At 69.7% G+C, this 42282-nt stretch carries 44 protein-coding genes; 32 read left to right on the forward strand and 12 right to left on the reverse strand.

Annotated features, from left to right (window positions below):
- The 3 genes from IFT89_RS12140 to IFT89_RS12150 all read left to right on the forward strand — a co-directional run.
- Positions 1-1190, forward strand: a 1190-nt coding sequence (locus IFT89_RS12140; RefSeq protein WP_244650711.1) for an AAA family ATPase, incomplete at its 5' end; no start/stop codon positions are given.
- A gap of 54 nt (positions 1191-1244) precedes the next feature.
- Complete coding sequence (ftsY, locus tag IFT89_RS12145) at positions 1245-2123, forward strand: signal recognition particle-docking protein FtsY (RefSeq protein WP_064296361.1); 879 nt, start codon at positions 1245-1247, stop codon at positions 2121-2123.
- Positions 2123-2623: a DUF2004 domain-containing protein gene (locus IFT89_RS12150; RefSeq protein WP_079705645.1), complete on the forward strand. Its 501-nt coding sequence runs from the start codon at positions 2123-2125 to the stop codon at positions 2621-2623. The genes ftsY and IFT89_RS12150 overlap by 1 nt, the downstream gene beginning before the upstream one ends.
- Before the next feature lie 24 nt (positions 2624-2647).
- Here the strand turns inward: IFT89_RS12150 and lipA are convergent, their stop codons facing one another.
- Together lipA and lipB are read right to left on the reverse strand one after the other, a co-directional pair.
- Entirely contained in the window at positions 2648-3664 is a 1017-nt protein-coding gene (gene lipA, locus IFT89_RS12155; protein WP_064296306.1) for a lipoyl synthase, read from the reverse strand.
- The gene (gene lipB, locus IFT89_RS12160; RefSeq protein ID WP_191940869.1) at positions 3661-4335 is read right to left on the reverse strand and encodes a lipoyl(octanoyl) transferase LipB; all 675 of its coding nucleotides are present in this window, start codon (positions 4333-4335) and stop codon (positions 3661-3663) included. The genes lipA and lipB overlap by 4 nt, the downstream gene beginning before the upstream one ends.
- Before the next feature lie 103 nt (positions 4336-4438).
- Here lipB and ffh point away from each other — a divergent pair, with 103 nt between their 5' ends.
- Both ffh and IFT89_RS12170 read left to right on the forward strand, forming a co-directional pair.
- Entirely contained in the window at positions 4439-5992 is a 1554-nt protein-coding gene (gene ffh / locus IFT89_RS12165) for a signal recognition particle protein (protein WP_064296308.1), read from the forward strand.
- Positions 5993-6008: 16 nt separating this feature from the next.
- Positions 6009-6389, forward strand: coding sequence for an META domain-containing protein (locus IFT89_RS12170; RefSeq protein WP_194644421.1), 381 nt, complete (start codon positions 6009-6011; stop codon positions 6387-6389).
- Positions 6390-6399: 10 nt separating this feature from the next.
- Here IFT89_RS12170 and IFT89_RS12175 read toward each other — a convergent pair whose 3' ends face one another.
- Positions 6400-7542, reverse strand: a complete 1143-nt coding sequence (locus tag IFT89_RS12175) for a glutamate--cysteine ligase (RefSeq protein WP_202939081.1) — start codon at positions 7540-7542, stop codon at positions 6400-6402.
- A 251-nt stretch (positions 7543-7793) separates the two neighbouring features.
- On the opposite strand from IFT89_RS12175, the gene rpsP reads away from it, so the two are divergent.
- The 3 genes from rpsP to rimM are packed head-to-tail and all read left to right on the forward strand — an operon-like array spanning position 7794 to position 9121.
- Positions 7794-8219: a 30S ribosomal protein S16 gene (gene rpsP / locus IFT89_RS12180; RefSeq protein ID WP_064296311.1), complete on the forward strand. Its 426-nt coding sequence runs from the start codon at positions 7794-7796 to the stop codon at positions 8217-8219.
- Positions 8220-8221: 2 nt separating this feature from the next.
- Positions 8222-8473: an RNA-binding protein gene (locus tag IFT89_RS12185; RefSeq protein WP_064296312.1), complete on the forward strand. Its 252-nt coding sequence runs from the start codon at positions 8222-8224 to the stop codon at positions 8471-8473.
- Positions 8474-9121, forward strand: a complete 648-nt coding sequence (gene rimM / locus IFT89_RS12190; RefSeq protein ID WP_240043911.1) for a ribosome maturation factor RimM — start codon at positions 8474-8476, stop codon at positions 9119-9121.
- 93 nt (positions 9122-9214) lie between these two features.
- Here the strand turns inward: rimM and IFT89_RS12195 are convergent, their stop codons facing one another.
- The 6 genes from IFT89_RS12195 to nirB form a co-directional block, all read right to left on the reverse strand.
- Positions 9215-10876, reverse strand: a complete 1662-nt coding sequence (locus IFT89_RS12195; RefSeq protein ID WP_202939082.1) for an FAD-dependent oxidoreductase — start codon at positions 10874-10876, stop codon at positions 9215-9217.
- On the reverse strand, positions 10873-13026 hold the full coding sequence (locus tag IFT89_RS12200) for a molybdopterin oxidoreductase family protein (RefSeq protein WP_137241878.1): 2154 nt from the start codon (positions 13024-13026) through the stop codon (positions 10873-10875). Before IFT89_RS12200 ends, IFT89_RS12195 begins: the two co-directional genes overlap by 4 nt.
- Positions 13027-13063: 37 nt before the next feature.
- The gene (locus IFT89_RS12205; RefSeq protein ID WP_124769098.1) at positions 13064-14482 is read right to left on the reverse strand and encodes an MFS transporter; all 1419 of its coding nucleotides are present in this window, start codon (positions 14480-14482) and stop codon (positions 13064-13066) included.
- Between the two features lie 177 nt (positions 14483-14659).
- Entirely contained in the window at positions 14660-15823 is a 1164-nt protein-coding gene (locus tag IFT89_RS12210) for a uroporphyrinogen-III synthase (protein WP_192005124.1), read from the reverse strand.
- On the reverse strand, positions 15820-16599 hold the full coding sequence (gene cobA / locus IFT89_RS12215; RefSeq protein WP_192005123.1) for a uroporphyrinogen-III C-methyltransferase: 780 nt from the start codon (positions 16597-16599) through the stop codon (positions 15820-15822). The genes IFT89_RS12210 and cobA overlap by 4 nt, the downstream gene beginning before the upstream one ends.
- Complete coding sequence (nirB, locus tag IFT89_RS12220; RefSeq protein WP_374190801.1) at positions 16600-19203, reverse strand: nitrite reductase large subunit NirB; 2604 nt, start codon at positions 19201-19203, stop codon at positions 16600-16602. It lies immediately after the preceding gene.
- Between the two features lie 205 nt (positions 19204-19408).
- Here nirB and nirD point away from each other — a divergent pair, with 205 nt between their 5' ends.
- The 3 genes from nirD to trmD are packed head-to-tail and all read left to right on the forward strand — an operon-like array spanning position 19409 to position 21292.
- Positions 19409-19783, forward strand: a complete 375-nt coding sequence (gene nirD / locus IFT89_RS12225) for a nitrite reductase small subunit NirD (RefSeq protein WP_079705654.1) — start codon at positions 19409-19411, stop codon at positions 19781-19783.
- Positions 19780-20538 carry a sirohydrochlorin chelatase gene (locus IFT89_RS12230; RefSeq protein WP_244650712.1) on the forward strand — a complete coding sequence of 253 codons (759 nt, stop codon included), beginning with the start codon at positions 19780-19782 and terminating at the stop codon, positions 20536-20538. Before nirD ends, IFT89_RS12230 begins: the two co-directional genes overlap by 4 nt.
- 46 nt (positions 20539-20584) lie before the next feature.
- Complete coding sequence (gene trmD / locus IFT89_RS12235; RefSeq protein ID WP_202939084.1) at positions 20585-21292, forward strand: tRNA (guanosine(37)-N1)-methyltransferase TrmD; 708 nt, start codon at positions 20585-20587, stop codon at positions 21290-21292.
- 29 nt (positions 21293-21321) lie between these two features.
- On the opposite strand, the gene IFT89_RS12240 is transcribed toward trmD, so the two are convergent.
- A complete protein-coding gene (locus tag IFT89_RS12240) occupies positions 21322-21705 on the reverse strand; it encodes a hypothetical protein (protein WP_202939085.1) in 384 nt (127 codons plus the stop codon).
- Entirely contained in the window at positions 21702-23207 is a 1506-nt protein-coding gene (locus IFT89_RS12245; RefSeq protein WP_202939086.1) for a PspC domain-containing protein, read from the reverse strand. Before IFT89_RS12245 ends, IFT89_RS12240 begins: the two co-directional genes overlap by 4 nt.
- A gap of 112 nt (positions 23208-23319) precedes the next feature.
- Between IFT89_RS12245 and IFT89_RS12250 the strand changes: the two genes are divergently transcribed.
- From IFT89_RS12250 to IFT89_RS12300, 11 genes are all read left to right on the forward strand, one after another.
- Positions 23320-24573 carry an ATP-binding protein gene (locus IFT89_RS12250; RefSeq protein ID WP_202939087.1) on the forward strand — a complete coding sequence of 418 codons (1254 nt, stop codon included), beginning with the start codon at positions 23320-23322 and terminating at the stop codon, positions 24571-24573.
- Complete coding sequence (locus IFT89_RS12255) at positions 24570-25229, forward strand: LuxR C-terminal-related transcriptional regulator (protein WP_071260891.1); 660 nt, start codon at positions 24570-24572, stop codon at positions 25227-25229. The genes IFT89_RS12250 and IFT89_RS12255 overlap by 4 nt, the downstream gene beginning before the upstream one ends.
- A gap of 78 nt (positions 25230-25307) precedes the next feature.
- Positions 25308-25838, forward strand: a complete 531-nt coding sequence (locus IFT89_RS12260) for a hypothetical protein (RefSeq protein WP_137241868.1) — start codon at positions 25308-25310, stop codon at positions 25836-25838.
- A 187-nt stretch (positions 25839-26025) separates the two neighbouring features.
- Entirely contained in the window at positions 26026-26373 is a 348-nt protein-coding gene (gene rplS / locus IFT89_RS12265) for a 50S ribosomal protein L19 (protein ID WP_056006851.1), read from the forward strand.
- A gap of 76 nt (positions 26374-26449) precedes the next feature.
- Positions 26450-27199 carry a signal peptidase I gene (gene lepB, locus IFT89_RS12270; protein ID WP_124769107.1) on the forward strand — a complete coding sequence of 250 codons (750 nt, stop codon included), beginning with the start codon at positions 26450-26452 and terminating at the stop codon, positions 27197-27199.
- On the forward strand, positions 27199-27843 hold the full coding sequence (locus IFT89_RS12275; RefSeq protein ID WP_202939088.1) for a ribonuclease HII: 645 nt from the start codon (positions 27199-27201) through the stop codon (positions 27841-27843). The genes lepB and IFT89_RS12275 overlap by 1 nt, the downstream gene beginning before the upstream one ends.
- Before the next feature lie 12 nt (positions 27844-27855).
- Positions 27856-28179, forward strand: coding sequence for a DUF2469 domain-containing protein (locus IFT89_RS12280; RefSeq protein ID WP_071260887.1), 324 nt, complete (start codon positions 27856-27858; stop codon positions 28177-28179).
- Between the two features lie 122 nt (positions 28180-28301).
- Positions 28302-28658, forward strand: a complete 357-nt coding sequence (locus IFT89_RS12285; protein WP_202939089.1) for a YraN family protein — start codon at positions 28302-28304, stop codon at positions 28656-28658.
- Positions 28658-30187: a YifB family Mg chelatase-like AAA ATPase gene (locus IFT89_RS12290; protein WP_202939090.1), complete on the forward strand. Its 1530-nt coding sequence runs from the start codon at positions 28658-28660 to the stop codon at positions 30185-30187. The genes IFT89_RS12285 and IFT89_RS12290 overlap by 1 nt, the downstream gene beginning before the upstream one ends.
- Positions 30184-31524, forward strand: coding sequence for a DNA-processing protein DprA (gene dprA, locus IFT89_RS12295; RefSeq protein WP_307783499.1), 1341 nt, complete (start codon positions 30184-30186; stop codon positions 31522-31524). The genes IFT89_RS12290 and dprA overlap by 4 nt, the downstream gene beginning before the upstream one ends.
- Before the next feature lie 57 nt (positions 31525-31581).
- Positions 31582-32511 carry a tyrosine recombinase XerC gene (locus tag IFT89_RS12300; RefSeq protein ID WP_137241864.1) on the forward strand — a complete coding sequence of 310 codons (930 nt, stop codon included), beginning with the start codon at positions 31582-31584 and terminating at the stop codon, positions 32509-32511.
- On the opposite strand, the gene IFT89_RS12305 is transcribed toward IFT89_RS12300, so the two are convergent.
- Positions 32484-33008, reverse strand: coding sequence for a M23 family metallopeptidase (locus IFT89_RS12305; RefSeq protein WP_202939091.1), 525 nt, complete (start codon positions 33006-33008; stop codon positions 32484-32486). The two genes, IFT89_RS12300 and IFT89_RS12305, sit on opposite strands and share 28 nt — an antisense overlap.
- 313 nt (positions 33009-33321) lie before the next feature.
- Here IFT89_RS12305 and rpsB point away from each other — a divergent pair, with 313 nt between their 5' ends.
- The 10 genes from rpsB (at position 33322) to IFT89_RS12350 (ending at position 42194) form a co-directional block, all read left to right on the forward strand.
- Positions 33322-34245, forward strand: a complete 924-nt coding sequence (rpsB, locus tag IFT89_RS12310) for a 30S ribosomal protein S2 (protein WP_064295105.1) — start codon at positions 33322-33324, stop codon at positions 34243-34245.
- A gap of 18 nt (positions 34246-34263) precedes the next feature.
- Positions 34264-35091, forward strand: coding sequence for a translation elongation factor Ts (tsf, locus tag IFT89_RS12315; RefSeq protein WP_064295106.1), 828 nt, complete (start codon positions 34264-34266; stop codon positions 35089-35091).
- 169 nt (positions 35092-35260) lie between these two features.
- On the forward strand, positions 35261-35974 hold the full coding sequence (gene pyrH / locus IFT89_RS12320; protein WP_056006822.1) for a UMP kinase: 714 nt from the start codon (positions 35261-35263) through the stop codon (positions 35972-35974).
- 72 nt (positions 35975-36046) lie between these two features.
- Positions 36047-36601, forward strand: coding sequence for a ribosome recycling factor (frr, locus tag IFT89_RS12325; RefSeq protein ID WP_064295107.1), 555 nt, complete (start codon positions 36047-36049; stop codon positions 36599-36601).
- Between the two features lie 71 nt (positions 36602-36672).
- Complete coding sequence (locus tag IFT89_RS12330; RefSeq protein ID WP_240043907.1) at positions 36673-37719, forward strand: phosphatidate cytidylyltransferase; 1047 nt, start codon at positions 36673-36675, stop codon at positions 37717-37719.
- Positions 37720-37774: 55 nt separating this feature from the next.
- Positions 37775-38332: a DivIVA domain-containing protein gene (locus IFT89_RS12335; RefSeq protein ID WP_236555416.1), complete on the forward strand. Its 558-nt coding sequence runs from the start codon at positions 37775-37777 to the stop codon at positions 38330-38332.
- A gap of 75 nt (positions 38333-38407) precedes the next feature.
- Positions 38408-39076: a hypothetical protein gene (locus IFT89_RS20050; RefSeq protein ID WP_079705666.1), complete on the forward strand. Its 669-nt coding sequence runs from the start codon at positions 38408-38410 to the stop codon at positions 39074-39076.
- A 50-nt stretch (positions 39077-39126) separates the two neighbouring features.
- The gene (locus IFT89_RS20280; protein WP_071260877.1) at positions 39127-39417 is read left to right on the forward strand and encodes a hypothetical protein; all 291 of its coding nucleotides are present in this window, start codon (positions 39127-39129) and stop codon (positions 39415-39417) included.
- A gap of 52 nt (positions 39418-39469) precedes the next feature.
- The gene (locus IFT89_RS12345) at positions 39470-40213 is read left to right on the forward strand and encodes an alpha/beta hydrolase (protein WP_202939092.1); all 744 of its coding nucleotides are present in this window, start codon (positions 39470-39472) and stop codon (positions 40211-40213) included.
- A 118-nt stretch (positions 40214-40331) separates the two neighbouring features.
- A complete protein-coding gene (locus IFT89_RS12350) occupies positions 40332-42194 on the forward strand; it encodes a hypothetical protein (RefSeq protein WP_138946842.1) in 1863 nt (620 codons plus the stop codon).
- The last annotated feature ends 88 nt before the right edge of the window (positions 42195-42282 follow it).

The following is a 42282-nucleotide window of genomic DNA, read 5'->3' on the forward strand; positions in this document are numbered from 1 at the left end:
GCCAGGCCGCGGCCGCCACCGCCGTGACGGAGGCGCTCCCGCCCGTCCTCGACTCGGTCGACCGGTCGGTCACCGAGGCCCGCGTCGCGCTCGCGGCAGCCGAGGCGACGCGGTCCAGCCGGAACGCCGAACTCGTGCGACTGCGCGGCGAGGAGCACACGCTCCGGCAGCGGCTGCAGGTCGTCACCGAGAGCGTCCACGGCCTCGAACTCCAGATCTACGAGAAGAAGCTCCACTTGTCCGGTCTGCTCGAGCGCGCCGGGTCGGAGCTGGGACTCGTCGAGGACGTGCTCGTCGCCGAGTACGGGCCCGAGGTTCCGGTGCCCGTCGACCCTCCGACACCCCGCGCGACCGCCCGCTCGGCTGTGCGAACGGCCGACGACACCGGTCCGGAGGTCTCGCCCGAGACGACGACGCCCGACTCGGACGAGGCGCCCGAGGCACTTGCCGACGGACCCGCGACGCCGGACGCCGAGCCGGAGGAGGAACCCGCCGAGGAGTCGGACGACGTGCCGACGACGCCCTACGTCCGCGCCGAGCAGCAGAAGCGTCTCGCAGCAGCGGAGCGCACCTACGCCCAACTCGGACGGGTCAACCCGCTCGCGCTCGAGGAGTTCGCGGCACTCGAACAGCGCCACCGCTTCCTCACCGAACAGCTCGCCGACCTCACCAGCACCCGCGCCGACCTGTTGTCGATCATCGAGGACATCGACGGGAAGATGGAGGTCATCTTCGCCTCGGCGTTCGCCGACACCGAAGCCGCCTTCACCGAGGTGTTCCCGATCCTGTTCCCGGGCGGCACGGGCAGCATCTCGCTCACCGACCCCGAGCACATGCTCACCACGGGCATCGAGGTGTCGGTCAAGCCCGCCGGCAAGAAGATCGAGCGCCTGTCGCTCCTGTCGGGTGGGGAGCGCTCGCTCGCCGCGGTCGCCCTCCTCATCGCCATCTTCAAAGCCCGGCCGAGCCCGTTCTACATCATGGACGAGGTGGAGGCGGCCCTGGACGACGCCAACCTCGGGCGGCTCCTGACCATCTTCGAGGACCTCCGTCAGACGAGCCAGCTCATCGTCATCACGCACCAGAAGCGCACCATGGAGATCGCCGACGCCCTCTACGGCGTCTCGATGCGCCAGGACGGGGTGTCGGCCGTCGTCGGTCAGCGCGTGGCAGCAGAACGCGCGAGCTGATCCGGTCTCGTGCCCACGCGACGGGACCGCGTCGCCGACGGCTACGCTGAGACCATGGCTGCACGCACACCCTGGTCACTCTCCGGTGCCCTCAAAGGCATGTTCCAACGTCCGACGATCGACGAGACCACCTGGGAGGACCTCGAGGATGCGCTCATCGGCGCCGACTTCGGTCCCGACGTCACCGAGTCGATCGTCACGGGCCTGCACGCCTCCGTCGACCGCTACCGCACCACCGACCCGCGCGACCTCCAGCGCATGCTGCGCGAGGAGGTCGAGGAGCGGCTGTCGAAGTTCGACACGACGCTGAAGCTCAGCGAGCGTCCGGCGGTCGTCCTCGTCGTCGGCGTCAACGGGGTCGGCAAGACGACCACCATCGGCAAGTTCGCGAAGTTCCTCCGCAACTACGACCGCACCGTCGTCGTGGGGGCAGCGGACACCTTCCGCGCCGCTGCCGTGGAGCAGCTGGCGACCTGGGCCGAGCGTGCGGGCGCACAGATCGTCCGCCCCCAGCAGCAGGGGCAGGACCCGGCCTCCGTCGCCTTCCAGACGATCGAGTACGCCAAGCAGACCGGCACCGAGATCGTCATCATCGACACCGCTGGTCGGCTGCAGACGAAGGGCGGGCTCATGGACGAGCTGTCCAAGATCCGTCGCGTCGTCGAGAAGCAGGCGCCCATCGCCGAGGTCCTCCTCGTGCTCGACGCGACGACCGGTCAGAACGGTCTGTCGCAGGCGCAGGCGTTCATCGAGCACGCCGGGGTGACCGGGCTCGTCCTGACGAAGCTCGACGGCTCCGCGAAGGGCGGGTTCGTCCTCGCCGTGCAGGAGAAGACCGGCATCCCGATCAAGCTCGTCGGTCAGGGTGAGGGCATCGGCGACCTCACCGGCTTCACACCGCACGTCTTCGCACAGAACCTGGTGGGCAGCTGATGGCGATCGAACACGACTACTTCGGCATCATCGCGACCGAGCCTGGTGGTGGTGTCTACTGGTCCGACAACATCGACGTCGGGGAGCAGTCCGTCTCCATCTCGTTGAGCGCCCCGGACGAGGACGACATCCCGGCCGACGCACTCGACCTGGCGGCCGCGATGATCCTCGCCCTGGAGGGCTTCGACCTGCGCTCGCGTGAGGCGATGCTGAGCGAGGTCGACGACCGCACCTCCGAGGTGACCGAGTACATCATCCAGGCCGTCGAGGAGCTGGGGGAGTCCTTGCCGGACGTCCTGGTCGACGAGTCCGGAGACCGCGACGTCGACGTCATCCGGTCGATGACGCTGCTGAGCGTCGGGTTCGCGCCGCACCAGCACAACGGCGACGAGGCGTTCGCGATCTTCGAGTACTCGCTCGACGCGGACCAGCTCGACGGCGTGCTCATGGTCGCGTACACCTCCGACGGCGAGGTCACCGGGGTCACGAGCGAGGACTGAGCCCGGCAGGTCGAGGCGTCGGCCTCAGACTGCCTGGGCGAAACCGAGTGAGGCGTCTGCGAGGTGCTGCAGTCCCTCGGGGACCTCGCGGCCCTTTGCCGTCATCGACTGCGCCCAGAGGCGTCCGGCACGGTAGGACGATCTGACGAGCGGTCCCGCGAGCACACCGAGGAACCCGATCTCCTCGGCCTCCTCCTTGATCTCCAGGAACTCCTGCGGCTTGACCCAGCGGTCCACGGGGAGGTGTCGAGGCGTCGGCCGGAGGTACTGGGTGACGGTGATGATGTCCGTGCCGGCCTCGTGCAGATCCTCGAGCGCCTGACTGATCTCGCTCCGGTCCTCGCCCATCCCGAGGATGAGGTTGGACTTCGTGATGAGGCCGGCGGCACGCGCCTGGGTCAGGACGTCGAGGGAGCGCTCGTAACGGAAGGCGGGCCTGATCCGCTTGAAGATGCGCGGGACCGTCTCGACGTTGTGTGCGAAGACCTCCGGCCGGGAGGCGAACACCTCGCCGAGGAGGTCGGGGTTGCCGGAGAAGTCCGTCGCGAGGATCTCGACGCCCGTCCCCGGGTTCGTCTCGTGGATGCGCCGGACGGTCTCGGCGTGCAGCCACGCCCCCTCGTCGGGGAGGTCGTCGCGCGCCACACCGGTGACGGTCGCGTAGCGCAGGCGCATCCGCTGCACCGAGTCGGCCACCCGCCGTGGCTCGTCGCGGTCGTAGTCGGCCGGCTTGCCGGTGTCGATCTGGCAGAAGTCGCAGCGCCTCGTGCACTGCGACCCGCCGATGAGGAAGGTCGCCTCGCGGTCCTCCCAGCACTCGAAGATGTTCGGGCAGCCGGCTTCCTGGCAGACCGTGTGGAGGCCCTCCTCCTGCACGAGCGCCTGGAGCTGTCGGTACTCGGGTCCCATCGTCGCGCGGGTCTTGATCCAGTCGGGCTTCCGCTCGATGGGGGTCTGGGCGTTCCGGACCTCGAGTCGCAGGAGCTTCCGTCCGCCGGTGTCCGCCGCGGGAGCGGGTGCCGGTGCGCCGCAGCCGCTCACGCGGCCGCTCCGATCGTGGTCACGGACGCGGCCGTCCAGCCGGGCCGGAGTGCTTCGAAGATCTCGGAGACGCGCCCCGCGACGTCGCTGGGCGTGACCCGTCGACCGAGCTCGGCGCTGATCGTGGTGACCCCGGCATCGGCGATGCCGCACGCGACGATGTGGCCGAAGGGCTCGAGGGAGTTGTCGCAGTTGAGCGCGAAGCCGTGCAGCGTGACCCCCGCTTGCACCCGGACACCGACGGCGCCGATCTTCGCGGCCGGTCCACCGGCGACGGGGTCGACCCAGACACCCGACCGTCCGTCGATGCGGCGGCCGATGACGCCGAGCTCGGTGATCGTCTGCAGCATGACCTCCTCGAGCAGGCGGACGTGGGCGACGACGTCGACCGGCTCCGGGAGGCGGACGATCGGGTAGCCGGTGAGCTGTCCGGGTCCGTGCCAGGTGATGCGGCCACCGCGGTCGACCTCGACGACCGGTGTGCCGTCGTCGGGACGTTCGTGCGGCCGGGTCAGCTTGCCCGCCGTGTACACGGGCTCGTGTTCGCACAGGATGAGGTGCTCGGGCCTCTCACCGCTGACGACCGCCTCATGGACTCGACGCTGCAGCGCCCAACCCTCGCGGTACGGGACGAACGCGGGCGCGAGCCCGGCGATGAGGAGCTGTGTCATGGCCGCCACGATAGCATTGTTGGACGCCGTCCAAATACCCATCTTCCAGCCGTGGCGGCGATCGACCGGGTCGCGTCGCGGTCTGCCCTAAACTGGAGGGATCATGGCAACGTTCGGCACACTCTCTGACCGCCTCGCGGACACGTTCAAGAACCTCCGCACCAAGGGCAAGCTCTCCGCGGCCGATGTCGACGGCACCGTCCGCGAGATCCGTCGCGCCCTCCTCGACGCGGACGTCGCACTCGACGTCGTCAAGGACTTCACGGGTCGCGTACGCGAGCGCGCCCTCGGCGACGAGGTGAGCAAGGCCCTCAACCCGGCGCAGCAGGTCGTCCAGATCGTCAACGACGAGCTCGTCACGATCCTCGGCGGACAGCAGCGCCGTCTCGAGTTCGCGAAGAAGCCGCCGACCGTCATCATGCTCGCCGGCCTCCAGGGTGCCGGAAAGACGACACTCGCGGGCAAGCTCGCCAAGTGGCTCAAGAAGGACGGTCACACGCCGCTCCTCGTCGCGTCCGACCTCCAGCGCCCCAACGCCGTCAACCAGCTCCAGGTCGTCGGAGAGCAGGCGGGCGTCCCCGTCTACGCTCCCGAGCCCGGCAACGGGGTCGGCGACCCGGTCAAGGTCGCCCGCGACGGCGTGCGGTTCGCCGAGCAGAAGCTTTACGACACCGTCATCGTCGACACCGCCGGACGACTCGGCGTCGACGCCGAGCTCATGAAGCAGGCGTCGAACATCCGCAAGGCGGTCGATCCCGACGAGGTCCTCTTCGTCATCGACGCGATGATCGGTCAGGACGCGGTCGCGACGGCCAAGGCCTTCCTCGACGGCGTCGACTTCACCGGCGTGGTGCTCTCGAAGCTCGACGGCGACGCCCGCGGTGGTGCGGCACTCTCCATCGCCTCCGTCACCGGGCGCCCCATCATGTTCGCGTCGACCGGTGAGGGTCTCGACGACTTCGAGCCGTTCCACCCCGACCGCATGGCGAGCCGGATCCTCGACCTCGGTGACATCCTCACCCTCATCGAGCAGGCGCAGCAGAACTTCGACGAGGAGGAGGCGCGCAAGGTCGCGGAGAAGTTCGCGACCGACTCCTTCACGCTCGACGACTTCCTCAAGCAGATGCAGCAGCTGCGCGGCATGGGTTCCATCAAGAAGATGATGGGCATGCTCCCCGGCATGGGGCAGATGAAGGAGCAGCTGCAGAACTTCGACGAACGCGAGATCGTCCGCACCGAGGCCATCATCCAGTCGATGACCACGGCCGAGCGCACGAACCCGAAGATCCTCAACGGATCCCGTCGCCTGCGCATCGCCAAGGGTTCCGGCATGACCGTCACCGAGGTCAACGCCCTCGTCAACCGTTTCGAGCAGGCGGCGAAGATGATGAAGACGGTCGCCAAGGGTGGCGTGCCGAACATCCCCGGCATGGGTCCGGTCCCCGGTGCACGGACGAACCGACCGAAGCCGCAGGCCAAGAAGAAGGGTTCCCGCTCAGGCAACCCGGCCAAGCGCGCGGCGGAGAACGCCGGCGCCGTCGAGACGCAGGCCGCCGCTACGGGCGCTGGATTCGGCCTCGGCGGCGGTTCGTCGTCGGGATCGGCAGCCCCGACCGAGGCGGAGCTCGCCGAGCTGCAGAAGTTCCTGGGTCGCTGAGTCGAGCGGAGGTGGTATGCGCGCGCTGAGGACAGCGGCTTCGGTCGTCGCAGTCGTCCTGGCCGCGGGCATGCTCGCCGGGTGCTCCGCTCCGCCTCCGGGCGAACGCGTCCTGGGCACCTGGGGTGAGGGGACCGGCGCCGCCGACCCGCACCTGGTGTTCACCGACGACGGTCGCGTGAGTGGTTCGGACGGCTGCAACAGCCTCTCCGGCTCCTGGCGCGCCGAGGACGACGCGGTCGTCGTCTCCGACGTCGCGAGCACCCTGATGGCGTGCCCGGGCGTCGACACCTGGCTGCGGGGGATCGCACAGGCGACGCTCTCGGACGACGGCGGCCGCCTGACCGTGACCGACGACGCCGGCACGCGGATCGGGACGCTCGACCGCGCTGAGTGACGCCGCCTCGTCAGGCGGAGGGCTGGACCCCGTGTCGCAGCTCCTTCGCGAGCGAGCTCACCACCGCCTGCAGGCTGCCGCCGTTCGCGTGGGCGACGGCGAGCTGCCGCTGGTAGCTCGCGCCGTGCTCGATGATCGTGGCGATGCTCGCCAGTTCTTCTGCACAGCCGAGCCGACGGGCGACCGGCGCGAGGGTGTCGAGCAGGTCGTGCAGGTCGTCGGTCACGAGGCGCTCGTGGCCCGAGGAGTCGAGGATGATCTCGGCGTCCAGGCCGTACCGCGCAGCACGCCACTTGTTCTCGCGGACGTACCACGGCTGCAGGGTCTGCAGCCGCTCTCCGGCGTCGAGGCGGTCGGACAGGTGCTCGGTGAGGCAGTGGATGAGCGAGGCGAGGGCCCCGAACTCCGCGACGGTCGACGCTCCGTCGCACGCACGCATCTCCACCGTGCCCCACTGCGGCGACGGTCGCACGTCCCAGCGGACCTCGGTGTGGTCCTCGATGATGCCGGTCACCGTCATGTCGTCGACGTAGGCCTCGAACTGCTCCCAGTCCGAGAGTTGGTAGGGGAGGCCCGCCGTCGGGAGCTGCTGGAACATGAGCGCGCGGTTCGACGCGTACCCGGTGTCGACCCCGCCCCAGTAGGGGCTGGACGCCGATAGCGCCTGGAGGTGGGGCAGATAGGTCAGCAGCCCGTTCATGATCGGGAGGACCTTGTCGACCGTCTCGACGCCGACGTGCGCGTGCACGCCCCAGATCATCATGTTGCGACCCCACCACTGGGTGCGGTCGATGAGCTTGTGGTAGCGGGGCTTGTCGGTGACCTGCTGGTCGTACCACTGGCCGAACGGGTGCGAACCGCTGCAGATGAGTTCGACGCCCATCGGATCCGTGATCGCCCGCACCTCGGCCAGCTGGCCTTCGAGGTCCGCGATCGCCTCGGGGACCGTGTGGTGCACACCCGAGACGAGTTCGACGGTGTTGAGCAGCAGCTCGTTGGTGATCTGCGGATGATCGGAACCGTCGCTCGGGCGGAGTTCCGACAGGACGGTGTCCGCTGCGCCGACGAGATCGCCGGTGTCGCGGTCGACGAGGGCGACCTCCCATTCGAGGCCGACGGTCGAACGCTCGGATCTGGCGAACTCGATGGGCATTGGCGTCGACCTCCCGCAGGGCGCGGCCGGATGCCGCGCGCCAGCCCATCTTCACACGGGGTGGAGGGGTCATCCGGTATCGGTGTCGCCGGATTACCCAGATCGCCCGATGTCTGGCAGAATAGAGAGTTGAGTCTGCGCGGAGTTCGACCCTCTATCCGACGCCCGCAGCAACCACAGTTTTCGCGTCGAGCGTGTGGCCCCACCTTTCGGCAGCGAGCACATCAAACATCACATCATTCAGGAGAATCGTGGCTGTCAAAATCCGTCTCAAGCGTCTCGGCAAGATCCGTGCGCCGTACTACCGCATCGTCGTCGCAGACTCGCGCACGAAGCGCGACGGTCGTGTCATCGAGGAGATCGGCAAGTACCACCCCACCGAGGAGCCCTCGTTCATCGAGGTCGACTCCGAGCGTGCGCAGTACTGGCTCAGCGTCGGCGCCCAGCCGACCGAGCAGGTCGCAGCACTCCTCAAGCTCACCGGTGACTGGGGCAAGTTCAAGGGCGACAAGGACGCCGTGAGCACCGTCCGCGTCAAGGAGCCGAAGGCCGCCTTCGTCGCCGACGAGAAGAAGAAGCCCGTCCTCAAGCCGAAGGCTGAGGCCCCCGCGGCCAAGGCTGCTCCGGCCGAGGCCGAGGCGCCCGCTGCCGACGCCGCTGAAGCAGAGCAGGCGTAGTCTTGCTCGCTCCCGCGCTCGAACATCTCGTCAAGGGGATCGTCGATCACCCGGATGACGTTCGCGTCACGGCACAGAACTCCGCCCGTGGCGAGGTCCTCGAGGTTCGTGTGAACCCCGAGGACCTCGGCCGGGTCATCGGTCGTGCCGGCCGGACGGCCAAAGCCCTGCGCACCCTCGTGGCAGCGCTGGCAGACGGTCGGCGGGTCCGGGTCGACGTGGTCGACACGGACGCCTCCGGCGCCAGCGCGTAGGTGGCGGACGAGACGGAGCCGAAGACCCAGTTGCGGGTCGGTCGGCTCACGAAAGCCCATGGCCTGAAGGGCGCCCTGAAGGTCGAGCTCTACACGGATGAGCCGGAGCACCGGTTCACCCCGGGCGCGACGTTCACGCTCCAGGTCCCCGCAGGATCAAAGTGGCGCGGCAAGACGCTCGAGCTCATCGAGCTGCGCTGGTACAACAGCCAGCCGGTCGCCTTCTTCGTCGGCATCTCCGATCGCAGTGAGGCGGAGACCCTCGTGAAGGCGATCCTCTGGGTCGAGCAGGACCCCACCGAGCTACCGGTCGACGACGACGCGTGGTACGACCACCAGCTCGTCGGGTTGGCCGTGCACCGCGACGGCGTCGCCGTCGGTACCGTCGCTCGCGTCGACCACTTCCCGGCTCAGGACCTCCTGATCGTGAAGACCGGCGACGGCGAGGTCATGGTCCCGTTCGTGAAGGCGATCGTCCCCACGGTCGACATCGCTGCCGGGATCGTCACGGTCACGCCGCCAACCGGTTTGTTCGAGGAACTCCCGGAGGCCGACGACGCCCCCGAGACGACGACGGCCGGCCCCGTCGAGTCCGAGGCCTCCGACGAGGCTCAGGACGACACCGGAGCGTCGCAGCCGGAGCAGTAGATCGCGTTCCGAGTCGGTTCTCCCGGCTCGGAACACCCACGACGGAGGCGTCGGTTGCGTGCAACCGGCGCCTCCGTCGTCGTCTCCGGCAGATCACGCCGGTACCGGCTCGCTCTGACGATCACCGTCTGCGACCCGCTCGAGGACCGCGGCGATCCGGCCGGTGCACCCACCGCAGCCGGTGCCGGCGCGGGTTGCCTTGCCAATGCAGGCGACCGTGGTACTGCCCGATTGCGCGGCATCCATGATCCTGCCGACCGTCACGCCGTTGCACGTGCAGACGGTTGTCGAGGGGACGAACGCATCGGCGGAGGCACCACCGATCGCGTCCGGCCCGTCGAGCCGGAGGAGGACCGAGCGATCCGCCGGCAGTTCGCCGCCCCCGTCGTACAGGAGCGTCAGCTCGGCCGCAGTTCGCGGCATACCGATGCAGACGAAGGCGGTCAGGACCCCGGCGCGGGCGATCATCTTGACGTAGCGGCCGTGGTCGGGGTCCGCCCACACCGAGACGCTGCGCGGAGCGGCCGGATGCACGCTGCACCCGTCAGCGGTCGTCGACTCGACGTCCCAGGGCTCGGCCTGGACGTCGCCGACCGCGACGACGTCGACCCGCTCGGCCTTGAGTGCGACGGTGCTCGCCCGCTCGACCGGTGGTGGACCCAGCTCGAGCGGTGGTCCGCCGGCCGCGGCCTCGATCAGGAATCGAGCGGCGAGCCACTCGGCCTGCCGCCATCCTGGGCCGATGAGCCCCGGCGGGCCGCCGGGGACGATGCGCTCGCTGCGCAGCTCCGGTGTCGGCGCCAGCACGTGCGCGCAGTCGCCGATGGCGAAGATCCGTTCGTCCGACCAGCTGCTGAGGTCTTCGCCGACGAGCACGCCGGCGCCGACACGGACCCCGGCGAGGATCGCCAGATCGGCGCGTGCGCTCACCCCGCACGACAGGACGAGCAGATCGCCGGTGATCCGTTTCCCGTCAGCGGTGATCAGCGCATCGAAGTGCCTCCCGCCCGCGGGGTCGTCCCGATGACCGATCGCCTCGGCGCGGCTGTGTGCGATGACCTCCACGCCTGCTGCCCGCAGCGCCGCGGCGAGCACGGAGCCGCCGCCGCGGTCGAGGTTCCGCGGCATCGGGGTGGGGCCGTGGTGGACGACGACCACGTCGGCGCCGGCGCGCGCGGCGGAGAGCGCGAGCTCCAGTCCCAGGACACCGGCACCCAGGACGACGATCCGGCCGCCGGATCGGACGACCCCGGCGACGGTGTCGGCGTCCGCGAGGTCACGCAGGGTGCAGACGCCGCGGGGGAGGTCGTGGTCGGACAGCAGCAACGACCGTCCATACTTCTCGAGCGCCGGGAGGTCCCGCTTCCGTCGATCGACGCCGTCGAGTGTCGGAACGTTCGCGCGCGCACCCGTCGCCAAGACGAGGCGGTCGTAGGGGAGCGTCTCCCCGGTGTCGAGTTCGACGGTCCGCGTCTCGCGATCGATCTGCATCGCGGTCGTGCCGCGCAGGACACGGATACCGTCCAGGGCGAGGTCCTCGGCACTGACGAGCGTCATGTCGGCGAGTCCGGTCGAGCCGACCGCGTGATCGGCGACCAGCACCCGGTTGTACGCGTCGACCGGTTCCTGCCCGACCACGGTCACGTCGATCGAGCCGTTCCGCACGCCAGGGGCGACCTCCTCGGCGAACCGCGCACCGACCGGGCCGAATCCGACCACAACGATGCGGAGTGCGCGACCTGGTCGCGGACTCATCGGAGGGCTCCGGTCGCTGTGGCTTCCGGCAGCGGTGTGCCAGCGGCCGGGCGCAGCCGCACCGCCGCGCGCTTGAAGTCCGGCATCCCCGAGATCGGATCGACCGCGTCCTGCGTCAGGAGGTTCGCCGACGCGTCGCCCGGGTAGTGGAACGGCAGGAAGACGGTGTCGTGACGGATGTCGCCGTCGACACTGGCTCGAGCCGTCAGCGTGCCCCGACGGTTCGAGACCTCGACCAGTCCGCCCTCGACGATCCCGAGTCGTGCCGCCGTCGCGGGGTGGACCTGGACGAAGACTTCGGGACGGGCGTCGTCGAGCTCGGGGACGCGGCGGGTCTGGGTGCCCGACTGGTAGTGCTCGAGGAGGCGTCCGGTCGTCAGGGTGAGTTCCTCCCCGGTCTCCGGTGACTCCGAGACCGTCGCGGGGCGGACCGGGATGATCCGGGCGAGACCGTCGTCGTGTGCGAACCGTTCCGTGAACAGCCGGGGCGTGCCGCCGCTGCCGACGGGGAACGGCCAGTACGCGGCGAGCCCGGTGTCGAGGAGGGCGTGGCTCAGTCCCGAGTAGTCGGCGAGGCCTCCGGCGGATGCGGCCGCCAACTCGTCGAACACGATCGACGGGTCCAGCTCGAATCGGCCCGGAGCATCGAGACGACGGGCGAGTTCGTGCATGATCCAGAGCTCGCTGCGGACGCCGACCGGAGCATCGAGCGCCCGCCGGCGGCGGATCACGCGCCCCTCCAGCGAGGTCATGGTGCCCTCCTCCTCCGCCCACTGCGTCGTCGGGAGGACGACGTCTGCGAGCGCGGCGGTCTCCGACAGGAAGAAGTCGCAGACGACGAGCAGCTCGAGGCGGCCGAGTCCGTCCCGGACCGTCTGCACGTTCGGAGCGGATACGACGACGTTCGAGCCGTGGACCAGGAGGGCGTGCACACCGTCTGGTTCACCGAGGCGGTTGAGGAGGGCGACGGCCGGCAGCCCGGGACCCGGGATCGACTCGACCGGTACACCCCATACTTCGGCGACGTGACGGCGGGCTTCCGGATCGGTGATCTTGCGGTACCCGGGCAGTTGGTCGCACTTCTGACCGTGTTCGCGACCGCCCTGGCCGTTGCCCTGGCCGGTGAGCGTGCCGTAGCCCGATCCCGGCCGGCCCGGTAGTCCGAGCACGAGTGCGAGGTTGATGGCGGCGGTGGCCGTGTCGGTGCCGTCGACATGCTGCTCGACGCCGCGACCGGTGAGGATGTAGGTGCCGTCCGAGGCGGCGAGCCGACGAGCCACGTCTCGGAGGACCGGCGCCGGCACGCCGGTCACGGATTGGACGCGTTCCGGCCACCACGCGCTCACGCTGCGGCGCAGGCCGTCCAGCCCGGTCGTGCGCTCGGCCAGGTAGGCCTCGTCTGCGAGCCCTTCGGCGAGGACGATGTGTGTGAGCCCCAGGAGCAGGACCAGATCCGTCCCGGGCGCGGGCTGCACGTGGAGTCCACGACCGGTCTCGGTGAGTCGCGCGGTGGCCGAGCGGCGCGGATCGACCACGATGAGGCCACCGGAGGCCTGAGCACCGACGAGATGACCGATGAACGGGGGCATCGTCTCCGCGACGTTGGATCCGAGGAGGAGGACGGTCGACGCACCGTCGAGGTCCTCCAGTGGGAACGGCAGCCCCCGGTCGATCCCGAACGCACGGTTGCCCGCTGCAGCGGCGGAGGACATGCAGAACCGGCCGTTGTAGTCGATCCGGCTCGTCCCGATCGCGATCCTGGCGAACTTGCCCAGCTGGTAGGCCTTCTCGTTCGTGAGGCCACCGCCTCCGAAGACTCCGATCGCGTCCGCCCCGCGCTCACCACGGATGCGGAGGATGGTCGATGCGACGAGGTCGAGGGCCGCATCCCAGCTCGTCTCGACCAGCTCACCGGTGGCGTCGCGCACCAAGGGGGTCGTGAGGCGATCGCCCCGCGCGAGGAGCTCGGCCGACGTCCACCCCTTCTTGCAGAGGCCGCCCCGGTTCGTCGGGAAGTCCCGCCCGGCGACGTCGACCGGGAGCCTCGGAGCGACCCCGTCCACCGCCGTCGTTCGGGTGAGGGACATCGCGCACTGCAACGCGCAGTACGGGCAGTGGGTGTCGGTCACCGGGGCGGTGGGACGAGGCATGCGTGGTCCTTCGGTCAGGAGCGGGTGGAGCGACGGCTCACAGTCGTTGGCCGGCGAGTGACGCGTTCTTGCGGAAGTAGACGAGGAAGGTGACCGCGAACAGGACGACATACGCGCCGATGAAGCCGATGAACGCGGCCGAGTAGCTACCGGTCGCGCCGTGCGAGAGCCCGAGGATCTGTGGGATGACGAAGCCGCCGTAGGCACCGATCGCGGAGATGAGCCCGAGCGCGGCGGCGGCCTTGCGCTGCGTCCCGACGTCGCCGCTGCGGTGGTGGGCGTCGCGCAGGCCGGATCGCGCCGCGAAGACGCTCGGGATCATGCGGTACGTCGAGCCGTTCCCGACACCGGCGGCGACGAACAGGAGCAGGAAGCAGCCGAGGAACAGCCAGAAGTTCGCCAGCGGCAGGGTCCACAGCACCGCGAGCGCTCCCAGGGCCATGACGGCGAACGCACTCATCGTGACGACGGCCCCACCGAAGCGGTCGGCGAGACGCCCACCGAAGGGGCGTGCCAGCGAACCGATCAGGGCTCCGAGGAACGCGAGCGAGATCGACGCGGAACCGACGGCGAAGGAGGAGAAGTCGGGGAACTGGTCCGCGATGAGCTTGGGGAACACACTCGCGAAGCCGATGAACGAGCCGAAGGTGCCGATGTACAGGAGTGCGAGGAGCCAGAGGTGCGGTTCCCGCAGCGCGGCGGCGGATCCGCGGAGGTCCGCCTTCGCTGACGACAGGTTGTCCATGTAGCGGTAGGCACCGAACATCGCGAGGAGGATGAAGGGGACCCAGATCCATCCGGCGAGACTCAGGTTGAGGGTGGCGGCGGCTCCGACGGTGACCGCGATGGGGACGACGAACTGTGCGACCGCTGCTCCGAGGTTGCCGCCCGCCGCGTTCAGCCCGAGCGCCCAGCCCTTCTCCCGCTGCGGGTAGAAGTAGGTGATGTTCGACATGGAGCTGGCGAAGTTGCCACCGCCGAACCCGGCGAGTCCGGCGACGACGAGCATGACGCCGAACGGGGTGTCCGGATTGCCCACACACAGCGCGAGCGCGATGGACGGGATGAGGAGCAGCCCCGCCGAGATGATCGTCCAGTTCCGCCCGCCGAAGCGCGGGACCATGAACGAGTACGGGAACCTGAGGGTCGCACCGACGAGGCTCGGCATCGAGATGAGCCAGAAGGTCTCGGCCGTGGAGAACGAGAACCCGGCCGTCGGGAGCATGACGACGACGATGCTCCAGAGCTGCCAGACCACGAAGCCGAGGAACTCCGCGAAGATCGACCACCGGAGGTTCCGCCCGGCGATGCCGCGGCCCTCCCGGTCCCAGAACGCGCTGTCCTCGGGGTTCCACCCGTCGATCCAACGACCGGGACGGTGGGTCAGTGCGACCGGGGTGACGGTCGGTGTCGCCGTGGTCGGTGGGGCGTCGACTGCTTCGAGGTTCGTGGTCATGGCTGCTCCGAGCGTTCGGTGAAGCGGGACGGGACGTGTGCTGTCTCCGAAGCTACCGACGCCGTGTTTCGGGGCCCCACCCGCGAGGTAACACCTGGATCACCGCCTGCTCACAGGCACTCATCACCCCGGTGAGGCGGATGACCGCCCGCGGTCCAGGAGCCGGACCAGCCGCCGTCAGACGTCGAGGCGATAGCCGCGCTTGACGATCGTGTTGATGAGTCCGGGGACGCCGAGCGTCTGGCGGAGGCGGCTCATCTGTACTTCGAGCGCGTGGTGGTCCGCGGCTGCGGGCAGCGCGTCGCCCAGCGCGGAGCGCGAGAGGACGGCTCCGTTCGCACGGACGAGGGCGCGGAGGAGCGCGAGGGAGTTCGGGGGGAGCCGGACCCGCGAGCCGGGCAGCTCCACGATGGCGCCACGGATGGCGATCGGGCCGTGCAGCGTCTCGGCTCGGAGGATCGCGTGCTGTTCGAGATGCTCGCACAGCAGCCGGATGAGTGCCCCCATGCGGAACCGCTCGGGGACGATGGGCTCGATGTCCTGGGCGAGCAGTGGCGCCGCCGTGACCGGGCCGACGGCCGCGCACAGCACGTCGCGACGGAAGGCGTCGACGACGGCGTCCTCCTGACCGAGTGCCTCCGCGGCCGTGAACAGGGCGACGACCGACGGGGCGCTCGTGAAGGTGACCGCGTCGAGCGAGCCACTGACGATCGCCTCGACGAGTCGCCGCACGCGCTCGTCGGTCGCATCGGGGTCCGTCCACCGGTAGGGGGCGACCGTGTGCACCTCCTGGTGGACGGCACGGAGCCGTTCGAGCTGGCGCTCGTCGGTGTACCCGTGGAGCTGGACGGCGACGCGGAGACCGGCCGGGTAGTCGGCGACGACCTTGTCGACGAGGGAGGCGGTGGTCTCGCGGTCGCTCATGCCCACGTCGTTCAGACCGGCTGCTCGGATGGCACCGCGTGCCTTGGGACCACGGACGAGGATGGCCGTCTCGGCGAGCGCCTCGAGGAGTTCGTCGCCGAGTCCAGCGGCGTCGGCGACCTCGAACCACCGTCGGATGCCGTACGAGGTCGTGGCGAGCAGGACGTCGGGGCGTGCGGCGATGATGTCGCGCGTGTCGTCGATGAGCGGTTCGTCGTGCTGTGCGTGTGCGATCCGCAGCGTCGGTGCGTGCACGACGGTGGCGCCGCGCCGCTCGAAGGCGTCGATGAGGTCCTGCGATCGACGGTCGCTCGTCACGCCGATCCGGAAGCCCTCGAGCTGGTCCGCCCGGAATCCCGGGACCGGGGTCGTGACGTCCGGGCCGGCGTCAGCGGCCGGCGGGGTGGTGTCGGTCACGCCGATGCCCCCAGACGTTCGGCCCGCGCCAGCAGTTCCGAGGCCTCGGCGTCACCGTCGAAGGCGAAGGCGACGACGTGGCCGATCACGATGACGGCCGGTGACCGCACGCCGGCGGCCGCGGCGACGTGGAGGATCGTCCCGAGGTCGGCCACGGTGGTGCGCTGGGTCTCGCTGTAGCCGCGCTCGATGATCGCGACGGGTGTGTCGGCGGCGAGCCCCGAGGTGAGGAGCCCGTGGGAGATGGAGGGCAGCGTGCCGACACCCATGAGGACGACGATCGTCCCACCGAGGCCGGCGAGGTGACGATGTTCCTCGTCGGAGAGCGGCGCATGACCGCTGACCACGGTGAAGAGATGACTCAGGTTCCGGTGCGTGAGGGGGATCCCGGCAGCCGCGGGCACGGCGACGGAACTCGAGACGCCCGGGATCACGCGGACGGGGACGCCCGCGCGGTGGCAGGCCAGGACTTCCTCGCTGCCGCGCCCGAAGACGTACGGGTCGCCTCCCTTGAGGCGGACGACCGCCGCGCCGTCGAGCGCGTGTTGCACCATGACGGTCTCGATACCGTCCTGTCCGATCGGGTGATGGCCGGGGCGCTTGCCGACGTCGACGAGGAGCGCGTTCGGGGCGAGCTCGGGGAGGGTGTCGTGGGGTGCGAGCCGGTCGTAGAGGACCACGTCCGCGTCTCGGAGGGCCTCGATGGCGGCGACGGTCAGCAGCGCGGGATCGCCCGGTCCGCCGCCGACGAGCGTGACCCTGCCTGGACCCGACATCTATGCCCCTTCCCTCACTGGAATGGTAGGCCCTGCGAGATAGACGGCCTCGCCGCGCTCGATCTCCTCCGTCGTCGCGGGCCGGTACTGGCCTCGCTCCGCGACCCGCGCGAGTCGCGGTTCGGCATCGCCCGGCTCGTTGACGAAGGAACGGAACCGGCGGAGGCGCTCCGGGTCGGCGAGGGTCGCCGCCCACTCGTCCTCATACCCGTCCACATGTGCGGCCATGGCCTGTTCGAGTTCGGCGGCGAGTCCGAGCGAGTCCTCGACGACGACCTCCCGCACGTGGTCGAGTCCGCCGTCGAGGTCCTCCATCCACCTGGCGGTGCGCTGCAGTCGGTCCGCCGTCCGGATGTAGTACATGAGGTAGCGGTCGATGTACCGGATGAGCGTCTCGTCGTCGAGGTCTCCGGCGAGGAGCTGCGCGTGGGTCGGCTGGAACCCTCCGTTGCCGCCCACATACAGGTTCCAGCCCTGCTCGGTGGCGATGATCCCCACGTCCTTGCCACGTGCTTCAGCGCACTCGCGCGCGCACCCCGACACCCCGAACTTGAACTTGTGCGGTGCCCGGAGGCCGCGGTACCGGAGTTCGAGGTGGACCGCCATGCCCACGGAGTCCTGCACGCCGAAGCGGCACCAGCTGGACCCGACGCAGCTCTTCACGTTGCGGAGCGACTTCCCATACGCCTGTCCGGACTCGAAGCCGGCGTCGACGAGGATGCGCCAGATGTCGGGCAGCTGTTCGAGGCGGGCGCCGAACAGGTCGATGCGTTGACCGCCCGTGATCTTCGTGTACAGCCCGTAGTCGGTGGCGACCTGCGCGATGACCGCGAGCTTCTGCGGTGTGATCTCGCCACCGGGGATCCGGGGGACCACGGAGTAGGTGCCGTCCTTCTGCATGTTCGCGAGCGCCCGGTCGTTCGTGTCCTGCAGCGTCCCCCGACCGCCGTCGAGGATGTACCCACCCTGCTGGCTGGCCAGGATGGAACCGATCACCGGCTTGCACACGTCGCAGCCGCGTCCGGTGCCGTAGCGAGCGAGGATCTCGTCGAAGGAGGTGAGACCGAGCACCCGGATGGTCTCGAAGAGCTCCTGCCGGGACAGCTCGAAGTGTTCGCAGAGCGCCCGCGAGACGGCGATGCCGGACTTGGTCAGCTCCGTCTCGAGGATCTTCTTCACGAGCGGGACGCAGGAGCCGCACTGGGTCCCGGCGCGGGAGCAGGTCTTGAGCGCCCCCAACTCGGTGCACGCCTCGCCGTGCACGCCCGCGATCGCGTCGCGGACGGTCCCCGCGGTGACGGCGTTGCATGCGCAGACGAGCGCTGCGTCGGGGAGCTCGTCCCCGGCCGGTGCCTCGATCCCTGACGCCGACAGGTAGGCGGCCGGCTCACTCGACAGCTCGGCGCCGAGGAGCGGGCGCAGCGAGGCGTAGGGCGAGGCGTCGCCGACGAAGACCCCGCCCAGGAGGGTCTTGGCGTCGTCCGTCATGACGAGCTTCTGGTACAGCCCACGCGCCGGGTCCGCATACACGATCTCGAGACTCTGCTCCGTGCGTGCAAGTGCGTCGCCGAAGCTCGCGACGTCGACGCCGGACAGCTTGAGTTTCGTGGCGTCGTCGACGGTCGTGAACTCCGCCTCGCCACCGAGCAACCGATCCGCGACGACCTCGGCCATCGCGTTCGCCGGCGCGACGAGGCCGGTGCATCGACCGTCGAAGCAGGCGACCTCGCCGATGGCCCAGACACCAGGCGCAGACGTCCTGCAGTCGGTCCCGATCACGACCCCACCGCGGTCACCGAGCTCGATCCCGGCATCGCGGGCCAGCTCGTCCCTGGCGCGGATACCGATCGCGAACACCACGATGTCGACGTCGACCTGCTGGCCGCTCGAGAACTTCACGCCCGAGACACCGCCCTGCTCGTCCACGAGGATCGACCGTGGCCTCGTCCCCAGGTGCAGACCGATGCCCTGGCCGCCGATGATGCGCCCGAGGGCTCGACCGGCTCCCTCGTCCAGCTGGGCGGACATGAGCCACGACCCGGAGTGCACGACGCTCGCCTCGGCACCGAGCCGTGCCGCGCCACCGGCAGCCTCGAGCCCGAGCAACCCGCCGCCGGCGACGATCACCCGGGCGGGACGACCTCGCACGGAGCCGATGCGCTCGATCTCCGACACCAGCAGGTCCACGTCGTCGATCGTCCGGTAGACGAGGGCGTGTTCCGAACCGTCGATCTCGGGCACCGGGGCCGAGGAGCCGGTCGCCAGGACCAGCTCGTCGTATGTGACGACCCTCCCCAGGGAGGTGTGCACCGTCCGGGCCGCGCGGTCGATCCGTTCGGCGCGTTCGCCCAGCAGGAGCGACACGTGCTGCTCGTCCCAGACACCCGTCGGCGCGAGCGTGAGGTCGATCGCCGCATCGTCGAGACGCTTGCTCAGTGCCACACGATCGTAGGGACGGTGGAGCTCCTCACAGACGACCGTGATGTGCATGGTGCGCCCGGCGTCGCGACTGTGCAGGGCATCGACCAGACGGTGTGCGGCCGGGCCGCCGCCGACCACGACGACGCGACGCGGCAGATCTCCTGCGGTGGGATCGATCATCATGGGCCCCCTCGGCTCGTGTTCCAGCGAGCGTACTGACGCGGCGTTTCCGGACCGTTGCCCGCATGTGTCCCGAACGCGTCCAGGACCGCACACGACGCCCGGGCGGATGTGAGGTCGGTTTCACCTCACCGAAACGTCACGGGTGATCCGACGAAACACCCCGCCCGTAGCGTCGGTGCTCCGACGCACGACCAGGAGGCCGACGATGAGCATCACGATGCAGGAGCACACCGGGCGGACGGCGCTCGCCGAGTGGCGACGCGTCTGCGCCATCGACGACCTCGAACTCTCCTGGGGCGAGGTGGCGTTGCTCCGCGCCCGGCAGATCGCGGTGTTCCGCATCGGCGCAGATGAGGTCTACGCCGTCGACCATCGGGACCCGCACACGGCCGCGCCGGTGATGGCTCGCGGCATCGTCGGTTCTCGAGGGGAGCGACCGACGATCGCGTCACCGTTGCACAAGCAGGTGTACGACCTCGGCACGGGTGAGTGCTTCACCGACCCGAACCTCTTCCTCCAGACCTTCCGCACCCGCATCGTGGGCGGTTTCGTGGAGATCGAGCTGGGGGAGGACGCATGACCCTGCTCGAGACCGCGGTGCGCCGCCCGCAGACGCGGACGCGGATGAGTCCGGCGCTCCTGGCCGTGTCCCACGGGACGAGTTGCCCGATCGGACAGGCCTCCGTCGCCGCGCTCGTCGACGCCGTCGGACGATCGCGTGCCGATCTCCACGTCGCCGGTGGCTTCGTCGATGTCCAGCAGCCCGACGTCCCGGCCACCCTCGGTTCGATCGAGCCCGAGCGGCCCGCGGTGGTCGTGCCGTTGCTCCTGTCCGCGGGGTTCCACGTCCACGTCGACCTCGTCGAGGACCTCGAGGCGACGGATCGGCCGACGGCACTCGGACGGGCGATGGGACCGGACGACCGCCTCGTAGTGGTCCTCGCCAGGCGACTGGAGGCGCTGCACGTGACGCCCGACGATCGGATCGTGCTCGGAGCGGCCGGGTCCACCGACGCCAGGGCCGTCGCCGACTGCGTCGACATGGGGCGTCGACTGGAGTCGCGACTGCGGGTGCCGGTCGAGACGGCGTTCGTCTCCGCGGCTCAGCCGTCGGTGCCCGATGCGGTGGTCGCGGCTCGAACGAGTCGACCGCCAGGGCGGGTCATCATCGCCACCTACCTGCTGGCGCCCGGCTACTTCGCGCGGCTGCTCGAGGAGGCGGGAGCGGACCTCGTGACGCCGCCGCTCCTCCACCTCGGCGAGGTTCCCGATCCGGGCATCGTCGACCTCGTGGTCGACCGCTACGAGGAGGCCTCGGCCGGACTGTCGGGCTGACCGGCGCGACCGGGACGACGGCCGTCGCGCGAATAGACTGCTCCTCATGCGCATCGACATCGTCACGATCTTCCCGACCTTCTTCGATGCCCTGGACCTCTCACTGCTCGGCAAGGCGAAGCAGAGCGGGCTCATCGAGTTGGACGTCCACGACCTGCGGGATTCGACGCACGACCGTCACCGCACCGTCGACGACACCCCGTACGGCGGGGGAGCCGGCATGGTCATGAAGCCGGAGCCTTGGGGTGAGGCGCTCGACGGCATCCTGGGTGACGACACCGAGGAGGAGCCGCTGGTCATCTTCCCGTCTCCTGCGGGTGAGGTGTTCACGCAGGCCATGGCCCGCGAGCTCGCGGCCGAGCCGCACCTCGTCTTCGGCTGCGGCCGGTACGAGGGCATCGACCACCGCGTCTTCGACCACACCGCCAGCCGAGCACGGGTCCGCCTGGTGAGCCTCGGCGACTACGTCCTCAACGGGGGAGAGGTCGCCGTGATGGCGATGATCGAGGCGATCGGTCGCCTCGTCCCGGGCGTCGTCGGCAACCCCGAGAGTCTCGTCGAGGAGTCTCACGAAGACGGGCTCCTCGAGTACCCGAGCTACACGAAGCCTGCGGACTGGCGAGGACTCCCGGTACCGCCGGTGCTGCTGAGCGGCAACCACGGTGCGATCGCCACCTGGCGTCGTCAGCAGCAGATCGAGCGGACCCGCGAGGTCCGCCCGGATCTGCTGCCCGCTGACCAGCCGGACGCCTGAGCGCGCCGGGGTTCCGCGCTTGACGGCTGTCAGGGCCGACGCCGCACGGCGGCGGCGATGCCGGCGACGACGAGGACGGCCCCGGTCGCGATGATCGCCCCGGTGATCCACCCCAGGGGGTCGATGCGCACCTCGGTGAGGTTGGTGACGAGCATGGCGCCGGCGAAGACGAGCAGGAGCACGCCCCAGAGGATCGTGCCGAAGCGCGGCGGTCGACCGCCTCGATCCTTCGGGCCAGCATCAGTCCTCGGTTCATCAGCCGTCTGTGCAGTGGTCGGCTGCGCTGTGGCCGGCTGCGCTCTGGTCGACTCCGTGGTGGCCGTCTGATCGGTCTCCGACGGAGCCGATCCCGTCGCCGCGTCGGTCGGGGACGATATGTCCGCCGCTCCGGTCCGGTCGTCCTGCTCGCTCATCGTCCCGCCTCCGCTTCCTCGGTCACGACAGCGCTGCCGGCGACCGTCCACACCCGTACCCGTGTCGTGTCTCCTGACGCCGTTCGTCCGTACCGTGCCTCATCCTGGAACAGGGCTCCGCCGCGTCGGTCCGTCCGGTCCCGACCATCGCGTTCTGTCTCCAGGGTGCCCGCGATCGCTGAGAACTCGACGATCACCGGCACGTCCTCGGGGATGAGCACGTCGACCTCGCCTGCGAGGATCCACACGTCGATCGTGCCACCGCGCAACGCGTCGTCGTCGGCGAGCTCCCCGAGGTCGAGCGTGGGTTGGCCGGCGATCATCACGTAGCCACGTCGGTCGTCCGCATCCGTCGACGTCACGGTCCAGGTCGTGCGTCCGACCGGCAGGAAGGAGGAGCCGAGTGGGAACACCCCGGTGGCGAGCAAGGAGATCACGGCGGCCCAGGTGAACAGTCCGAGCCAGCCGCTCTCCCGTCCGCTGATGCCCGCGACGATCGTCGCGACGGCGAGCGCACCGAGCGCTGCGGCGAGCCCGATGACCACGACGACCGGGATCGAGAACCCGGCGCTCGCCGCGATGACGGCCGCGCCGGCACCGGCGAGCAGCGCCAGTCCGAGGGTGATCGCCACGAAGGCCGCTCCAGGGTGCTGGGCACGACGCTCACGAGCCTTCGTCTCACGCTCGGCCTGCTGCTCGGCTCGCTGGCGGCTCATCTCCTCCCGGAACTCCTGACTCGTCCAGCCGCGCTGCTGGCTCGGAGCCCCGTCCCACGCGGTGGTGGTGGTGGCTCCAGGGAGCGGGACGGTCGCGCCCGCATCACCGGGCGAACCATCGGCCTTCGCGAGCGACACCGGGTTCGCGGCACCGGGGGAGGCCGGGGCCGAGCCGGCAGCGCCCGAGGGAGAGGCTGTGGGCGATGGTGCCGTCGGCTTCGGGATCGAGGCGTCGCTGGTCCACGGGTCGCGCTGCGGCGGTGTCTCAGGCGGAGTCGCCCGCCCGGGGTCGCGGCGGGAGAACATCACGATCAGCCAGACCGCCGCGGCGACCAGGGCGATCACCCAACCGGCGGTCATGGTCGACTCCAGCCACCCCGGCAGGTTCCACGCATGCGGCACGCCGTCCCACCAGAGGCCACGCATGAACGGCACGACGGTGAGCACCGCGAGGATACCGATCGCGACGATCGCCGGGTCGAAGACGCCCCGGATCGCACGCTCGAGGTGGATCCGACCCTGCTGGTCGGGGATGAGCGCCCAGCCCGCGGCGTAGACGAAGAGGACCGGCCCGCCCAGGATCGCGATGACGATGAGGGCTCCGCGCACGATCATCGGATCGAGGCCGAGCCGGGCCGCGACACCCCCGGCGACACCGCCGAGCCACGAGTCGCTCGAGCGACGGAGACCGGTGGACCGCCACCAGTCGAAGAAGCGGGTCGTCGGATCCTGCGGGGCGGGTGCCCCCGGCTCTGCTCCGGTGGGCGGCGTGCTGTGGTTCGTCATGGTCCGATTCTGGCGAAGCGTGCGGGTCGGGCCCATCCGGCATGACCCTGAGTGCACCCTGATCCTGCTGTCCCGGGGTGCCGACCGCACCCCGAACTGCTTGGATGGCTCCATGGGAACCGAGGTGATGATCCGTCCGAGGCGCCGCCTGCTCGGTGGTGTCTGCGCCGGCTTCGCCGAGCACACCGGTCTCCCCGTCGCTGCGGTGCGGACGGCGACGGTCATCCTCGCGTGCTGCGGCGGAGCGGGCCTGCTCCTCTACGCGTGGCTGTGGGTCATGACGCCGACGCAGGGCGCGGACGCACCGCTCGATCCTCGGGAGCACCTGCTCCGGCCGGCCTCGACCGATGAGGGAGCCGACCTCGACGGCCCCCGTCGCGCGCCGATCACGGAGGTGCTGCTCGGGATCGCCCTGCTCGCGGCCGGGACCGCGCTGATCGCGACCCGGACCGGGCTGGACATCCCACTCGAGGCCGTCATCCCCGTCATCGTCGTCCTCGCGGGAGCTGCGCTCGCCTGGCGGCAGTTCGGCGAGCGTGGTCGCGGTGAGGGTTCACGTGCCCTCTTGATCCGCGTACTCGGAGCGCTCGTCCTCGTCGTCCTCGGCATCCTCCTGTTCTTCGTCACCGGTGACCGCCCGAACATGTGGACGGTCATCGTCGCCGCGATCGCCGTGCTCCTCGGGGTCGCCGTGGTCATCGCCCCCTGGGCGCTCCAGCTCAATCGCGACCTCGCCGACGAGCGCGCCGCGCGGATGCGCGAGGCCGACCGCGCTGAGATCGCCGCGCACCTGCACGACTCCGTGCTCCAGACGCTCGCGCTCATCCAGCAGCAGGCCGGTCCGGGGAGCGAGGCGTCCCGTCTCGCCAGGGCGCAGGAGCGCGAGCTGCGGAACTGGCTCTTCTCCGGCGGGACCGCTCCGACGGGCGACCTCGCGACCGAGCTGCGGACCATCGCGGCGGCGGTGGAGGCCGACCACGCGGTGCGCGTCGACGTCGTCGCGGTCGGGCGTGCGATCGACGACGCTCCGGAGCCGCTCCTCGCCGCCGTACGTGAGGCCGTGCTCAACGCGGCACGTCACGCCGGCGGCGACGTCTCCGTCTATCTGGAGACGGCACCGCAGCGGATCGAGGTGTCGATCTCCGACCGCGGCCCCGGCTTCGACCTGGAACAGGTCCCGCGGGACCGCCTCGGGGTCAGGGAGTCGATCATCGGCCGGATGCAGCGCATCGGTGGCGAGGCGACCATCCGTCCGGGGCCCGGCGGACGAGGTACCGAGGTCCGTCTCGTCCTGCCCGTGCACGACGCCGCGGCGACGGCGCCGCAGCCCGACACCGTCCCGACCGTTCCGAGGAGCCGACCATGAGCGACCGACCACTGACCGTCGTGATCGTCGATGACCACTCGATCTTCCGTTCCGGACTGCGCAGCGAACTCGATCCCGGCATCGAGGTGCTGGGGGAGGCCGGCGACGTTGAAGAGGCGATCCGGGTGATCGGGGAGACGCGCCCGCAAGTCGTGCTGCTCGACGTCCACCTGCCGGGTGGCGCCGGCGGCGGTGGCGCGGACGTTATCGCCGGCTCGGTGACCACCGCGCCCGCCACCCGGTTCCTCGCGCTCAGCGTCTCGGACGCCGCCGAGGACGTCGTCCGGGTGATCAGGGCCGGTGCACGCGGCTACATCACGAAGAGCTCCTCGGGTGCCGAGGTCGCGGAGGCCGCACGGCGGGTCGACGACGGCGACGCGGTGTTCTCACCCCGGCTCGCGGGATTCGTCCTGGACGCCTTCGGCGCTGTGACGGGGGAGACGGCGGAGTCCGTCGACGAGCTCGACCGGCTGTCGGCCCGTGAGCAGGAGGTCATGCGCCTCATCGCCCGCGGCTACGCCTACAAGGAGGTCGCGACAGAGCTGTTCATCTCTGTGAAGACCGTGGAGACCCATGTGTCGAGCGTGCTGCGCAAGCTGCAGCTGTCCTCGCGCCACGAACTCGCCGCCTGGGCCCTGCAGCGCAAGCTCCTCTGACCACGCGGGCCGGAACCGACATCGGCCGACAGCGAACGACCAGTGCGCGCTCAGGAGCCCGGCGGTAGCCTGAGAGACATGATCATCCGTCGGGCGTTCTACTACTGGCGATTCGCCGCGATCTTCGTGCTGCCCGCCTGGCCGTTCGTCGGATGGGGACTCTTCGGTGAGAGCGGCTGGAGCCTCTTCGGGCTCTTCATCGCCATGCCGATCCTCGCCATCGCGCTCGCCGCGATCGCATTCCTCATCTCGGCCAGGGCCAGCGTCCGGACGACGAAGCTCGTGTCGTGGACGGACGTCGGCCTGCTCACGCTCTGGCACGTCACGATCATCTGCTTCGGCTCGTTCAGCTCGGGCGTCGCCCTCTGGGCGGTCCTCGGCGTCGTCGCAGGCCTTGCCGCCTTCTGGGGCGTCATCGCGCAACTCATCTCCGAGACGGCACGCCGCGCCCGGGAGACGATGGCCGAATTCGAGCGCATGGCTGCTGCCGCCGGGCCAGGCACGGTCCCCGGATCGGCGATCCCGCCGCAGCCGCGGTTCGATCCCGGTCCGATCGACGGCGGCGAGTTCATCGTGATCGAGGAGTCCAAGCCCGACGAGCGTCGCTGAGCGGCCGTATCCGCCGCTGTCGCCTGCGCCGTACCGGCGCCCGGTTTCCCATCCGAGGCCCTTTCATGACACAATTGCTGTTTGTGCCTCCGCAGTTCTGCCACAGGGGAACGCCGGCATCGGGCACACCTTTCCTTCCGAACGTATTCAGCGGTCGACCTGTGGCGGTCGCAGAGATGGAATCATCATGCACATTCTCGACTCAGTCGATGCAGCATCCCTCAAGTCGGACATCCCCGACTTCCGCGCCGGCGACAACGTCAAGGTGCACGTGAACATCATCGAGGGCAACAAGTCCCGTATCCAGGTCTTCCAGGGTGTCGTCATCGGCCGCTCCAACGAGGGTGTCCGCGAGACCTTCACGGTCCGCAAGGTGAGCTACCAGGTCGGCGTCGAGCGCACCTTCCCGGTCCACTCCCCGAACATCGACCACATCGAGGTCGTCACCCGCGGTGACGTCCGTCGCGCGAAGCTGTACTACCTCCGCGAGCTCCGTGGCAAGAAGGCGAAGATCAAGGAGAAGCGCGACAACTAGTCGTCCTCCTGGTCGCCCTCCGCGATCATTCCTGAGCTCCCCACCGGATAAGCTGGTGGGGAGCTCAGGCGGTTAAATGACAGACAATTCCCTGGCGGCAGACGCGTCGCCCGACCACCAGCAGCGCCCCCGCGGCAAACGCGGAGCGCTGCTCTTCCTTCGCGACCTCCTCATCATCTTCGTGGTCGCGCTGCTGGTCTCCTTCCTCATCAAGACCTTCCTCGTGCGGTCGTTCTACATCCCGTCCGGGTCGATGGAGAACACGCTGCAGATCCAGGACCGCATCCTGGTGAACGAGCTCGTCCCCGACGTGGTCTCGCTGAACCGAGGCGACGTGGTCGTCTTCCAGGATCCGGGCGGCTGGCTCCCGCAGACGGTCGAGGCTCCGCAGCCTCCCGTCACCGCAGCCGTCGAATGGGTGCTGTCGATCTTCGGCCTCGTCGCTCCCGACAGCGACGACCACCTCATCAAACGCGTCATCGGGTTACCGGGCGACCACGTGTCGTGCTGCAACCCGCTCGGGCAGATGACGGTCAACGGGGTTCCGCTGAACGAACCGTACGTGAAGCTCCCGGCCGGCACCGAGAAGGTGTCCGGAGACCCGTTCGACATCGTCGTCCCCGAGGGCTCGCTCTGGGTCATGGGCGACAACCGGTACAACTCGAAGGACTCCCGGTACAACGGCGACACCCCCGGTGGGGGCTTCGTCCCGATCGACAACGTCGTGGGGCGCGCGTTCGTCATCACCTGGCCGTCCAGCAACTGGGCCTGGCTCGACAACTACCCGACCGTCTTCCAGGGCATCCCTGCCCCAGAAGAGGAGTGATGGCCGTCAGCGAACCGACCCTCGAGGTCGAGCACGAACTGTTCGCTGCGGGTGTCCCGTCGGTCATCGGCATGGACGAGGTGGGTCGCGGAGCCATCGCCGGCCCGGTGGCCGTCGGCGCAGCGGTCGTCGCCCCGGCGTGCGGGCCGTGCCCTGAGGGACTCCGCGACTCGAAGCTGTTGAGCGAGCGAGCGAGGACCCGCCTGGAACCGCTGGCCCGCGAGTGGGTGTTGTACGGGGCCGTCGGACTCGCGAGTCCGGCGGAGGTCGACGAGCTGGGCATCACCGCGTGCCTCGGACTCGCCGGCCGTCGGGCGCTGCTCGAACTGCACGCCATCGGCGCGGACGTCACGGGATCGACCGTCCTGCTCGACGGCAACAGCGACTGGCTGAGCCGGGCGCTCCAGCGACCGCTCACCATCACCACGAGGGTCAAAGCGGATCGGGACTGCGCGTCGGTCGCCGCAGCGTCCGTACTCGCCAAGGTGCACCGCGACCGACTGATGATCGAGTTGCACGAGGCACTGCCGGAGTACGGGTGGGAGGGCAACAAGGGGTACGGCTCGGCGCAGCATCTGTCGGCCCTCTCCGAGCACGGCCTGACCCTCCACCACCGGAGCAGCTGGCTGCCCGCCTACACGTAGACTGGAGAGACCATGGACGAAGACGAGTTCGAAGACTACGACCGCGAGGTCGAACTGGCCCTCTACCGCGAGTATCGCGATGTCGTGGGGCAGTTCAAGTACGTGATCGAGACCGAGCGCCGGTTCTACCTCGCCAACGAGGTCGACCTCGTGCGACGCGACACGGCGAACGACTTCTACTTCGAGCTCTCCATGACCGACGTGTGGGTGTGGGACGTCTACCGTTCCGACCGGTTCGTCAAGAGCGTCCGAGTGCTCACGTTCAAGGACGTCAACGTCGAGCAGTTGTCCTCGCGTGACTTCGAGCTCCCGAAGGAACTCACGCTCGACGAGTAGGGCGAGGCCCCCGCTACCGACAGCGCTCCACAGGCACGCCTCGCCGCGCGCTCGTCGACGACAGACCCACCTCCGGGTAACGAGCCTCGTCTGCACGCTTGGCTGGATGCCAGGAGGTGCACATGGCACGGAAGGACGAGCTCGGCCGACGCGGCGAGCAGGTGGCGGCGGATCATCTCGAGGCGTGCGGATACCGCATCCTCGACCGCAATTGGCGATGCCCGCAGGGCGAACTCGACCTCATCGCGGACGACGACGGCACGCTGGTGTTCGTCGAGGTGAAGACCCGTTCCGGCGTCGGCTTCGGCGATCCCGCGGAGGCGGTCACGCCGAGCAAGCTGGCCCGGATCGGTCGTCTCGCCGGGGCTTGGTGTACTGAGCACCGACCGCGCTCGCGGCGGATGCGCGTCGACGTCGTCGGCATCGTGCTGCCGTCCGAAGGGGACATGCGACTCCAGCACCTGCGGGGAGTCTCCTGATGGCCGTCGCACGCACCTGGTCGGTCGCGCTCGCCGGCCTCACGGGCGCGATGGTGGAGGTCGAGGCGTCAGCCGCCGCGACCGTACCGGGCATGGCGATCGTCGGGCTTCCCGACAAGTCGCTCGGTGAGGCCGCGCACCGCATCAAGAGTGCGACGGCGAACTCCGGCTGCGAGCTGCCCGGTGGCAAGCTCACGATCAACCTGTCTCCCGCGTCGCTGCCCAAGCAGGGGAGCGCATTCGACCTCTCGATGGCGATCGCCTGTCTCGCCGTCGGCGGCCTCGTCCGCCGGGAGTCCGCCGAGCGGGTCGTCCACCTCGGTGAGCTCGGGCTCGACGGACGGCTCCGTCCGCTCGTCGGCGTGCTGCCGGCCGTCCTCGCCGTCGCCCGCGCCGGCCACGACGCGGTGATGGTGCCGACCGCGAACGTCGAGGAGGCGCAGCTCGTGCCCGGCGTCACGGTGATCGGGGCGACCTCGCTGCGTGATGCGGCCATCTGGCACGGTGCAGAACTCTCCGCGATCGACCTCGAACCCGTCCGCCAACGCGTCGATAGGCTACCCACGCCCGACCCACTCGATCTCGCGGACGTGGTCGGACAACCGGAGGCGGTCGACGCGATGGTCGCTGCGGCGGCCGGAGGGCACCACGTCATGATGGTCGGACCTCCCGGTGCCGGCAAGACCATGCTGGCCGCCCGGCTTCCCGAGATCCTTCCCGACCTCGAGCCCGAGGCCGCGGTCGAGGTCAGCTGCCTCCGCTCGCTCATCGGTCTGCCACCGGACGGCGCGCTCGCCCGACGACCACCGTGGGAGAGCCCGCACCATTCGTCATCGGCAGCGGCGATCATCGGTGGCGGTTCGCGCCAGATCCGGCCTGGGGCGGCCGCGCGCGCGGCCCACGGCGTGCTCTTCCTCGACGAAGCGCCGGAGTTCCGCGCCGATGTCCTCGACTCGCTACGTCAGCCACTCGAAGCCGGCGTGGTCACCGTGCATCGTGCGCACGGCAGCGCGACGTTCCCGGCCGCCTTCCAACTCGTCCTCGCCGCGAACCCCTGCCCCTGCGGTCAGTACGGCACGGCGGACGGCGTCTGCACCTGTCCACCGCAGGCCCGTCGACGTTATCTCGGGCGGATCTCGGGGCCGCTCCTCGACCGGATCGACATCCGCGTGCGGGTACACCGGATCACCTCGGCACTGACGAGCCTCTCGCAGGAGGGTGGGGTCTCCACCGCTGAGGCCCGTTCCCGCGTCGAAGCGGTGCGGGCCGCGAGTGCCGAGCGGTTGGTCGGCACCGGCTGGACCACGAACGCACAGGCGAGCGGCACCTGGCTCAGGAGCCCGCGGATGCGGCTGCCCAGATCCGTCACCAACGCGTTGGACCGCTCCCTCGAGCGGGGAGGCATCACCATGCGTGGCTACGACCGCATCCTCCGACTGAGCTGGACGCTCGCCGACCTCGACGGGGCCGGTAGCCCCACAGCCGAGCACTTGGGGCGGGCCCTCTTCCTGCGGAAGGGCATCTCGTGAGTGCGTGGTTCGGTTTGGACCGCGAGTTGGTCGAACGCCTTGTCCGTGGACTCGGCGGCCTGGAGCCGGCCGAGGCCGTGGGTAGTCCTCGCGCGGATGGAGGTGCCGAGCACGTCTCGGAGGCCGACGACAACGTCGGCATCACCGGGATACGGGCGGCCTTCGCTCGGGCGGCCTGGACGATGATCGCCGAACCGGGCGATGGCGTGGCCGGGCTCGTGGTCGGTGCGCTCGGCCCTGCGGGCGCACTGTCAGCGGTTCTCGACCGGGTGGGGCCGACCGAACTGCAGCGCCGCATCCTCGGCAGCGAGTGGTTTAGTGGCTCGGGCTCGACGTCGGCCGATGCCGATGCCGAGGATCCCGCCGCGATGCCCGCTTCTCGCGTGCTCCGAAGTGCGCTGGAACGCTGGCGCCCCCGTCTCGTCTCGGCTGACCTCGTCGCCGCGTGCGAGACGGCGATCGAGGTCGGCGTACGACTACTCCTGCCAGGCGCTCCGGGCTGGCATGCGGGGTTCGAGCACCTCGGTGTGCACGCGCCGCACGCCCTCTGGCTGCGCGGCTCTCCCGACGTGCCTGCGGAAGAACGCGCCATCGCGTTGGTCGGGGCCCGGGCCGCGTCCGGTTACGGCGAGCACGTCACCCTCGAGGCTGCGGCCGGGCTCGTCGATCGGGGCTTCGCGATCGTGTCGGGTGCCGCGTACGGCATCGACGGCGCGGCGCACCGAGCCGCCCTCGGGAGCGGGGGCGTGACCGTGGCCTACCTCGCAGGCGGGGTCGATCGGCCGTACCCGGCCGGTCACGATGCGCTCATCCGTCGGATCCGCGAGGCCGGTGGAGCCGTCATCAGCGAATCACCGTGCGGGTCCACACCGTCCAAATGGCGATTTCTGCAGCGGAACCGACTCATCGCCGCAGCCTCGGCTGCGACGGTGGTCGTGGAGGCCGGCGACCGCTCCGGGTCGATCAACACGGCGGGTCACGCTGCATCCCTCGGGCGTCCGCTCGGAGCCGTGCCCGGCCCGGTCACGAGTCCGTCGTCGGCGGGCTGTCACCGCCTGATCCGTGAGTACGCCGCCACATGCGTGACGAACGCCACACAGATGGCGGAGCTCGCCGGGTGGACCGCGGTCGACGCGGACGCGCAGGCGTTCGCCTCGCCAGAGGAACGCCGGGTCCGTGATGTGATGAGTGCGCGCTCGCCACGCACCGTCGAGGCGCTTGCGAAAGCGAGTGGTCTGAGTCCTCGAGAGGTCACCGGTGTGCTCGGTGCGCTCGATCTCGCCGGGGCCGTCGAGGAACGCGAACGAGGGTGGGTGCTCGTCGGCGGACGGGCGTGAGGTGATCGGTCGGCGGGGGAAGACCACGGCGTCGGACGCGTGGGGCATGCTGTCCACGTGGACATCTGGAGCAGCATCGACGGGTTCTCGGAGCACCTCGCTTCAGAGCGTCGGTTGTCGCCGCAGACCGTTCGCGCCTACGCATCCGATCTCCGGCAGCTCGCCGACTTCGCCACCGGACGCGATGTCGAGGGCGTCGACGGCGTGACGCTGGACCTCCTCCGCGACTGGCTCTGGGCAGCTTCCGAGGCAGGCTCGTCCAAGGCGACGCTCGCGCGACGCACCGCCACGGCCAAGGCCTGGAGCGCCTGGCTCCTGCGCACCGGCAGGGTCGATTCGGACGTCGCGGCACGGCTCCGGAGTCCGAAGACGGGTCGGACCCTGCCACGCGTCGTCGGCCGGGGCCCGTTCGACGACCTCCTCGCTGGGCTCGAGGACCGCGCCGCATCGGGGGAGCCGAACGCCCTCCGCGACCTCGCCGTCGTCGAACTGCTCTACGCCTCGGCCCTTCGCGTATCCGAGCTGTGCGGACTCGACCGGGACGACCTCGACCTCGACCGGCTCACCGTCCGTGTCACGGGCAAAGGTGACAAGGAGCGGGTCGTTCCGTTCGGCGTCCCCGCTCAGTCGGCGATCGTCGACTACCTCACGAGCGCCCGCCCGCAGCTGGTCGCCCGTGCAGCCGCGAACGACCGCGGACCGACGCCCGGCGCAGCCCTCTTCCTCGGCGCGCGCGGAGGGCGGCTCGGCCCGCGCTCCGTCTACACGCTCGTCGCCCGGCTCCTCGACGCCGTGCCCGGTGGTGGTCCGGCAGGGCCTCACGCCCTGCGGCACACCGCCGCGACGCACCTGCTCGACGGGGGAGCGGACCTCCGCGCGGTCCAGGAACTCCTCGGCCACGCGAGTCTCGCGACGACGCAGATCTACACGCACGTCTCCGTCGAACGCATCAAGGAGAGCTACCGCAACGCCCACCCGCGGGCCTGAGCCTCCGCGGTCGCGGTCAGTGGGAGCAGGACGGCCGGAGGCACCTCGCCGAGCAGCAGCATCGGATTGACGTAGACGCCGTCGAGCCGCACCCCGAAGTGCACGCAGCCGTCGGCGCAGTGTCCGCCGACGCCGACCGTCCCGATCGGTGCCCCGCGGGTCACGCGGCCACCGACGTCGACCGAACCCACCACCGGCTCGATGCTCGAGACGTGTCCGTCGTCGTGCCGGATCACGACGAGTGGGCGGTCGACCACCGTCCCGCTGAACGTGACGACGCCGGCTGCCGCCGCGGCGACCGGCTGACCGGGCGATGCCGCGATGTCGATACCCCGGTGGCCGGCGCTGTACGGGTCGGGTGGCGCGACGAACGGCTCGGTGACGACGTGCGGGGGAGCGATCGGCCAGCTCCAGGCCGGCGCCGCCCCAGACGTGCTCACGGGTGCGAGGAGCACCAGGCAGGAGATGAGGAACCAACTGGCGATCGAGGTCATCATGATCCGAGCCTGACGGGCTCGGGAGAGCGAGGGCCGGTGGGCACCTCGGAGCGGGGAGACGGACGTGGTCGGACGGGCTGTGGAGCACCGTCATCACGGTGGCCTGATGCTATGCTGAACGGAGCACCTCGCTCGTCGGGGTGACTACGCGTGCCATTTCGGCCACCACTTCCAATCGGTCCTCGCTCTCCGGAGCGTGGCGGACGTGCGCCGGGCACCAGGGACGAGGCCATCCGGTCTGTCAGACAACCGAGGCACTCCCACCCGTCCGCGTCAGCGGCGCGGTGGCGAGCGCAGAACAGGAGAACGGCTCATGGCCGTCGTAACCATCCGCCAGCTGCTCGACAGCGGCGTGCACTTCGGGCACCAGACCCGCCGTTGGAACCCGAAGATGAAGCGCTTCATCTTCACCGAGCGTTCCGGCATCTACATCATCGACCTGCAGCAGTCGCTCGGCTACATCGACCAGGCCTTCGACTTCGTCAAGGAGACGGTCGCCCACGGCGGCACCATCCTCTTCGTCGGCACGAAGAAGCAGGCGCAGGAAGTCATCGCCGAGCAGGCCACGCGCGTCGGCCAGCCCTACGTCAACCAGCGTTGGCTCGGTGGCCTCCTCACCAACTTCCAGACGGTGTCGAAGCGACTCGCCCGCATGAAGGAGCTCGAGGAGCTCGACTTCGAAGACGCCTCCAAGAGCGGCTTCACCAAGAAGGAACTCCTCATCAAGAAGCGCGAGCTGGACAAGCTCCACAAGTCGCTCGGTGGTATCCGCAACCTCTCGAAGACGCCGTCGGCGCTCTGGGTCGTCGACACCAAGAAGGAGCACCTCGCGATCGACGAGGCGCGCAAGCTCGGCATCCCGGTCATCGGCATCCTCGACACCAACTGCGACCCCGACGAGGTCACCTACCCGATCCCGGGTAACGACGACGCGATCCGTTCCGTCGGCCTGCTGACGCGCATCATCGCCGACGCCGCCGCCGAGGGTCTCATCCAGCGCCACCAGAAGCCGACCGAGGGCGACGCCCCGGCCGAGCCGCTCGCCGAGTGGGAGCAGGAGCTGCTCCAGGGCGGCGAGCAGGGTTCCGCCGAGACCGAGAAGGTCGCCGATGAGGCGATCGCCGCAACCGACGCCGTCGAGGCAGCTCCGGCTGTCGAAGACGTCGAGGTCGCTGCAACCGAGTCCGCCGCCGACGCCGAGGGCGCAGCTGCCGCCGTCGTCGCCGACGAGAAGTAATCAAGGAGGACACCAGCAATGGCCAACTTTTCTCTCGCTGACCTGAAGGTGCTGCGCGAGCAGCTCGGCACCGGCATGGTCGACACCAAGAACGCACTCGTCGAAGCCGATGGCGACGTCGAGAAGGCGACCGAGATCCTGCGTCTCAAGGGTGCGAAGGGCAACGCGAAGCGTGCCGACCGCTCCACGAGCGAGGGCCTCGTCGCCGCGAAGGAGAACGGCGACACCGCCACGCTCATCGAGCTCGCCTGCGAGACCGACTTCGTCGCGAAGGGCGAGAAGTTCCTCGCTCTGGCCGACCTCGTCCTCGACGCAGTCGTCGCCGCCGGCGCGACCACCGTCGAAGAGGGGAACGCGGCTCCGGCCGACGGCAAGACCGTCGCCGAGGTCATCGCGGACTCCGCTGCGATCATCGGTGAGAAGTTCGAGCTCCGCCGCCTCGCGGTGGTGCACGGTGAGCACTTCGCCGTCTACCTCCACAAGACCAACAAGGACCTGCCCGCGCAGGTCGGCGTGGTCGTCGGCTACACGGGCGACGACGCGGAGACGGCTCGCAGCATCGCGCAGCACATCTCGTTCGCCAACCCGTCCTACCTCAGCCGCGACGACGTCCCGGCCGACGAGGTCGAGAAGGAGCGCGAGATCGTCACCGAGATCTCGAAGAACGAGGGCAAGCCCGAGGCCGCACTGCCGAAGATCGTCGAGGGCCGCGTGACCTCGTACTTCAAGCAGGTCGCGCTCCTCGAGCAGGACTACGCCAAGGACAACAAGCTGTCCGTGCAGAAGGTGCTCGCTGACGCGGGCCTCACCGTGACCGGGTTCGCCCGCTTCAAGGTCGGCGCGTAGCAGTTGTGACGGGGTCCGGATCGCCAGTGGCGATCCGGACCCCTTTGCGTGCGCGGGCACACCCGGGCACGTGGGATCGGTGACGATCCAGCCAGCGAGTCGACGGCTGTCGCGGACAGCGGGCGGCTCCTGACGCTAAGTTGTGTGAGGGACGAGGAAGGACAGGCGGATGCCGGAGAAGAAGCGCAGGGTACTGCTCAAGCTGTCAGGTGAGGCGTTCGGAGGCGGCCAGTTGGGCGTCAACCCCGACGTGGTCGGGTCGATCGCCCGCGAGATCGCTGAAGCGACCGCCGAGGTCGAGGTCGCAGTGGTCGTCGGAGGCGGCAACTTCTTCCGCGGAGCCGAGCTCAGCCAGCGCGGCATGGACCGCGGCCGAGCCGACTACATGGGCATGCTCGGAACGGTCATGAACGCCCTGGCGCTCCAGGACTTCCTGGAACAGGCCGGCGCCGCCACGCGCGTGCAGTCGGCCATCGCCATGACGCAGGTCGCCGAGCCCTACATCCCGCTCCGTGCCGAGCGACACCTCGAGAAGGGTCGCGTCGTCATCTTCGGAGCGGGTGCCGGACTCCCGTACTTCTCGACCGACACCGTCTCGGCACAGCGCGCGCTCGAGATCGGAGCCGTCGAAGTCCTCGTCGCCAAGAACGGCGTCGACGGCGTCTACACCGCCGACCCCCGCGTCGACCCGACGGCGACGAAGATCGACACCATCTCCTACCAGGAGGCGCTCCAGCGCGGCCTCAAGGTCGTCGACTCGACGGCCTTCAGCCTCTGCATGGACAACGGCATGCCGATGCGTGTCTTCGGCATGGAGCCGGCCGGCAACGTCACGGCGGCCATCCGCGGTGCCGCGATCGGCACCCTCGTCACCTCCGCCTAGGCGGCAGGGCGGCCGGGCCGAGGCCCGCCGCCCGACTAGACTGAACCCAGTAATGCAATCAAAGGAGTGCTCGTGATCGCGGATGTCCTCTCGGATGTTGGTACCCGGATGTCGAAGGCCGTCGAGGCCGCGAAGGATGACTTCGCCACGGTGCGTACGGGTCGCGCCAACCCCCAGCTGTTCCAGAAGGTCCTGGTGAGCTACTACGGCACGCCGACGCCGCTGGCGCAACTCGCCTCCCTGCAGAACCAGGAAGCTCGCACGATCGTCGTGACGCCCTACGACAAGTCCGCACTGCGCGACATCGAGCAGGCGATCCGCGACATCCCGAACCTCGGCGCCAACCCGACGAACGACGGCACCGTCATCCGGGTCACCATGCCCGAACTGACCGCCGAGCGTCGCAAGGAATACGTCAAGATCGTCCGCGGCAAGGGTGAAGACGCGAAGGTGTCCATCCGCAACATCCGTCGCAAGGGCAAGGACGACCTCGAGGCGCTCAAGAGCGAGGTCGGCGATGACGACGTCGCACGCGGCGAGAAGGAGCTCGAGGCCGTCACGAAGTCGCACATCGACGCCGTCGACGCCGCGCTGAAGGCCAAGGAGACCGAGCTGCTCTCCATCTGAGCCGCTGTCCCACCGCTGATTCCGTTCGCCGACCGGTCCCTCGACCGACGGCAGGCCCGCTGGAGGTACCTGTGGAAGACGATGTCGCTCCCGGGCGATCGAGCGATCCGTCGAAGCCCGAACCCGGCCGGTCCGGCAAGTCGGGTTCGCAGGAATTGCGTTCCCAGCTGAAGGACCGCCGCGCGAAGTTCGAGCGGCAGGTCGACGCCAAACGTGCCGACATCGAACGGCAGGTCCAGGCGACGAAGGCGCAGTTCGACGCGACGAACGAACGCATCGAGGCGCGCGTCGGCCGCAATCTCGTGAACGCCATCCTCATCGGGGTGGCCGCTGGCGGCATCATGCTCGTGAGTCTGATCATCTTCAAGGTGATCTTCGTCGTCCTGGCCTCGGCCGTGGTGGCCTTCGCCACGCTGGAGCTGCGGAAGGCCCTCGAGCAGACCGGGCGCCGGGTGCCGGCGATCCCGACCGTCATCTCGGCCGTCGCGATGCAGCCGGCGGCGTTCTTCCTCCACGACGTCTGGCGCTGGTCCGTCGTCCTGCTCGGCATCCTGCTGGTCATCGTCTGGCGCGTGGCCGAGCAGGCCATCGCTTCGAAGCGGACCGACCTTCCCACGCTCGTCCGCGACCTCGCGTCCGGGACGTTCATCCAGGTCTACGTCCCCTTCCTCGCCTCCTTCGCCGTGTTCCTGGTCGCCCAGCCCGAGGGCGAATGGTGGACGCTGGCGTTCCTGATCCTCGTCATCTGCGTCGACGTCGGCGCTTATGTGAGCGGCCTGTCGTTCGGCAAGCACAAGATGGCGCCGGTGATCAGCCCGAACAAGACCTGGGAGGGCTTCGCCGGGGCGGGGGTCGTCTCGGTCGTGGCCGGCGTGCTGCTCGCGATCCTCATGCTCGGTGTGCCGTGGTGGGTCGGCGTCCTGCTCGGTCTGCTGCTCCTCGGCAGTGCCACGGTCGGCGACCTCGCGGAGTCGCTCATCAAGCGCGACATCGGCGTGAAGGACATGAGCTCGTGGCTTCCCGGGCACGGGGGATTCCTCGACCGCCTGGACTCGATCCTGCCGTCGGCGGTCGTCGCCTACGTGGTCTACCTCCTGTTCGGCGGACTCGCGGTCTGAGTCCCGGCTCGGTCCGATTTCGCCCGATCAGCCCCTCATGGGGGAGAATGGTCCGGTGAGCACGATCTTCCCCACCGCAAAACGTTCGAAGCGTGGCTACGATCCGGCCGAGGTCGACGAGTTCCTCGACCGCGCTCGCGCCGCCTACGGGCAGGACACCGACGCCGACGCCGATGCGATCCTGAGCGCGGAGGACATCCGGCACGTGGCGTTCCGGCTCGTCCGGGGTGGCTACAGCACCGAGCACGTCGACGCGGCGCTCGAGCGACTCGAGGACGCCTTCTCGCTCCGCGAGCGGGAGCGGTCGGTCGAGGAGCGCGGCGCCAAGGAGTGGCTGCGCGACGCCCGCGGCACCGCGCAGGTTATCCTCAACCGGCTGACGAGGCCGGAGGGCCAGCGGTTCCAGCGGGTGAGCCTGCTCGCCCGCGGCTACAGCCGGAAGGACGTGGACGCCCTCGCGGATCGCCTCGTCGCCTACTTCCACGACGGCACACCGCTCAACGTCGACCGCGTCCGCACGGCCGTGTTCCGCAACGAATGGGCCGGTTACCGCGAGTCCCAGGTCGACGCACTGCTCGACAGCGTCGTGGACGTCATGCTGGCGGTTCGCTGAGCGTCGGCCGACCAGGTGGCCTGATCAGGCATTCTCGGCTACCATCGATGCATCGTGCCTCAAGACTCAACTGACGTGACCCCGTGGAAACCATCAGCCCAGCCGAACACCGGTAAGGCGGTTCAGCCCTACCGTCGGCCGCGCTCTCGCGGCAAGAAGGTCCTCGGGATCTTCGCGGCGACGGCTGCGTTCGGCTTCGTCGCCGTGACGATGGTCGACCCGACCTCGAGCGTCGTGGCGTCCTCCTATGCGGAGAAGCAGGCGCAGTTCGGTGGCAACGCCGCGCAGTCGGTCGTCGCAAGCTCGAACTACCAGTACACCTTCGCCCGCGACAGCTACGAGGTCGTCGCTCCGCCCCCGCCGCCTCCCGTGGCGACTCCGGCCGCGACCGGCGGCGGTTCCTCGTCCACGGGCAGCGCTCCCGCGGCAGGTACGCCCGACCCGGGTACGGCTCAGGCCATCGCCTACGACATGGTCATGGCCAACGGCTGGGGCGAGGGCGAGTACAGCTGCCTCGTCTCCCTCTGGAACCGCGAGTCGGGTTGGAACGTGTACGCCTACAACGCCAGCTCCGGCGCTACGGGTATCCCGCAGGCGCTCCCGGGCTCAAAGATGGCCTCGGCCGGAGCCGACTGGGCGACCAACCCCGCGACGCAGATCACCTGGGGTCTCGGATACATCACGAGTCGGTACAGCACGCCGTGTGGCGCGTGGGCCCACTCGGAGTCCAACGGCTGGTACTGACCGGAACCGCCTCCCGACACGGTCGTGGAGGCTGAGCCTAGACTTGACCCATGCCCCGACACCACCGCCATCGGCCACGGCCCGGCGACGACGAGGGTAACGGTCTCGAACGGCTGATGGCGGGGTGGAAACGCACCGAGGACCATCGAGACGGATCCTGGTTCGTCCAGCCCGTCAGCGGTTCCAGTGCGCAGAAGACCTATGTGTGTCCGGGATGCGGACAGTCCATACCGCCCGGCACCGCCCATGTGGTGACGTGGCGCGCTGACGGGGTCCTGGGCGACCAGGCCGACATCGCTGCCCGGCGGCACTGGCACTCGCACTGCTGGCGGATCCGGTGAACACACGCACGCCGCGAAACGACCCGACCACACTGCCCCGGAGGACTGACTCATGACCGACACCATCGAGATCCGTGGTGGCGCCGAGCTCCCCGCCGTCCGCGAGGAGATCGAGCTGCACACGGCCGACGGCCTGACCCTGGTCGGCGAGCTCGCGGTGCCGGCCGACGGCGAGATCGTCGCGACCCTGGTGACGCTCCACCCGCTGCCGACCGCCGGCGGGTTCATGGACTCCCATGTGCTCCGGAAGGCCGCGGCGCGCTTGCCTGCGCTCGCGGGGATCGCCGTGCTCCGCTTCAACACCCGCGGCACCTCGTCTCCTCGAGGGACGAGCGACGGCGCGTTCGACGGCGGCATCGGCGAGCGGGCCGATGTCGAGGCCGCGCTGGCGTTCGTGGTCGAGCGCGGGCTTCCGCATCCGTGGATCGTCGGGTGGTCGTTCGGGACCGAGCTGGCCTTGAAGTACGGTCGCGACCCGGCCGTCGACGGCGTGATCCTCCTTTCTCCGCCGCTGCACCGCACGACGGAGGACGAGCTCCGGGCCTGGGCCGGCGACGATCGGCCGATGGTCGTCCTCGTGCCTGAGTTCGACGACTACCTCCGACCCGCGGAAGCGGCGGAACGGTTCGGCGTCCTCCCCGGGGCCACCCTCGTCCCGGTGGACGGTGCCAAGCACCTGTGGGTGGGGGAGAGCCAGACCCGACGCGTGCTCACCGAGATCGTCGCTGCAGTGCGTCCCGAGGCGCTGCCGCTCCCGACGCACTGGCCGGCCCCCGGCCTCTCAGCGGCCGTCTAGCCGCCTCCCAGTCATTTCCGATAGCCTGAACCACCTGCGTCTCCTGCCGGCCCGACCCGCCGGATCCCGTCGGACGCAGGATCACCCGCGTCGCTCCGACGCCAGAGGAGAGTAATCCGTGCGTTTCGTTCTCGCCATCGCCGCGTTCGTCGTGGCAGCCGTCATGATCGTGACGGGAATCGCGCAACGGACCGTGTTCCTCTCGCCCGGCACCTTCAGCCTGTCCACGACGGTCGACAGCGGTGATCGGTTCATCGTCATCCCCGGGAGCGTGCTGCAGTCGCAGCCGGGAGCACAGTCCATCGTGGCGGGCGCGGGCGGCGACACCCAGGTGTTCATGAGCTACGGGCGCTCCGACGACATCACGGCCTGGCTCGGCGACGAGCCCTACAGCCGCGTCGGCGTCAACAGTGCCGGCACCGCCCTGACGACCACCACCGTCACCGCCGAGGCGGACGCGACCGACGACGGGGCGACCCCGAGTCCGGAGCCGTCGGCGACGCCGGCCCCCGAAGCCACCGACGACACCACCACCTCTGAGAAGGGCCCGGACCCGCGCGGATCCGACCTCTGGCTCGGCGAGTACGACGAGGCGGGCGCGGTCATCGCGACGATGAACCTGCCGAAGGACATCGACGTGCTCATCGCGACCGACGGTACGGCCGCCGCTCCGGATTCCCTCCGCCTCTCCTGGCCACTCGACAACGCCACCCCATGGGCCGGCCCGCTGATCGCCGGTGGCATCCTCGTGCTCCTCGCCGGCATCGTGCTCTACCTCTCGGGGATCCAGCGCATGCGTCGCTCGCGAGGCCCGCGTCGCAAGGGTCCGGGACAAGGACAGAAGGGCATCACCAAGATGTCGAGACAACCGAAGCCGCGCCGCCCTCGTGAACTCGGAGCCGGCAAGACGAAGCGCTCCCCGCTCCGCCGCTCCCTCGTCGTGGGCGTGCCGCTCGTCCTCATCGGCACGCTCGGCCTGAGCGGTTGCTCCCAGGACTACTGGCCGACCATCGGAGCGCCGTCACCGACGCCCACCGTCACCGCGACGGACCTGCCGGCCGACAGCCAGGACCAGGACTTCGCGGCGCCCGTCGTCACCGTGCCACAGGTCGAACGGATCGTGTCGCGGATCTCGACGGCGGCGTCCGAGGCCGATGCTGCGCTCGACGGCACCGCTGCGGCCGTCCGGTTCTCCGGGCCGGCACTCGAGGAGCGCACCGCGAACTACGCCCTCCGCTCGAAGGTGGCCGACGCCGCCGGAGCGACCCCCATCCCCGCCTCGCCCGTCACGCTCACCCTGCCTCAGGCGACGGACGCCTGGCCACGGACGGTCATGACCGCGATCCAGGACAAGGCCGACGAGACGGTGTCGCCGACGGTCCTCGTGATGACCCAGCAGGACCCGCGGTCGAACTACCAGGTCGTCTACGCGGAGAAGCTCCTCGAGGGCGCCCGACTCGAGAACGTCGCGCCCGCGACCATCGGTGCCGCGAGCGTCCCGCCGGACTCGAAGCTGCTCGTCATGCCGCCGGAGGAGATCGCCGCGGCCTACGCCGACATCATCACGAACGGCGACGCGAGCACCTTCGCCGGCTTGTTCAACGCCGATGGCGACGTCTTCCGCACGCAGGTCGCCGCGGACCGCGCGACGAAGGCCGCCAACCTGCCGACGACGGCGAGCATCGCCTTCTCGGCGGCCGCCGGTACCGGCCCGAACGTCGCGCTGGCGACCAACGACTCCGGCGCGATCGTCGCCGTCAACGTGCAGGAGGGCGAGGTGGTCTCCGTCGTCACAGCCGGTGCTACCGTGAAACCTTCGGGTGCGGTCGCCGCGCTCTCCGGGATCACCGAGAGCGCGAAGGGGACGCAGGCCACCTACGGCGACCAGCTCCTGTTCTACGTGCCAGCCGTCAACTCCGGAGAGAAGATCACCTTGCTCGGATTCACCCAGACCCTCATCGCCGCATCGGAGCTCCCGTGAGTGCCGCGGAGCCGAGCGCGGCACACCTGCGCGGCGCCGTCGACCTCTCCGGCCTCGCGCGTCGCCACCAGACGCCGCCCGCCGGCGC

Source organism: Plantibacter sp. CFBP 13570 (assembly GCF_014841395.1).
GTDB classification, from domain to species: Bacteria; Actinomycetota; Actinomycetes; order Actinomycetales; family Microbacteriaceae; genus Plantibacter; species Plantibacter auratus.

Coding starts and splice junctions, on each gene's coding strand:
- ftsY (WP_064296361.1), top strand. CDS start 1,245: ATGGCTGCACGCACACCCTGGTCACTCTCCGGTGCCCTCAAAGGCATG.
- IFT89_RS12150 (WP_079705645.1), top strand. CDS start 2,123: ATGGCGATCGAACACGACTACTTCGGCATCATCGCGACCGAGCCTGGT.
- lipB (WP_191940869.1), bottom strand. CDS start 4,335: ATGACACAGCTCCTCATCGCCGGGCTCGCGCCCGCGTTCGTCCCGTAC.
- ffh (WP_064296308.1), top strand. CDS start 4,439: ATGGCAACGTTCGGCACACTCTCTGACCGCCTCGCGGACACGTTCAAG.
- IFT89_RS12170 (WP_194644421.1), top strand. CDS start 6,009: ATGCGCGCGCTGAGGACAGCGGCTTCGGTCGTCGCAGTCGTCCTGGCC.
- IFT89_RS12175 (WP_202939081.1), bottom strand. CDS start 7,542: ATGCCCATCGAGTTCGCCAGATCCGAGCGTTCGACCGTCGGCCTCGAA.
- IFT89_RS12195 (WP_202939082.1), bottom strand. CDS start 10,876: ATGAGTCCGCGACCAGGTCGCGCACTCCGCATCGTTGTGGTCGGATTC.
- IFT89_RS12200 (WP_137241878.1), bottom strand. CDS start 13,026: ATGCCTCGTCCCACCGCCCCGGTGACCGACACCCACTGCCCGTACTGC.
- IFT89_RS12205 (WP_124769098.1), bottom strand. CDS start 14,482: ATGACCACGAACCTCGAAGCAGTCGACGCCCCACCGACCACGGCGACA.
- cobA (WP_192005123.1), bottom strand. CDS start 16,599: ATGTCGGGTCCAGGCAGGGTCACGCTCGTCGGCGGCGGACCGGGCGAT.
- nirB (WP_374190801.1), bottom strand. CDS start 19,203: ATGATGATCGATCCCACCGCAGGAGATCTGCCGCGTCGCGTCGTCGTG.
- nirD (WP_079705654.1), top strand. CDS start 19,409: ATGAGCATCACGATGCAGGAGCACACCGGGCGGACGGCGCTCGCCGAG.
- IFT89_RS12230 (WP_244650712.1), top strand. CDS start 19,780: ATGACCCTGCTCGAGACCGCGGTGCGCCGCCCGCAGACGCGGACGCGG.
- trmD (WP_202939084.1), top strand. CDS start 20,585: ATGCGCATCGACATCGTCACGATCTTCCCGACCTTCTTCGATGCCCTG.
- IFT89_RS12240 (WP_202939085.1), bottom strand. CDS start 21,705: ATGAGCGAGCAGGACGACCGGACCGGAGCGGCGGACATATCGTCCCCG.
- IFT89_RS12245 (WP_202939086.1), bottom strand. CDS start 23,207: ATGACGAACCACAGCACGCCGCCCACCGGAGCAGAGCCGGGGGCACCC.
- IFT89_RS12250 (WP_202939087.1), top strand. CDS start 23,320: ATGGGAACCGAGGTGATGATCCGTCCGAGGCGCCGCCTGCTCGGTGGT.
- IFT89_RS12255 (WP_071260891.1), top strand. CDS start 24,570: ATGAGCGACCGACCACTGACCGTCGTGATCGTCGATGACCACTCGATC.
- IFT89_RS12260 (WP_137241868.1), top strand. CDS start 25,308: ATGATCATCCGTCGGGCGTTCTACTACTGGCGATTCGCCGCGATCTTC.
- rplS (WP_056006851.1), top strand. CDS start 26,026: ATGCACATTCTCGACTCAGTCGATGCAGCATCCCTCAAGTCGGACATC.
- lepB (WP_124769107.1), top strand. CDS start 26,450: ATGACAGACAATTCCCTGGCGGCAGACGCGTCGCCCGACCACCAGCAG.
- IFT89_RS12275 (WP_202939088.1), top strand. CDS start 27,199: ATGGCCGTCAGCGAACCGACCCTCGAGGTCGAGCACGAACTGTTCGCT.
- IFT89_RS12280 (WP_071260887.1), top strand. CDS start 27,856: ATGGACGAAGACGAGTTCGAAGACTACGACCGCGAGGTCGAACTGGCC.
- IFT89_RS12285 (WP_202939089.1), top strand. CDS start 28,302: ATGGCACGGAAGGACGAGCTCGGCCGACGCGGCGAGCAGGTGGCGGCG.
- IFT89_RS12290 (WP_202939090.1), top strand. CDS start 28,658: ATGGCCGTCGCACGCACCTGGTCGGTCGCGCTCGCCGGCCTCACGGGC.
- IFT89_RS12305 (WP_202939091.1), bottom strand. CDS start 33,008: ATGATGACCTCGATCGCCAGTTGGTTCCTCATCTCCTGCCTGGTGCTC.
- rpsB (WP_064295105.1), top strand. CDS start 33,322: ATGGCCGTCGTAACCATCCGCCAGCTGCTCGACAGCGGCGTGCACTTC.
- tsf (WP_064295106.1), top strand. CDS start 34,264: ATGGCCAACTTTTCTCTCGCTGACCTGAAGGTGCTGCGCGAGCAGCTC.
- pyrH (WP_056006822.1), top strand. CDS start 35,261: ATGCCGGAGAAGAAGCGCAGGGTACTGCTCAAGCTGTCAGGTGAGGCG.
- IFT89_RS20280 (WP_071260877.1), top strand. CDS start 39,127: ATGCCCCGACACCACCGCCATCGGCCACGGCCCGGCGACGACGAGGGT.
- IFT89_RS12345 (WP_202939092.1), top strand. CDS start 39,470: ATGACCGACACCATCGAGATCCGTGGTGGCGCCGAGCTCCCCGCCGTC.